The 56,123-nt window shown below is 70.8% G+C and carries 52 protein-coding genes and 1 riboswitch; of the genes, 24 read left to right on the forward strand and 28 right to left on the reverse strand.

The genetic code is table 11. From position 1 onward, the window contains the following. Positions 1-45: 45 nt before the first annotated feature. Positions 46-2,262, reverse strand: coding sequence for a catalase/peroxidase HPI (katG, locus tag AB0H37_RS02080; RefSeq protein ID WP_360610745.1), 2,217 nt, complete (start codon positions 2,260-2,262; stop codon positions 46-48). Between the two features lie 30 nt (positions 2,263-2,292). After that, a complete protein-coding gene (locus AB0H37_RS02085; RefSeq protein ID WP_329086863.1) occupies positions 2,293-2,724 on the reverse strand; it encodes a Fur family transcriptional regulator in 432 nt (143 codons plus the stop codon). A gap of 386 nt (positions 2,725-3,110) precedes the next feature. On the opposite strand from AB0H37_RS02085, the gene AB0H37_RS02090 reads away from it, so the two are divergent. Genes AB0H37_RS02090 through AB0H37_RS02110 form a run of 5 tightly spaced genes read left to right on the forward strand, consistent with a single transcriptional unit; the run spans position 3,111 to position 10,597 of the window. Beyond that, positions 3,111-4,679, forward strand: coding sequence for a glycosyl hydrolase family 18 protein (locus tag AB0H37_RS02090; RefSeq protein ID WP_360610747.1), 1,569 nt, complete (start codon positions 3,111-3,113; stop codon positions 4,677-4,679). A gap of 10 nt (positions 4,680-4,689) precedes the next feature. Then, positions 4,690-6,453 carry a glycoside hydrolase family 18 protein gene (locus tag AB0H37_RS02095; RefSeq protein ID WP_360610749.1) on the forward strand — a complete coding sequence of 588 codons (1,764 nt, stop codon included), beginning with the start codon at positions 4,690-4,692 and terminating at the stop codon, positions 6,451-6,453. 60 nt (positions 6,454-6,513) lie between these two features. Next, positions 6,514-7,392, forward strand: a complete 879-nt coding sequence (locus AB0H37_RS02100) for a lytic polysaccharide monooxygenase (RefSeq protein WP_360610751.1) — start codon at positions 6,514-6,516, stop codon at positions 7,390-7,392. A 13-nt stretch (positions 7,393-7,405) separates the two neighbouring features. Next, positions 7,406-8,026 (forward strand): DUF305 domain-containing protein, encoded by a 621-nt coding sequence (locus tag AB0H37_RS02105; protein ID WP_360610753.1) that lies wholly within the window; start codon positions 7,406-7,408, stop codon positions 8,024-8,026. A 9-nt stretch (positions 8,027-8,035) separates the two neighbouring features. Then, complete coding sequence (locus AB0H37_RS02110; RefSeq protein ID WP_360610755.1) at positions 8,036-10,597, forward strand: glycosyl hydrolase family 18 protein; 2,562 nt, start codon at positions 8,036-8,038, stop codon at positions 10,595-10,597. 364 nt (positions 10,598-10,961) lie between these two features. On the opposite strand, the gene AB0H37_RS02115 is transcribed toward AB0H37_RS02110, so the two are convergent. Both AB0H37_RS02115 and AB0H37_RS02120 read right to left on the reverse strand, forming a co-directional pair. Beyond that, on the reverse strand, positions 10,962-11,630 hold the full coding sequence (locus tag AB0H37_RS02115) for a nitroreductase family protein (protein ID WP_179836926.1): 669 nt from the start codon (positions 11,628-11,630) through the stop codon (positions 10,962-10,964). Between the two features lie 51 nt (positions 11,631-11,681). Further along, positions 11,682-12,224 (reverse strand): VOC family protein, encoded by a 543-nt coding sequence (locus AB0H37_RS02120; protein ID WP_360610757.1) that lies wholly within the window; start codon positions 12,222-12,224, stop codon positions 11,682-11,684. A gap of 131 nt (positions 12,225-12,355) precedes the next feature. On the opposite strand from AB0H37_RS02120, the gene AB0H37_RS02125 reads away from it, so the two are divergent. Together AB0H37_RS02125 and AB0H37_RS02130 are read left to right on the forward strand one after the other, a co-directional pair. Next, positions 12,356-13,627 (forward strand): acyltransferase, encoded by a 1,272-nt coding sequence (locus AB0H37_RS02125; RefSeq protein ID WP_360610759.1) that lies wholly within the window; start codon positions 12,356-12,358, stop codon positions 13,625-13,627. Between the two features lie 71 nt (positions 13,628-13,698). Then, complete coding sequence (locus tag AB0H37_RS02130) at positions 13,699-15,855, forward strand: TerD family protein (RefSeq protein ID WP_360610761.1); 2,157 nt, start codon at positions 13,699-13,701, stop codon at positions 15,853-15,855. Positions 15,856-16,009: 154 nt separating this feature from the next. Here AB0H37_RS02130 and AB0H37_RS02135 read toward each other — a convergent pair whose 3' ends face one another. After that, entirely contained in the window at positions 16,010-17,443 is a 1,434-nt protein-coding gene (locus AB0H37_RS02135) for an MFS transporter (protein WP_360610763.1), read from the reverse strand. A 260-nt stretch (positions 17,444-17,703) separates the two neighbouring features. Between AB0H37_RS02135 and AB0H37_RS02140 the strand changes: the two genes are divergently transcribed. Beyond that, positions 17,704-19,656 carry a SpoIIE family protein phosphatase gene (locus AB0H37_RS02140; protein WP_360610765.1) on the forward strand — a complete coding sequence of 651 codons (1,953 nt, stop codon included), beginning with the start codon at positions 17,704-17,706 and terminating at the stop codon, positions 19,654-19,656. Here AB0H37_RS02140 and AB0H37_RS02145 read toward each other — a convergent pair. After that, a complete protein-coding gene (locus tag AB0H37_RS02145) occupies positions 19,653-20,621 on the reverse strand; it encodes a suppressor of fused domain protein (RefSeq protein ID WP_329086840.1) in 969 nt (322 codons plus the stop codon). The two genes, AB0H37_RS02140 and AB0H37_RS02145, sit on opposite strands and share 4 nt — an antisense overlap. A gap of 735 nt (positions 20,622-21,356) precedes the next feature. Here AB0H37_RS02145 and AB0H37_RS02150 point away from each other — a divergent pair. Genes AB0H37_RS02150 through AB0H37_RS02165 form a run of 4 tightly spaced genes read left to right on the forward strand, consistent with a single transcriptional unit; the run spans position 21,357 to position 24,205 of the window. Further along, positions 21,357-21,587, forward strand: a complete 231-nt coding sequence (locus AB0H37_RS02150) for a hypothetical protein (RefSeq protein ID WP_360610767.1) — start codon at positions 21,357-21,359, stop codon at positions 21,585-21,587. After that, positions 21,574-22,740: a hypothetical protein gene (locus AB0H37_RS02155; RefSeq protein WP_360610769.1), complete on the forward strand. Its 1,167-nt coding sequence runs from the start codon at positions 21,574-21,576 to the stop codon at positions 22,738-22,740. Before AB0H37_RS02150 ends, AB0H37_RS02155 begins: the two co-directional genes overlap by 14 nt. After that, positions 22,737-23,324, forward strand: a complete 588-nt coding sequence (locus AB0H37_RS02160) for a hypothetical protein (protein WP_329086834.1) — start codon at positions 22,737-22,739, stop codon at positions 23,322-23,324. Before AB0H37_RS02155 ends, AB0H37_RS02160 begins: the two co-directional genes overlap by 4 nt. Continuing rightward, entirely contained in the window at positions 23,324-24,205 is an 882-nt protein-coding gene (locus AB0H37_RS02165) for a hypothetical protein (protein ID WP_360610771.1), read from the forward strand. Before AB0H37_RS02160 ends, AB0H37_RS02165 begins: the two co-directional genes overlap by 1 nt. 66 nt (positions 24,206-24,271) lie before the next feature. Here AB0H37_RS02165 and AB0H37_RS02170 read toward each other — a convergent pair whose 3' ends face one another. Both AB0H37_RS02170 and AB0H37_RS02175 read right to left on the reverse strand, forming a co-directional pair. Next, entirely contained in the window at positions 24,272-24,826 is a 555-nt protein-coding gene (locus tag AB0H37_RS02170; RefSeq protein ID WP_360610773.1) for an RICIN domain-containing protein, read from the reverse strand. A gap of 242 nt (positions 24,827-25,068) precedes the next feature. Beyond that, a complete protein-coding gene (locus AB0H37_RS02175; protein WP_360610775.1) occupies positions 25,069-25,719 on the reverse strand; it encodes a helix-turn-helix domain-containing protein in 651 nt (216 codons plus the stop codon). Between the two features lie 111 nt (positions 25,720-25,830). Here AB0H37_RS02175 and AB0H37_RS02180 point away from each other — a divergent pair, with 111 nt between their 5' ends. Continuing rightward, positions 25,831-26,211: a nuclear transport factor 2 family protein gene (locus AB0H37_RS02180; protein ID WP_329086828.1), complete on the forward strand. Its 381-nt coding sequence runs from the start codon at positions 25,831-25,833 to the stop codon at positions 26,209-26,211. A gap of 154 nt (positions 26,212-26,365) precedes the next feature. Here AB0H37_RS02180 and AB0H37_RS02185 read toward each other — a convergent pair whose 3' ends face one another. Then, the gene (locus AB0H37_RS02185; protein ID WP_360610777.1) at positions 26,366-27,283 is read right to left on the reverse strand and encodes a hypothetical protein; all 918 of its coding nucleotides are present in this window, start codon (positions 27,281-27,283) and stop codon (positions 26,366-26,368) included. Between the two features lie 299 nt (positions 27,284-27,582). Here AB0H37_RS02185 and AB0H37_RS02190 point away from each other — a divergent pair, with 299 nt between their 5' ends. After that, positions 27,583-28,506 (forward strand): class I SAM-dependent methyltransferase, encoded by a 924-nt coding sequence (locus tag AB0H37_RS02190; protein WP_360610779.1) that lies wholly within the window; start codon positions 27,583-27,585, stop codon positions 28,504-28,506. 326 nt (positions 28,507-28,832) lie between these two features. Next, positions 28,833-29,327: a hypothetical protein gene (locus AB0H37_RS02195; RefSeq protein ID WP_360610781.1), complete on the forward strand. Its 495-nt coding sequence runs from the start codon at positions 28,833-28,835 to the stop codon at positions 29,325-29,327. 443 nt (positions 29,328-29,770) lie between these two features. On the opposite strand, the gene AB0H37_RS02200 is transcribed toward AB0H37_RS02195, so the two are convergent. Continuing rightward, positions 29,771-30,136, reverse strand: coding sequence for a DoxX family protein (locus AB0H37_RS02200; RefSeq protein WP_360610783.1), 366 nt, complete (start codon positions 30,134-30,136; stop codon positions 29,771-29,773). 131 nt (positions 30,137-30,267) lie between these two features. Here AB0H37_RS02200 and AB0H37_RS02205 point away from each other — a divergent pair, with 131 nt between their 5' ends. After that, entirely contained in the window at positions 30,268-30,645 is a 378-nt protein-coding gene (locus AB0H37_RS02205) for a helix-turn-helix domain-containing protein (RefSeq protein WP_329086814.1), read from the forward strand. Between the two features lie 287 nt (positions 30,646-30,932). Further along, positions 30,933-31,457, forward strand: a complete 525-nt coding sequence (locus AB0H37_RS02210) for a hypothetical protein (protein ID WP_329086812.1) — start codon at positions 30,933-30,935, stop codon at positions 31,455-31,457. Between the two features lie 179 nt (positions 31,458-31,636). Here AB0H37_RS02210 and AB0H37_RS02215 read toward each other — a convergent pair whose 3' ends face one another. The 6 genes from AB0H37_RS02215 to AB0H37_RS02240 all read right to left on the reverse strand — a co-directional run bounded on the left by AB0H37_RS02215 (position 31,637) and on the right by AB0H37_RS02240 (position 35,750). Beyond that, on the reverse strand, positions 31,637-32,137 hold the full coding sequence (locus tag AB0H37_RS02215; protein ID WP_360610786.1) for an SRPBCC family protein: 501 nt from the start codon (positions 32,135-32,137) through the stop codon (positions 31,637-31,639). Then, positions 32,134-32,496: a metalloregulator ArsR/SmtB family transcription factor gene (locus AB0H37_RS02220; protein WP_360610788.1), complete on the reverse strand. Its 363-nt coding sequence runs from the start codon at positions 32,494-32,496 to the stop codon at positions 32,134-32,136. The genes AB0H37_RS02215 and AB0H37_RS02220 overlap by 4 nt, the downstream gene beginning before the upstream one ends. A gap of 295 nt (positions 32,497-32,791) precedes the next feature. Beyond that, positions 32,792-34,141 (reverse strand): pentapeptide repeat-containing protein, encoded by a 1,350-nt coding sequence (locus tag AB0H37_RS02225; protein WP_360610790.1) that lies wholly within the window; start codon positions 34,139-34,141, stop codon positions 32,792-32,794. Between the two features lie 294 nt (positions 34,142-34,435). Continuing rightward, positions 34,436-34,567, reverse strand: coding sequence for a hypothetical protein (locus AB0H37_RS02230; protein ID WP_360610792.1), 132 nt, complete (start codon positions 34,565-34,567; stop codon positions 34,436-34,438). Between the two features lie 176 nt (positions 34,568-34,743). Then, positions 34,744-34,938 carry a DUF397 domain-containing protein gene (locus tag AB0H37_RS02235; protein WP_360610794.1) on the reverse strand — a complete coding sequence of 65 codons (195 nt, stop codon included), beginning with the start codon at positions 34,936-34,938 and terminating at the stop codon, positions 34,744-34,746. Then, positions 34,935-35,750: a helix-turn-helix transcriptional regulator gene (locus AB0H37_RS02240; RefSeq protein ID WP_329086803.1), complete on the reverse strand. Its 816-nt coding sequence runs from the start codon at positions 35,748-35,750 to the stop codon at positions 34,935-34,937. Before AB0H37_RS02240 ends, AB0H37_RS02235 begins: the two co-directional genes overlap by 4 nt. A 141-nt stretch (positions 35,751-35,891) precedes the next feature. On the opposite strand from AB0H37_RS02240, the gene AB0H37_RS02245 reads away from it, so the two are divergent. Both AB0H37_RS02245 and AB0H37_RS02250 read left to right on the forward strand, forming a co-directional pair. Continuing rightward, positions 35,892-36,281: an ATP-binding protein gene (locus AB0H37_RS02245; RefSeq protein ID WP_360610797.1), complete on the forward strand. Its 390-nt coding sequence runs from the start codon at positions 35,892-35,894 to the stop codon at positions 36,279-36,281. A gap of 793 nt (positions 36,282-37,074) precedes the next feature. Then, positions 37,075-37,674: a hypothetical protein gene (locus tag AB0H37_RS02250; protein WP_360610799.1), complete on the forward strand. Its 600-nt coding sequence runs from the start codon at positions 37,075-37,077 to the stop codon at positions 37,672-37,674. A gap of 73 nt (positions 37,675-37,747) precedes the next feature. Here the strand turns inward: AB0H37_RS02250 and AB0H37_RS02255 are convergent, their stop codons facing one another. The 8 genes from AB0H37_RS02255 to AB0H37_RS02290 form a co-directional block, all read right to left on the reverse strand. Beyond that, complete coding sequence (locus AB0H37_RS02255; protein WP_329086798.1) at positions 37,748-38,545, reverse strand: NUDIX domain-containing protein; 798 nt, start codon at positions 38,543-38,545, stop codon at positions 37,748-37,750. Between the two features lie 114 nt (positions 38,546-38,659). After that, a complete protein-coding gene (gene bla / locus AB0H37_RS02260) occupies positions 38,660-39,616 on the reverse strand; it encodes a class A beta-lactamase (protein WP_229810528.1) in 957 nt (318 codons plus the stop codon). A gap of 73 nt (positions 39,617-39,689) precedes the next feature. Then, complete coding sequence (locus tag AB0H37_RS02265) at positions 39,690-40,208, reverse strand: hypothetical protein (protein WP_360610802.1); 519 nt, start codon at positions 40,206-40,208, stop codon at positions 39,690-39,692. Positions 40,209-40,295: 87 nt separating this feature from the next. After that, positions 40,296-40,553 carry a hypothetical protein gene (locus AB0H37_RS02270; protein ID WP_360610804.1) on the reverse strand — a complete coding sequence of 86 codons (258 nt, stop codon included), beginning with the start codon at positions 40,551-40,553 and terminating at the stop codon, positions 40,296-40,298. After that, entirely contained in the window at positions 40,550-41,734 is a 1,185-nt protein-coding gene (locus tag AB0H37_RS02275) for a hypothetical protein (RefSeq protein ID WP_360610806.1), read from the reverse strand. Before AB0H37_RS02275 ends, AB0H37_RS02270 begins: the two co-directional genes overlap by 4 nt. Before the next feature lie 75 nt (positions 41,735-41,809). Next, positions 41,810-42,856 (reverse strand): SRPBCC family protein, encoded by a 1,047-nt coding sequence (locus AB0H37_RS02280; RefSeq protein WP_360610808.1) that lies wholly within the window; start codon positions 42,854-42,856, stop codon positions 41,810-41,812. 149 nt (positions 42,857-43,005) lie between these two features. Next, positions 43,006-43,677: a formylglycine-generating enzyme family protein gene (locus tag AB0H37_RS02285; RefSeq protein WP_360611203.1), complete on the reverse strand. Its 672-nt coding sequence runs from the start codon at positions 43,675-43,677 to the stop codon at positions 43,006-43,008. A gap of 101 nt (positions 43,678-43,778) precedes the next feature. Continuing rightward, a complete protein-coding gene (locus tag AB0H37_RS02290; RefSeq protein WP_360610810.1) occupies positions 43,779-44,462 on the reverse strand; it encodes a TetR/AcrR family transcriptional regulator C-terminal domain-containing protein in 684 nt (227 codons plus the stop codon). A gap of 124 nt (positions 44,463-44,586) precedes the next feature. On the opposite strand from AB0H37_RS02290, the gene AB0H37_RS02295 reads away from it, so the two are divergent. Next, positions 44,587-45,102, forward strand: coding sequence for a hypothetical protein (locus AB0H37_RS02295; RefSeq protein WP_329086782.1), 516 nt, complete (start codon positions 44,587-44,589; stop codon positions 45,100-45,102). 27 nt (positions 45,103-45,129) lie between these two features. Here AB0H37_RS02295 and metH read toward each other — a convergent pair whose 3' ends face one another. Then, positions 45,130-48,735 carry a methionine synthase gene (metH, locus tag AB0H37_RS02300; RefSeq protein ID WP_360610812.1) on the reverse strand — a complete coding sequence of 1,202 codons (3,606 nt, stop codon included), beginning with the start codon at positions 48,733-48,735 and terminating at the stop codon, positions 45,130-45,132. A gap of 23 nt (positions 48,736-48,758) precedes the next feature. Next, positions 48,759-48,839: riboswitch (S-adenosyl-L-homocysteine riboswitch) on the reverse strand. Between the two features lie 67 nt (positions 48,840-48,906). On the opposite strand from metH, the gene AB0H37_RS02305 reads away from it, so the two are divergent. After that, complete coding sequence (locus tag AB0H37_RS02305) at positions 48,907-49,536, forward strand: uridine kinase (protein WP_179836958.1); 630 nt, start codon at positions 48,907-48,909, stop codon at positions 49,534-49,536. On the opposite strand, the gene AB0H37_RS02310 is transcribed toward AB0H37_RS02305, so the two are convergent. The 3 genes from AB0H37_RS02310 to AB0H37_RS02320 all read right to left on the reverse strand — a co-directional run bounded on the left by AB0H37_RS02310 (position 49,533) and on the right by AB0H37_RS02320 (position 52,530). Next, the gene (locus AB0H37_RS02310) at positions 49,533-49,922 is read right to left on the reverse strand and encodes a DUF6221 family protein (RefSeq protein WP_329086777.1); all 390 of its coding nucleotides are present in this window, start codon (positions 49,920-49,922) and stop codon (positions 49,533-49,535) included. The two genes, AB0H37_RS02305 and AB0H37_RS02310, sit on opposite strands and share 4 nt — an antisense overlap. A gap of 79 nt (positions 49,923-50,001) precedes the next feature. Further along, the gene (locus tag AB0H37_RS02315; RefSeq protein WP_360610814.1) at positions 50,002-51,255 is read right to left on the reverse strand and encodes a lipase family protein; all 1,254 of its coding nucleotides are present in this window, start codon (positions 51,253-51,255) and stop codon (positions 50,002-50,004) included. Positions 51,256-51,339: 84 nt separating this feature from the next. Then, on the reverse strand, positions 51,340-52,530 hold the full coding sequence (locus AB0H37_RS02320; RefSeq protein WP_360611205.1) for a glycosyltransferase: 1,191 nt from the start codon (positions 52,528-52,530) through the stop codon (positions 51,340-51,342). Between the two features lie 87 nt (positions 52,531-52,617). Here AB0H37_RS02320 and AB0H37_RS02325 point away from each other — a divergent pair, with 87 nt between their 5' ends. The 3 genes from AB0H37_RS02325 to AB0H37_RS02335 are packed head-to-tail and all read left to right on the forward strand — an operon-like array spanning position 52,618 to position 55,911. Beyond that, a complete protein-coding gene (locus AB0H37_RS02325) occupies positions 52,618-54,021 on the forward strand; it encodes a class I SAM-dependent DNA methyltransferase (RefSeq protein ID WP_329086773.1) in 1,404 nt (467 codons plus the stop codon). A gap of 14 nt (positions 54,022-54,035) precedes the next feature. After that, positions 54,036-55,073, forward strand: coding sequence for a hypothetical protein (locus AB0H37_RS02330; RefSeq protein WP_179836962.1), 1,038 nt, complete (start codon positions 54,036-54,038; stop codon positions 55,071-55,073). Between the two features lie 40 nt (positions 55,074-55,113). Further along, positions 55,114-55,911: a methyltransferase gene (locus tag AB0H37_RS02335; RefSeq protein WP_360610816.1), complete on the forward strand. Its 798-nt coding sequence runs from the start codon at positions 55,114-55,116 to the stop codon at positions 55,909-55,911. Positions 55,912-56,123 lie beyond the last annotated feature (212 nt).

A 56,123-nucleotide genomic window follows, 5' to 3' on the forward strand; every position in this document is an offset into this window, starting at 1 on the left:
GCCGGCCGCCGCGGCGGCCGGCCCGGACGTCCCGGACGTTCTCGATCAGGTGAGGTCGTACCGGTCGAGGTTCATCACCTTGTCCCACGCGGCGACGAAGTCGTGGACGAACTTCTCGCCCGCGTCGTCGCTCGCGTAGACCTCCGTGACGGCGCGCAGCTCGGAGTTGGCGCCGAAGACGAGGTCGGCGCGGCTCCCGGTCCACCTGAGCTGCCCCGAGGAGTCGCGGCCCTCGAAGGTCTCGGAGGTCATCGGGTCCTCGCCCGTCCCCTTCCACACCGTGCCCATGTCGAGCAGGTTCACGAAGAAGTCGGTGGTGAGCGCCCCGGGGTTGGCGGTGAGGACGCCGAGGGACGAGCCGTCGTAGTTGGCCCCGATGACGCGCAGGCCGCCGACGAGGACCGTCATCTCCGGCGGGGTCAGCGTGAGCAGGTTCGCCCTGTCGACCAGGAGGAACTCGCCCGGCAGGACGTTGCCCTTCTGGAGGAAGTTGCGGAACCCGTCGTGCGTCGGCTCCATCGCCTCGAAGGACTCGACGTCGGTCTCCTCCTGGGAGGCGTCCGTGCGTCCCGGCGTGAAGGGCACCTCGACGTCGTACCCGGCGGCCTTGGCGGCCTGCTCGACCCCGGCGCACCCGCCGAGCACGATCAGGTCCGCGATGGAGATCCGCTTGCCGCCGGTCTGCCCGGCGTTGAAGGCCTCCTGGACCTGCTCCAGGGTGCGCAGCACGCTCCGCAGCCCGTCGGGGTTGTTGACCTCCCAGCTGCGCTGCGGCTCCAGCCGGATGCGGGCGCCGTTGGCGCCGCCGCGCTTGTCGGTGCCGCGGAACGAGGCGGCCGACGCCCACGCGGTGGTGACGAGCTGGGCGACGGACAGCCCGGAGTCCAGCAGGCGGCGCTTGAGCTCCGCCACGTCCTGCGCGTCGACGAGCTCGTGGTCCACCGCCGGGACGGGGTCCTGCCAGATCAGCGTCTCGGACGGGATCTCGGGACCGACGTACCGCGAGACCGGGCCCATGTCGCGGTGGGTCAGCTTGAACCAGGCGCGGGCGAACGCGTCGGCGAACTCGTCCGGGTTCTCCAGGAAGCGCCGCGAGATCGGCTCGTAGATCGGGTCGAAGCGCAGCGAGAGGTCGGTCGTCAGCATCATCGGCTGGCGGTTCAGCGTGCCGTCCTCGGGGTCGGGGACGGTGTCGGCCCCCGCGCCGTCCTTCGGCCGCCACTGCTTCGCCCCGGCGGGGCTCTCGGTCAGCTCCCACTCGTACCCGAAGAGGATCTCGAAGAAGCTGTTGTCCCACGTGGTGGGCGTGGGCGTCCAGGTGACCTCAAGGCCGCTGGTGTAGGAGTCGCGGCCCTTGCCGGTGCCGTGCGTGCCCTTCCAGCCGAGGCCCATGTCCTCCAGCGGGGCGGCCTCGGGCTCGGCGCCGATGCTGTCGGCCGGCGCCGCGCCGTGCGTCTTGCCGAAGGTGTGGCCGCCGGCGATCAGCGCGACGGTCTCCTCGTCGTTCATCGCCATGCGGGCGAACGTCTCGCGGATGTCGCGCGCCGCGGCGACCGGGTCCGGGTTGCCGTTCGGGCCCTCCGGGTTGACGTAGATGAGGCCCATCTGCACCGCGGCCAGGGGCTTCTCCAGCTCGCGCTCGCCGCTGTAGCGCTCGTCGTCGAGCCAGGCGGTCTCGGGGCCCCAGAAGACGTCCTCCTCGGCCTCCCAGGCGTCCCGGCGGCCGCCGGCGAAGCCGAAGGTCTTCAGGCCCATGGTCTCCAGGGCGACGTTGCCGGCCAGGATCATCAGGTCGGCCCACGAGATCTTGCGGCCGTACTTCTTCTTGACCGGCCACAGCACGCGGCGGGCCTTGTCGAGGCTCGCGTTGTCCGGCCAGCTGTTGAGGGGCGCGAAGCGCTGCTGCCCCGCGCCGGCGCCGCCGCGGCCGTCACTGACGCGGTAGGTGCCCGCGCTGTGCCACGCCATGCGGATGATCAGCGGCCCGTAGTTGCCGAAGTCGGCGGGCCACCAGTCCTGCGAGTCCGTGAGCACGTGCGCGATGTCCTGCTTCACGGCGGCGAGGTCGAGGCTCTCGAACGCCTCGGCGTAGTTGAAGTCCGCGCCCAGCGGGTTGGACAGGGGCGGGTTCTTGCCGAGCAGCTTCAGGTTGAGCCGTTCCGGCCACCAGCCACGGTTGCCGCCACCCTGGGTCGGGTGGGGGGCGCGCTCGTGCGCGACCGGGCAGCCGCCACCGGCGGCGGCTTCGTTCTTCTCGGACATGTGATTCCTTCCAGGGCGACCGTGGGTGAATCAGGAACTGTGTGCGGTTGTGCAGTCGGGGCAGAGGCCCCAGTAGACGACCTCGGCCTCGTCGATCAGGTAGCCGTGGTCGTCGGAGGCCGTCAGGCAGGGCGCCTCGCCGACGGCGCAGTCGACGTCGGCGATGGCCCCGCAGGAGCGGCAGACGACGTGGTGGTGGTTGTCCCCGATCCGCGACTCGTAGCGGGCCACGGAACCGGACGGCTGGATGCGCCGCAGCAGGCCCGCCGCCGTCAGCGCGCGCAGCGAGTCGTAGACGGCCTGGTGGGACACCTTCGGAAGTACCTCGCGCACGGCGCCGATGACCGACTCCGTGTCGGCGTGCGGGTGCGCCACGACCGCGCCCAGCACCGCCAGCCGCGGGCGGGTCACGCTCAGGGCGGCCGCGCGCAGCATCTCGTGGAAGTCCAAGGAGCTGGCCACGCCCCCCAGACTGTCCCATTTTCTGGAATCAGTCAAGATATTGAATGAACCATGTTCAGGAAGATCGCTTCTTTACCCGCGCCGGCCCAGGGAGGGGTTCAGGCGAGCCTAGATCGGCCGGCCGGGCCGGTCACCTGGCGATGTTCGCCGTTGATCGCCGCTCTTTCCGGCGAGAGTTGCCGATTTCGAAGATCGCCAGAGCTGGTTCGGCGCGCGAGCTGGGGTGGTTGCCGGACGGCCGCGCGGCGCCCGCACCGGGGTCTTGCCGACGTCCCGGACGCTGGCTACCTTGACCCTAAATAGATAGGAAACCTTCCTGTCCAATACGTGAACGATCTCGGGGTTCGGGGGAATCCGCCGGCCTTCTCAAGCGATGGAGTGAGCCCTTGCGCCCCCGCTCTGCTCTCAGCGTCCTCGCCGCCCTGCTCCTCGTCCTCGCCCTCGCACCCGGCGCGCACGCCGCCGGCGCGGCGGCCGCGACCTTCACCAAGCCCTCCGACTGGGGCTCGGGGTGGGAGGGACGCTTCACGCTCATCAACGGCACCGACGCCGCGATCAACGGGTGGCGGGTCGAGTTCGACCTGCCGTCCGGGACGTCCGTCGGGTCCTACTGGGACGCGCTGCTGACGAAGAACGGGCAGCGCAGCACGTTCCAGAACCGCGATTACAACGCCGTCGTCCCGCCCGGAGGGTCCGTCACGTTCGGGTTCCTCGGGAACGGTCCTGGGAGCCCGCAGAACTGCACGTTCAACGGCGGTCCCTGCGAGGGCGGGCCGGGCGATCCCCCGGGCGGGCTCGGTGCCCCCGGCACGCCCACCGTCACCGGACGGACCGACACCTCGCTGACGCTGGCCTGGCAGGCCGGAAGCGGGACGCCCGCCGGGTACCGGGTCTACGAGGGCTCGGTCCTCAAGGAGACCGTCAGCGGCACCGCCGCCACGATCGGCGGGCTCGCCAGGTGCTCGACGCACGGCTACACGGTCAAGGCCTACGACGACAAGGGCGAGTCGCCCGCCAGCGCCGCCGTCACCGGCACGACCAGCGGGTGCGCGACCGGCCCGCTGCCCAGGCACTTCCTGACCGGCTACTGGCACGACTTCGTCAACCCGGCGCAGGAGCTCAGGCTCTCCCAGGTGCCGGACCAGTACGACCTGGTCGCCGTGGCCTTCGGCGAGGCGACCGGCCGGGCCGGCGAGGTCTCGTTCCGCGTCGACCCCGAGCTGTCCACGGCACTCGGCGGCTACACCGACGCCCAGTTCAAGGCCGACATCGCCGGCCTGCACGCTAAGGGCAAGAAGGTCATCCTGTCGGTCGGCGGCGAGAAGGGCGCCATCCGGGTCGCGGACGGCGCGTCCGCGCAACTGTTCGCCGACTCGGTCTCCGGGCTGATGACCCAGTACGGGTTCGACGGCGTCGACATCGACCTGGAGAACGGCCTCGACCCGACCTCCATGGAGCAGGCGCTGCGGGCGCTGCGCGCCAGGGCCGGAGCCGACCTGATCATCACGATGGCACCGCAGACGCTCGACATGCAGTCGACCGGCGCGGCGTACTTCCAGCTCGCGCTGAAGATCAAGGACATCCTCACCGTCGTCCACATGCAGTACTACAACTCGGGCGCGATGCTCGGCTGCGACCAGAAGGTCTACGGCCAGGGGACGGTCGACTTCATGACCGCGCTCGCCTGCATCCAGCTGGAGAACGGGCTGCGCCCCGACCAGGTGTCGCTCGGGCTCCCGGCCGGGCCGGGCGCGGCGGGCGGCGGCGTCGTGGCGCCCTCGGCGGTCGGCAACGCGCTGGACTGCCTCGCCAAGGGCACCGGCTGCGGCACGTTCACGCCGTCGCGCGCCTACCCCGACATCCGCGGCGCGATGACGTGGTCCATCAACTGGGACGTCACCAACGGCGGCGGCTTCGCCGGGACCGTCGGCCCGCACCTGGACACCCTGCCCTAGGGAGCCGGTCATGAAGAGGATCTTGGTTCTGGCGGCCGTGATCGCCGGACTGTCGGCCGGGGTCACGGCCCCGGCGCACGCGGACGGCATCCTGGCCAACGCCGGGTTCGAGAGCGGTTCGCTCAGCCCCTGGACGTGCGACGGCGGATCGGTCGTGACCAGCCCGGCGCGGACGGGCGGCCACGCACTCGCGGGCGGGGTGTCGGCCGGGAGCACCGGCCAGTGCACGCAGACCGTGAACGTGAGGGCGAACACCGCCTACACGCTGTCGGCCTGGGTGCGCGGCAGCTACGTCTACCTCGGCGTGACGGGCGGGACCTCCGTGTGGACGCCGTCCGCCGCCGACTTCACCAAGCTGTCGGTGACGTTCACGACCGGCGCCGACCAGACGTCCGTGCAGATCTACCTGCACGGCTGGTACGGCACCGGCGCTTACCACGCCGACGACGTCGCCCTCGACGGCCCCGGCGGCGAGCCCCAGCCGGGGGTGCCGGGCGCGCCCGAGGACCCGAAGGCCGGCGCCGTCACCGACGGCTCGATCGCCCTGCGCTGGGGGGCGTCGTCGGGGACGGTCACCGGCTACCGCGTCTACGAGGGCGGCGCGGTCAGGGCCGCGGTCCCCGGGACGAGCACCACCGTCTCGGGCCTGGCGGCGTGCAGCTCGCACACCTTCACGGTCACCGCCTACAACGACCTCGGCGAGTCGGCGAAGTCCGGGCCCGTCAGCGCGCGGACCGGCGGCTGCACCGGCAGCGGGCTGCCCGAGCACGCGCTCGTCGGCTACCTGCACGCGAGCTTCGCCAACGGCTCCGGCTACGTGCGCATGGCGGACGTCCCGGACGCGTGGGACATCATCGACCTGGCGTTCGGCGAGCCGACGTCGCCCACCTCCGGCGACATCCGGTTCACCCGCTGCCCGGCGGGCGAGTGCCCGAACGTGGAGAGCGACGAGGAGTTCATCGCGGCGATCCGCGCGAAGCAGGCGCAGGGCAAGAAGGTGCTGATCTCGATCGGCGGCCAGAACGGGCAGGTGCAGCTCACGACGGCGGCCGCGCGGGACGCGTTCGTCCGGTCCGTCTCGGCCATCATCGACAGGTACGGGCTGGACAGCCTGGACGTCGACTTCGAGGGCCACTCGCTCTACCTGAACGCGGGCGACACCGACTTCCGCGCCCCGACCACCCCGGTCATCGTCAACCTCATCTCGGCCCTGAAGTCGCTGAAGGCCGAGTACGGCGCCGAGTTCGTCCTGACGATGGCGCCCGAGACGTTCTTCGTCCAGGTCGGGCACCAGTTCTACGGCGGCGCGGGCGGCGGCGACAACCGGACGGGCGCGTACCTGCCGGTGATCGACGCGATGCGGGACGACCTGACCGTCCTGCACGTCCAGGACTACAACTCCGGCCCGGTGATGGGCCTGGACGGCCAGTACCACACCATGGGCGGCGCCGACTTCCACATCGCGATGACCGACATGGTGAAGGCCGGGTTCCCGGTCGCGGGCACCGGTCGCACGTTCCCGGGGCTGCGTCCCGACCAGATCGCGGTCGGCCTGCCCGCCGCGGTCAGCGCCGGCAACGGGCACACGCCGCCCGCCCAGGTGCAGCAGGCCGTGACCTGCCTGGTCAAGGGGCAGGGCTGCGGCTCCTACACGCTGCGCGGCGGGACGTCCCCCGACCTGCGCGGGCTGATGACGTGGTCGATCAACTGGGACCGCTACTACGGCTGGGAGTTCATGAACAGCCACGAGCCCTTCCTGAACGGCCTCCCCTGACGGTCCTTCCCCGACGCCCCGCCTCCTTCACCGGAGCCCACCCCCACCGGAAGGAAACCCATGCGATCGACCCGCAGGAAGGCCGCGGCCGCGGCGGCGGCCGCCGTGCCGGCCGCGTCCGCGCTGGCCGTGCTCGGCACGGCGACCGCCGCGAGCGCGCACGGCACGATGTCCGACCCGCCCAGCCGCGTGTACGTGTGCAACCAGGAGGGTCCGGAGAGCCCGGAGTCGGACGCCTGCAAGGCGGCCGTCGCGGCCGGCGGCACGCAGGCCTTCTACGACTGGAACGAGGTGTCGCTGCTGGACGCGGGCGGACGGCACCGGGAGATCATCCCGGACGGGCAGCTGTGCAGTGCCGGGCGGGCCAAGTACCGGGGCCTGGACCTCCGGCGCGCGGACTGGCCCGCCAAGCCGATGAGGGCGGGCCGGCAGACCATCACCTACCGCGCGTCCGCGCCGCACGGGGACAGCAACTTCGATTTCCTCATCACCCGCGAGGGCTGGGACCCGACGCAGCCGCTGCGGTGGGGCGACCTCGTCCCGCTGGCCGGTTTCACGCACCAGAACCCGTCCGAGTACACCGGCTGGACGCTGGACATCCCGCCGCGGACGGGCCGCCACATCCTGTACTCGATCTGGCAGCGGGTGCTGGGCAGCCAGGAGGCGTTCTACACCTGCTCCGACGTCGACTTCGGAGGGACCGGCGACCCGACGCCGACCCCCACCCCGACGCCGACTCCCACGCCCACCGAGACCCCGTCCCCCACACCGACCCCCACGCCGACCGGGACGCCGGGCGGAACGTGGAAGGCGGGGACGTCCTATGCCGCGGGCGACCGGGTGACCTATGGCGGCGCGACCTACGCGTGCCGCCAGGCGCACACGGCGATCGCCGGATGGGAGCCCCCGACCACGGCCGCGCTCTGGCAGCCGGCCTGACGGGCCGGCCACGATGAGGCGCGGCCTGACGACGTCCGGCTCGCTGGCGCTGGTCGCCGCGTGCGTCGTCCTGCTCGCGGTCCAGTGCGGGGCCGGCGGCGGTCCGCCGTCGCCGGTCCCCGTGCGGGCGCGCGGTGGGACCGGGTTCAACTCCACCGACGTCATGTTCCTGCAGATGATGGTCCCGCATCAGGGCCAGGGCGTGAAGCTCGCCCGGATCGCCCGCGGGCGTCCCGTCCGTCCCGAGGTCGCGACGCTGGCCGCGGCGATCGAGACGACGCAACTCGCCGAGATCAGGGACATGGCGGGACGGCTGCGGGCCTGGCACCGGCCGCCGGCGGCGGACCCGCACTCCCACGAGCACGACCCGCACGGCGGGATGCCCGCGACCACCGACGCCGAACTGAAGGCGCTGGCGAGGACGCCGCCGGACCGGTTCGAGCGCGCGTTCCTCGACCTGCTGATCGCCCACCAGGACGACGCCGTCCAGCTGGCGCGGCTGGAGACCGGCGGGGGCGAGGACGCGTGGACGAGGCGGCTCGCGCGGCGCGTCGACGGCTCCCGCTCGGCCGAGATCGGCCAGATGCTGACGCTCCTCGGTTCCCCGACCCCGAAGAACCACCCCCAGAAGTAGGTGTTCGGCATGCGCAGATCAACCGGAATCCTTCTGACCTTCGTGGTCGTGGCGGCGCTGGCCGTCGCGCCCGCGCGGGCGGCCGACAGGCTGACGGCGGCCTTCAGCCTGTCCGGCACGACCGGCAAGTACGTGGTCGGCAACCCCGGGTCCGCCGACGTCAGCGGCTGGAAGCTCGTGTTCGGGCTGCCCGCCGGGGTGACGGCGAGCAACCCGCAGAACGCCGTGCTGGCGCAGAACGGCACGAAGGTGACGCTGACCCCGGCGTTCTACATCAACACGGTCAAGGCGGGCGGGAGCACCGAGCCCTACAGCCCGACGTTCACGCTCAGCTCCGCCGCCCAGCCGACGAGCTGCACGCTGAACGGCGCGAACTGCGACGGGACGGGTGAGCCCCCGCCCGCGCCCGCGGGCGTCACCGCGGAGTACACGGTCAGCGGGTCCCAGGCCAAGGTCGTCGTCGCGAACCACACCGGCGCGCCGATCAGCAACTGGTCCGTCGTCTTCGACCTCCCGGCCGGCGTGACCGCGAGCAACGCCGGCAACGGGACGGTCGGCCAGAGCGGCACCACGGTCACCCTCACCCCCGTCCACTACAACTCCACGATCGGAGCCGGGCGGACGACCGAGCCCTACAGCCCGACGTTCACCGTCAGCAAGTCCGGCGCCGAGCCGACGAGCTGCCGCGTCAACGACGTCAACTGCGACGGGACCCCCGACGCGCCGCCGAGCGCGCCCGGTGGCCTGAAGTCCACGGTCAGGACCACCAAGACCGTCTCGCTGGCCTGGGACGCGGCGAAGCCCGGGAGCCTGCCGGTCACCGCGTACGAGGTCTACACCGGGTCGACGCTCGCGAGCACCGTCCCCGAGACGAACGCCACGGTCACCGGCCTCACCCCGAACACCGAGTACACGTTCACGGTGAAGGCCCGCGACCGGAAGGGGAACCTGTCCCCCGCCGGGGGGCCCATCACCGTCAGGACCAACGACCCAGCGGCCGACACGCAGGCGCCGACCGTCCCGTCCGGGCTGCACAGCACCGGCAAGGACTCCTCCGGCGTGAAGCTCGCGTGGACGGCCTCGACCGACAACACCGGCGTCGCGAACTACGACGTGCTGGTGGACGGGAAGGTCGCCACGACCGCGGCCGGCACGAGCGCCACGGTCGCGGGCCTGTCGCCGTCCACCGAGTACGCGTTCGCCGTCCGGGCGCGCGACCTGTACGACAACATGTCGGCGGCGAGCGCGGCGGTGAAGGTGAAGACCGACGACGTGGTCGCAGACGGCTACGCGCGCGTCGGCTACTTCGTCCAGTGGGGCATCTACGGCCGCCAGTACTTCGTGAAGAACCTGGACACCACCGGCAACGCCGCCCGCCTCACCCACATCAACTACGCGTTCGCGAACGTCGACCCGGTCAACCTGACATGCCTGCAGGGCGTGACGAAGGGCACCACGTCCGACCCGCAGGACCCGAGCCAGGGCGACGGAGCGGGCGACGCCGAGGCCGACTACGGGCGCCCGTTCAGCGCCGCGCAGTCGGTGGACGGCGTGGCCGACACGGGCTGGGAGAAGCTGCGCGGCAACTACAACCAGCTGAAGAAGCTCAAGGCCAAGTACCCGAAGCTGAAGGTGCTGATCTCGATCGGCGGCTGGACGTACTCCAAGTACTTCTCCGACGTTGCCAGGACCGACGCGTCCCGCAAGAAGTTCGCCGCGTCCTGCATCGACACCTACATCAAGGGCAACCTGCCCGACTACAACGGCGCGGGCGGGCCCGGCACGGCCGCCGGGATCTTCGACGGCATCGACCTCGACTGGGAGTGGCCGGGCGCCGAGGGCCACGCCGGCAACCACGTCGGCCCGGACGACAAGCACAACAACACGCTGCTCATCGCCGAGTTCCGCCGCCAGCTCGACGAGCTGACCAGGTCGACCGGCAGGCGGTACCTGCTGTCGGCGTTCACCCCCGCCGACCCGGCGAAGATCGACGCAGGCTGGGAACTGGCGGAGGTCGCCAAGTCCATGGACATCTTCAACGTCCAGGGCTACGACTTCCACGGCGCGGGCAGCGACAACTCCTGGGAGCCCAACAGGACGGGCCACCAGGGCAACCTCTACACCGACCCCGACGACCCGTACTCGTTCCACTTCAGCGTCGAGAACGCGGTCAAGCCGTACCTGGACGCCGGGGTGGACCCGCGCAAGCTGACGCTCGGCCTCGCCTACTACGGCCGCGGCTGGCAGAACGTGACCGACGGCGGCAAGAGCGGCGAATGGCAGGACGCCAAGGGCGCGGCGCCCGGCCAGTTCCAGGAGGAGGCCGGAACGCGCGGCTACGGCAACCTGATCGCGGGCGTGCCCAACTGCAGGATCGTCCACGACGAGCAGGCGGTGGCGACGTCCTGCTACACCGGCGACAACGGCCAGTGGTGGACCTTCGACGACGCCTGGTCCATCCAGAAGAAGACCGCCTGGCTGCGGAGCAAGAACCTGCTCGGCGCCATGATCTGGGAGATGTCCGGCGACCCGGGCGTCCTGACCAAGGCCCTCGACGACGGCCTGAAATGAACGGGCCCGAGATGACGGCCTGAGCTGACGGCCTGAGCCCGTCCCGTCCCCGATCCCAGGGCCGGCGTCGCTGCCCCGCTCGCGGCGCCGGCCCTGTTCCATGCTCAGATCAGCGGGTCATCTCCGGCTCGGGCGTGCCGGGGAGGCCGGCGGTCCCGCGTGCGTCTGGCGCGGAGACGGGGATCACGCGGGGCCGCCGGTGTCTCCGGCGGGAACCGTTCATCACCTGGGGCTGGGGGCGCAGCCGCTGGAGCCGGCCTCCTCGCCTCCGTGTCCCCGGGTGCACACCCAACCCTAGAAGGTTGTTGGCGCTGCGGCAATAGCTTATTGGCGTTCCGCCAATAAGCTCGACGGCAAGGCGCCCTCACCAGCGGTCGAGGTGGAGGATCTCCTCCAGCGGTACCCGTGGGGCCGGGCGGAAGGTGTCGCCGGTGTAGTAGGCGGTCGGGATGAGCGCGCCCTGCCGGACGTCCTCGGGCAGGCCGAGCAGCTCGGCGACCTCCCGCTCGTACGTCAGGTGCAGGGACGTCCACGCGGTGCCGAGCCCGCGGGCACGTGCCGCGAGGGAGTAGTTCCAGACGGCGGGCAGCAGCGAGCCCCACAGACCTGCCTGGTTGCCCTCCGGCAGCCGCCCGCCGGGCACGCGCAGGCACGGGACCACCAGGACCGGGACGTCGCCCATGCGGTCGGCCAGGTGGGCGGCGCTCTCCCCGACGCGGCGCTGCACTTCGGCGCGCTCCGGGTCGTCCTGGTACTGCCCGCCGCCGGCGCCGCCCGCCTGCGCGTAGGCGGCGAACGCGCGCCGGTAGTACTCGCCGATCGCCGCGCGCATCTCGGGGTCGGTGACGACGACCCACTGCCAGCCCTGCCGGTTGCTGCCGCTCGGCGCCTGCACGGCGATCTCCAGGCACTCGCGGACCAGCTCCAGGGGGACGGGACGGTCGAGGTCGAGTCGCTTGCGCACGGTACGCGTCGTGGTCAGCAGCTCGTCCGGGCTCAGCGGCAGCGTGGTCGTGCCCTCGTCAGTCGTCATGCCCACCATCGTCCCCAGACGCCCCCGGGCTACCCGCTGCGGGTGGCGCGATCACTCGGGGACGAGTCGGTCGGTGTCGATGACCGGATTGAGGAAGACGTCCTTCGCCTCCTGCGGAGTGAGGCCGGTGCGGCCGGTGAGGTCGTTGCGCGCGTCGGTGAACCGGAACCGGTAGCCGCCGGGCGGCAGGTGGCCGATCTCCCACCAGTTGCCGTCGAGGTCCTTGAGGTAGAAGGAGTAGACGCCGTGCTGGCGGACGGGTCTGTTGAGCTCCTTGACCCCGTACTCCTCGCCGACCTCCGCCATCGCGCGGTACGCCTCGCCCACTTCCTCGTCGCTGCCCACGTCGATTCCGTTGTGGTAGAGCAGCGGCATGTCGGGGCGGTCGGGCCTGGACTCCACGCACACGTACGTGTGGTCGCCGCCGAGCCTGGCGTAGAGGACCGCCGTCATCGGCTGGACGACCTCCAGGCCGAGCACCTCCTCGTAGAAGCGCCGGGTGGCCGCCACATCAGTGATCTTGAGTGTGCCGTGCGAAAGGAAACGCGACCTGATCGCGGCCTCCTTGGTCGAGCGATGCGTGATCCCCGGCATTGCCCCTCCAATCCGCCGCTTTCCGAGCGGCGAGCGAGAAATGTTTCTCATCCATTTCACGGCAGAAATGCGATTAACGGAAGCCCTGCGTTCGATGGTGGAGATGGGGCGAGAGCTACTAGTCTGTCGGAATGATTCCCGCTTTGGGTGTTTCCCCCGCATCGTCCAGGCTTGGGTGGCTCGATGCGCTGCGGGGGGCCGCGGCCCTGGCGGTGGCACTGCACCACGCGAGCTACGTGTACCTGCCCGACCTCCGGGTGCGAATCGCCGGCTGGTTCGATCCCGGCCTGTTCGGCGTGCTGGTGTTCTTCCTGGTCAGCGGCTACATCGTGCCCGCCTCGCTGGAACGGCGCGGCAACGTGCGCGGGTTCTGGGTCGGCCGGTTCTTCCGCATCTACCCGCTGCTGGCGGTGACCTGCTTCCTCGGCGTCCTGCCGTTCCTGCTGGGCGTGCTCGGACTCCGGGCGGGGTTGGAGCAGTACTCCCCCGCGACCGCCGTCCTGGCGCACATGACGATGCTGCAGGACGTCCTGAACGTGCCGAACGCGATGAACGTGCTGTGGACGCTGTCCTACGAGATGGCCTTCTACCTGCTGGTCGTCGCACTGTTCGTCGTCGGCGGGCACCGCCGCTCGGCGCCGGCCGCCGTCGTCCTCACGGTGGTCGCGCTGGTGGCGGTCGCGCTGACGGCGTGCGGGCTGCTGACGGGCGCGTACGCCCCCGCCGCGCTGCTGTCGCGCACCGCCGGGACGGGCCCCGTGGTCGCGGTGACGGTGGCCGCCCTGGCGGTGGCGATCCCGGCGGCGTCGTCCCGGCGTCCCGCGCCGCGCGTCGCGGGCGGGCTGCTCGGCGGGCTGCTCGCCCTCGTGCTGGTCGCGGTCAACGGCCGCCTCGGCGCCTGGGAGGGCCTGCTCATGCTGGCGGCCATGTTCATGGGCACCGCCGTGCACCGCGCCGAGCACGGCCAGATCTCGCGGCGCGCGGCCGGTGCGACGGGCGCGGCGGTCCTGACCGGAGCGCTCGCCGCCGGGACGTGGAACGCGGCCCCCTACGGGCGCACCGCCCAGCTCGTGTGGTGCGGCGCGGTCCTGGCGGCGGCCGCGGCGTTCGCGGCCGGGTGGCGGCTCCGGCACCGGCGCTTTCCCGCCTGGACGACCGGTCTCGGCACCATCAGCTTCTCGGTCTACCTGCTGCATCCGCTGCTGCTCATGGCGGCCGCGCAATTCCTCGGCGTTTCCGGACGCGAGGACGCGGTCGGCATCGTCTTCTTCCTTCTCGTTCTGATCGCGGCGAGCTGGGCCTCGCAGCGCTGGATCGAGGCGCCGGCGCAACGGCTGGGAAAGCGCCTGGCCCGCCCGTCCGCGCCGGACACGCGGCTGGAACAGCACGCCCTCGCCTCCTGACCAGCGTGGTCGATCGGCCGGAAGCGCTTAATCGAGTGCAGTGATTTATGGCGCTCTGTCACCATGGCCCGGTGAACATCTGGCTTGAGGCATTGGTCGTCCGGCACACGCATCGCATTCCCGCGCCGTCCGGTCCGTCCGGAGAGGGAGCGGCGGTGGCGCGGCAGTTCGACGCCGCGTTGATGTCGGCCGGCTTCAAGCTGTCCGGGGACGTCCTGCGTGCCCTGTCGGGGCTGTCCGCGCAGACCGTCCGGAGTGTCGCGGTGCGCACGCTCGCGAACGTCCGCGAGATGGCGGGCGACCACGTCCAGCACAACACCTACTTCCGCGACTTCCCCGACAGCGTGCCCGACACCCTGGACTTCTGGCTCGGGCTCCTTCACGAGACGCTGCGGGACGCGAAGCTCGCGCCGGCGGCCCGCGAGGCGCAGCGAGGCGGCGTCCTCGATCTGCTCACGCTCAAGGGCTACGGCCGCTACCAGCACACCTACGAGGAGATGCTGGCGGCGCAGGACGAACTGGTCGCCGCCGCGGGCGACCGGGTGACCGTCCTGCACCTCGGGCGCGCCCTCGCCGAGGAGGCCGCGGAGCTGTACCTGCGGCTCGCGGAGAGCACCACGCCGCTGGGCGAGGAGGACCTGGAGACGCTCGGGAAGCTGGCCGCGCACCACGCCTCGGGACCGCACCCCGCGCGGATCCCCGTCCGGGAGAACCGCGCCGTCGTCAACCGGGTCCGACTGGCGCTGGGCGCCGACCTGCTCGTCGACACGGTCACCGACGTGCTGCGCCTGGCGTGCGCGCTGTCGGACGGCGACGTCACCCTCCAGGAGCCCACGCGGTTCGTGTCGATGCCGCGTCCCACGCGCCGGGCGCTGCTCGCCGCGCTCGACGGCGTGGTCCGCGACGACCCCGGCAGGCTCGGCGACGTCGCCGCCCGGCGCGAGCCGTGGAAGCGGCTCGGCGAGCGGCTCCACCCGTACGAGTACCCGAAGTGGCCTGGGGCGGCGGACGTGTTCGCGGTCGCGCGCGGCGAGAAGAAGGCGCCGTCGTTCGCGTCGCGCTTCGAGGCGCGGCTGGCCTGCGGCGACGTCGCAGGCGCCGCGTGCGTGGGGGCGGGCGCGCCCGGGATGCTGTTCCGGTCCCTGGACCGGCTGCTGCGCCTCGCGCCGGACTCCCAGGATGCGGTGCTGGCCACGGCCGAGTCCGTGGCCGGCCGGGTCTCGGGCCGGGTACTGCTGTCGGTGCGGGAGCACCTGCTCAACCGCGCCGCCGAGACCGGACGGACACGGCTGTTCGCCAACCGGCTCGGACGCGGCGTCACCCTGCCCGACACCCGCCCGCCCCTGGACCCGGACGCGGCGGAGCGGCTCTCGGCGCTGCTGGACGAGGAGATCCGCGGCCGCCTCCCGTCCGTCGGCCGGCTGGTCGTCGATCCCGACGTGCTCGACGTCGCGCTGCCGCTCAGCGGGAAGGCCGCCGGGAAGGGGCTCGGCGTCCTGCCGCGCGGCTCGGTGACGCCCGTCGACGGCGGGCTGCTGCGGTTCTTCGTCTACTGGCGGCAGCGCGAGCGCAGGACGGACTTCGACCTCTCTGTGCTCATGCTCGGCGAGGACTACGGCCACCCCGAATGGATCTCCTACACCAACCTCAAGTCCGTGGCGGGAGAGCATTCCGGCGACATCACCGACGCCCCCGAAGGCGCCTCGGAGTTCATCAACCTGACCCTGGCCAAGGTCGAGGCCCGGTTCATCGTCCCGCAGGTGGACATCTTTTCCGGGGAAGGGTTCGATCAGGTCGAGGAGTCGTTCTTCGGGTTCATGCTGCGCGACGGGGAGCAGAAGGGGCGCCCCTTCGAGGCGCGGACCGTCCGGATGAAGTCGGAGCTGCGCGGGCCGGGCCGGGTCGCACTGCCGATGGTGTTCCTGCGCGGGGACGACGGCCGGTGGCGCGCCAAGTGGCTGCACCTGCACCTGCAGGGCGCGCCGGAGTTCAACCGGGTGGAGGACAACCGCGTGACGACGGCGGAACTGCTGCGCGGCATCGTGGAGCGCCGCTACCTCACCGTCCGCCACCTGGTGGACCTGCTCGACGCCGGGGAGACCACCCGCTGGGACGGCACGGCGCCCGGCGAACCGGTCACCTACATCGGCCTGGAACGCCCGGACGGCCTGCACGAGGGCTCCACGGTGTACACGCCGGAAAATCTGAGTGACCTGATCCCGGCCTGACTGATAAAGTCGGCATACGAGGCCATGAAAGGGCTTCCTTCTCATCTCTCAAATGGCACCAGCCCTTTCGCTTTCCTCGCTTTGACAGAGACGGGCGCACCTTCCGGTGCGCCCGTTCTGTTATCGGTCGGCTGGTCGGCCCCGGGGCCCCGCGTCACGCGATCGCCTCCTCCCCCTCCTCCTCGGACTGAGACGCCCGGTGGGGCCGCGGCAGGAACGGGACGATGGCCGTGCCGGCGGTGGTGATGACGGCCGCGACGAGGAAGGCGGCCGAGTAGCCGTCCGCCAGGTCCGGCCCGGCGTGCGCCGCGGCGGTGCCGAGGACGGTGAGGCCGATCGCGCCGCCGATCGTGCGGGAGGTGTTGACGACGCCCGCGACCGCGCCCGCCTCGGAGGAGTCCGCGCCGCTGGTCGACGCCTCCACCAGCGGGGTCATCAGGAGGCCGAAGCCGAGGGCCATGGTCGCGCCCGGACCGAGGATCGCGGTGACGAACGTTCCGTCGGCGTCCAGCACGAGGCTCTGCCAGGCGAACCCGGCCGCGGCCATCACCCCGCCGATGCCGGCGAGGCTCCGGGCGCCCATCCGGGCCATCAGGGGCGGCGCGAGCCGCGAGCCGATGATGATCCCCGCCGTGTGCGGCAGGAACGACAGGCCGGTCCGGACCGCGCTGTAGTGCAGGACGTTCTGCATGTAGAGCGACAGGAAGTACCAGAGCGCGAAGCCCGCCATCGTCCCGACGAGGGTCGCGAGGTTGCCGACCGCGACGCTGCGCAGCCGGAACAGGCGCAACTTCACGAGCGGCTCGGCGGTGCGCGCCTCGACGGCGACGAACGCGGCGAGCAGGGCGATGCCGGCGGCGAGCGGGATCCCACCCCTCCAGCCGTGGTCCCCCGTCTCGCCGATGCCGAACGCGAGCAGGCCCACGCCCGCGGTGACGAGGACGGCGCCGGGCAGGTCGAGGCGTCGGCGCCCGGCCGCGTCGGCCTCGCCGCCCAGCCAGCGGGCCGCGATGACGGCGACGACCGCGCCGACCGGGACGTTGATCAGCAGCACCCAGCGCCAGCTCAGGTAGTCGGTCAGCAGTCCGCCGACGAGGCCGCCGGTCGCGCCGCCCGCGGTGCCGACGGCCGTCCACATGGCGATCGCCTTGGTCCGCGCCGGGCCCTCGGGGAACGTCCCGGTGATGAGCGACAACGTGACGGGCGCGAGGATGGCCGCGCCGAGGCCCTGGAACGCGCGGGCGCCGATCAGCATGGCGCCGTCCTGCGCGAACCCGCCGGCGAGGCTGGCGACGGTGAACAGCCCGAGGCCGGTGATGAAGACGCGCTTGCGGCCGAACAGGTCGGCGGCGCGCCCGCCGAGGAGGAGGAACCCGGCGAAGGTCAGCGAGTAGGCGTTGACGACCCACTGCAGGCCGGTCGCGCCGAGGCCGAGGCCCTCGCGGATGTGCGGCAGGGCGACGTTGACGACGGAGATGTCGAGGACGACGAGGAACTGGCCGATCGACGCGGCGAGCAGCGCGGCCCAGCCCGGGGTCGTCGCCCTGGCCGGCCGCGCCGTCGCCTGCGCGGTGAGTTCTGCGGTCATGCGTCCATGCTGGTCGCCGGGGCGGCCGGCCGCGTCGGTCTGCGGTCCCGATCGGCGAGGTCCGATCGGCCTAGGACCAGGTGAGGCGCGGCGGCGCGTCCGGACGGACGTCCAGACCTGGCGCGGGACGCCTCGGGTATGAGATGAATCTCCTCGACGCAAGCGGGTACCGGATGCTTGCGCAACGAGTGCGTCACAAGGTGTTAACCCGGATGAGTCGGAAACAAAGGGACGCACGGAGGTGACCATCCGGAGGGTTGATGCAAGAGTCCGCACGCGACGAGGACATGGACAGGCTCACCGGCGACGCCCGGACCGTCCGGCAGGTGTTCGAGGCGATCCCGGCCGCGGTCGCCGGGGTCGAGAGCCCCGGCGAGTACCGCCTGGTCGCGGTGAACGCCGCCTACCGCGCGCTGGTGGAGCGGGACGAGGTGCTCGGCCGCTCCGCTTCCGAACTGTTCCCCGAGTTCGCCGCCAAGCAGCTGATCGACCTGCTCGACCGCCCGTTCCGCACGGGAGAGACGGTGACGGCGCGCGAGTGGCGGATCCAGCTTCCCCGCGAGACCGGGCCCGATGAGGACGTCTACATCGACTGCACGGTCGTCCCGCAGAAGTCCGCGAGCGGCGAGGTCGTCCGGCTCGTGGCGTTCGCCCAGGACGTCACGGAGCGGGTGCGGGAGCGGCAGGCGGCGCGCCGGGCCGCCGAGGACGGCCCGGCCGAGCCCGGGGACATCGTCGGGGTCCTGCAGCGGCAGCTGCTGCCCGCGGGCCTGCCGATCCTGCCGGGCCTGCAGATCGGCGGGAGCTACCTGCCCGCAGGCGGTGGTTCCGCCGCGGGCGGCGACTGGTTCGACGCCGTCCCCCTCCCGGACGGCCGGACGGCCCTCGTGGTCGGGGACGTGGCCGGACACGGCGTCGAGGCGTCGGCGGCGATGGGACGGATCCGCGCCGTCCTGGAGGACCGGCTCGACCACACCGGCGACATCACCGAGGCGCTCGCCGCCGCCGACCGGCTGGCGGAACGGCTCCCCGCCGCACGGGCGGCGACCCTGTGCGTCGCCGCCGTGGACCCGGCGGACGGGCGGCTCACGTACTGCACGGCCGGGCATCCGCCGCCGCTGCTGATCCCGTCCGCGGGCCCCGCCCGCTACCTGCGCTCGTCCGGCGGGGGGCCGCTCGGCACCGGGACCCGCTTCCCGCTCGCCGTGGATCACCTCGCCGTCGGCGACCAGCTCCTGCTGTACAGCGACGGCATCCTGCGGCGGCCCGGCCTGGAGGTCGCGGCCGGAACCGTCGAGCTGGCGGAGGTCGCCGCGGACGTCGCCGCCGGCCGGGCGCTGCGCGAGGACTGGCTCGCCGCCGTCGACCGCCTCACCACGCAGACGCTGGAACTGCTGGTCAGGACGTCCGGGCACGACGACGACATCGCGCTGCTGGCCGCGCAGCGGACCGCACCGCACGCGCCGCTGCTGCTGGACCTGCCGGCCGAGTCGGAGGCGATCCCCGCCGCCCGCAAGGCCCTCGACGAATGGCTGTACGACCTCGGCTCCCGCGCCGAGGACGTGATACTCCTGCGGCACGCGATCGGGGAGCTCGTCACCAACGCGGTGGAGCACGCCTACGACGGCACGCCCGGCGCCGTCCGGATCCGGGCCGAGTGCACCGGGCGCGGCGCCGTCGAGATCGAGGTCGCCGACGACGGCCACTGGCGCGAGCCCTGGCAGCCCACCGAGGACCGCGGCCGCGGCCTGGCCATGGCGAGCGACTTCGCCGACGACCTGCACGTCGAGACGGGCTCGCGCGGGACGACGGCGACCGTCCGGCACCGGCTGACCCGTCCCGCGCGGCTGCTCAGCCCCGGCGAGGTCACGCCGTCACCGGCCCCCTCGGACCTGCCGAACCTGCTGCTGATCCTGGACCAGCCCTCGGACGGGCGCCCGCGGATCCGCCTGGACGGCCCGGTCGACGCCGCCACCGCCGAGCAGCTGCGCGAGGAGCTCGTGGTCCGCACCCGCGGCGGCACCACGCCCCTCACCGTCGACCTGACCGGCGTCACCCACCTGTCCAGCGCCGGCGTCGCCGTCCTCTACGAGGCCGAGACCCGCACCGACTCCCCGGGCCGCCCGTTCCTCCTCTACGCCCCGCCGGGCAGCCCCGCACAGCACGTCATGGCCGTGGTCGCCCTCCCCCACACGACGAACGAACCCGGCTAGGCGACCACGTTCACCGTCAGGGGCCCGATCCGGTACGTCCCCGGCCGCGGTCGGACGGCCTCGGCGACGGCGCGGGTCACCCCGTCCGGCAGCGTGATCTCCAGCGCCTCGCCGTTGCGGGTGTGGCGGAACTCCCGCCCCGGGAGCAGCACGACGGGCTCCCCGGGACCGCGCAGGATCAGCGGGTTCCCGTGCGGCACCCGGGCCGGCAGCACCTTGGTGAACTGCGAGACGTGCTGGACGCCGATCTCCAGCGTGACACCGTCCGAGGTGTCGGCGGCCAGCCGCTGGAAGAACAGGAACCCGGTCCCGGCGCCCTCCCGCGCCGAGCCCTCGCGGACCGTCCACGCGACATCGGGCAGGTCCGCCAGCGACATCCGGCCGAGGTCGGTGACCAGCAGCGGCAGGTGCGGGGCCATCGCCTCGACGAGTCCGTCCACATGCCACGACTGCGCCGCGTGCAGCTCGTCGGTGGTGAGGCCGACGAACTGCAGGAACGCGATCTCCCCCAGCTCCGTCCGCGCCCGTCCGAGCTCCGGGTCCAGCACCAGCCCCCCGGCCCGGACGTCCGAGTCCGGGCGCTCGGGGTCGAGCGGGTCGGGGAACTCGATGTAGTGCCCAACCTCGAAGTCGTTGCCGCTCTTCACCACGTACGACGCCAGGTGCTCCAGGTGCGCCAGCGCCCAGTTCGGCGCCGCCGTCTCCTCCGGCCGCCGCGGCACCCGCAGCGTGAACTCGTACCCGCGCTCCTCGTACGGCGCCGTCAGCGCGTACCCGACGAGATGCCAGTGCGGCACGGGCTCGTCCCGCGGATAGATCGCGATCGTGTTGGTGACGAACCGGCCCATCGGCATCGGACCCGCCGGCCGGTACGGCACGGGCGCGTCCCACTCCAACCGCTCCGCGTCCCCGTAGTGCGCCTTGAGCACCCCGTCGATCGCGTTCCACCCGTCCAGATTGAGCATCCCGTTCCCTCCGTCGACCCAGCGTCCCCCGTACCGACGCACCCAACGCGATCAAGGTTCACGTCGGCCGCCCGCGCTCCCGACCGGACGCCACCACGGCGGACCGCTCCTCCAGCGCCACACCGTTACCAGGCGGCGCGCAGATTGTTTCAGTTGAAAATCAACCACGCAAAGAATGTCCGTGACAATAATGTGAACCGCCCGATTTTCTGAGAATTTCACAAAGTGATGTGCGTCTCTCAGAGATCTTTCACATACCCATACGGGCGCAGTATTTCGGACAGCAGCACGAAGGACGACCGGGTTGATATCAACCATTCCCGCAGCTATGACCTCCGGGGAGCGGACGACGTTCGAGTTACGGACGACCGAGGTGCACCCGGAACACATTCACCTCGCGTCCGAAATATCGGGTGTTCCTCCCTCTGCGCGACATTCAAAAATTGCGCGCCGCCCCTGGAAGAACCACGATTGCCCTCTCATAATGAACCTGACCAAGGACGTCGAACGCGGCCGACAAGAAGGGTGTGGGCACCATGGACCCCGCGCTGGCAGGGCTCGCCGGCGCGGCGGGGGCAGCCCTGGTGGAGGCCATGACCACCGACGTGTGGGCCACCTTCAGAGCGCGCATCCTGCGGATCGTCGGCCGCGGCGCAACCGGCCGCCGAGGAAGAACTCGCCAGAGAACTGGAAGAGTCCGCGAGCAGGCTCACAAGGCGGCCCCCACCCGAACGGGTGACCCTGGAGGCCGAGCAGGCGCGGTGGACGGAGCTGCTGGCGGTCTTCCTGGTCGAGCACGCCGAGGCGTCCGCCGAGCTCCAGGAGTTCGTCACCCAGGTTCGGCGGTCGGTCGCGGACGCCGGCCACGTCGTGCAGAACATCAGGGTCGACCGGAACGCCTTCATCGCGGGCAGGGACCAGCACATATCGATGCCCATGGAGCCTTGGGACGATGATGGGCGATGAGCTGGAACGTCCAGCGCCCGCCCAGGACGTGTGGGCCAGGCGGGACGCCTTCGTAGCGGCACGCGACATCTACGTCACAGCGATGTCAGGCGGAACCGCACAAGGCGTCGGCGACGGCAGGTCCGCCTACCGGCGGGACCGGTCTCTCTTCGTCCAGTACACGAACCCCGAGATCCTGGCGTGTTACGGGACTCAGGCCGGCGGGGAGCACGCAGGCCTCATCCTGGCCCAGGCACTGGACGCCACACGGCTGGCGCTCCTGCTCACCGAGCGGCATCTCCTCATCCCGGCCTCCTACATCTTCGAGATCCCGTGGTACCGGATCTTCCTCGGCTGCCTTGAACCGCTGATGCACGCGGGAGCTATCCGGTACATCTCTCCCGTCCCCGACCTCACCGACTACCGGGAGATGAAGGTCCACGAGTACCGGCGGGACCCGCTCAACCCCTATCACCACGCCGAACTACCGCGAACTTGCGTCGACCCCGACTTCATGTGGGCCCCGCGCCACGGGAGAGCGACCGCCGCCGGAATCGGCGATCTGTGGCGCGACGCGCTCCAACCCGGCGGTGACCTGCACGGCATCGTGCGCGAGACCGCCCACCGGTGGCGCCGCCCCTACGGACGCGCCGAAAGGCTGCTGGAGAGGACCCCGGAGCGGTTGGACGGCCAGGCGTTCATCGCGCGCTTCGTAGAGCGGACCTTGCCGACCCGTCCAACCCCAGCGGAGAGAACCGCGCTCGCCTTCTTCCTCTCCCGCGCCTATCTCCGGAGCTACCTCCTCGACATGGACGCCGCCGTCCTGGTCGACCTCCCCACCGGCGATCTGACCTGCGGGCTCACCGGCATGGACGGCCGCCTGCTGTCGGCACGCCGGCTGGACACAGTCCTCCACTGGCTGAGAACCCGCGAATTCGTGCACCGCACCGCCCACTGGGACGAACTCCTGCGGCTGAGATCGCTGCCCGAGTTCGGCCTGATCGTCGAGCACGCCTATGACGAGCGCCCCAACCACACGCTGCGGACCGCCGCGATGAGAGCCCGGAGATCCTCCGGGTTCCGGCCCGCCGGCACCTATGCCGAAGCCAGGTCGAACGTCCTCGCGGTGGCCGACGCGATGACCGATCGCCGACCCAAGGAAGAGAACCCATGACCATCTCCGTGTACTGCTCCGGCTCCATCGCCAAGGGGCCCTCGGACGAGAAGAAGCTCTGCTGGTCGGACGTGGAGCGGCTGGAGGTCGCCAAGGGTGCGGCTCCTGCGGAGGTGGTGTTCCTGAACCCCGATGACCCGATCACCGATCCGGGCAACACGCTCGGTCAGTTCGGCCGCGACATGTACCAGGTCATGGTCGCCACGGCGGTCATCGTGGACGCCCGGGAGAGGCGCGGGATCGGCATCGGCGTGGAGATGTCGGCCGCCGCCCTCCTCGGCACGCCGATCATCGTGGTGGCACCGCGGAACTCCAAGTACCGGGCCGACGAACTGGAGTACCGCGGCGTCCTGGTCCACGACTACGTCCATCCCCACGTCGCCGCGCTGGCCACCGCGGTCGCCGACGACTTCCTTTCGGCGGGAGAGCTGCTCCCGCGGCTCGCGCCGGAGAAGGCCGCCGAAGCGCACCACATGCCCGACTGGCTGGACGATGCGATAACGGAGTACCGGCACAACGTCCTGCCAGGCGACCCGCCGATGTTGCAGGCCCTGGAGCGGCTGCGCGGGGAGCCGGCGAGGTGATGGCCGATTCGGGAGACAGCGTCGCCGAGCCCATCGGGGCCCCCGGCCCGCACATCCACATCGTGCACAATGCCGCCCTCGAAGACCTGCTCTTCGACCGCAATCTGACCGGGGTCGAGTTCCGCCGCGCCTGCCTTCGCTGCAGCCGGCATTTCATCGCCCACCTGGCGGACGAGTTACCTCCGGACGACACCGCCGAACTGATGATCCTCAGCAAGGGCCTGGTCTACCAACTCGCTGCGGCGATGGCGGCGGAGACCGGCCGGAACCTGCCCGCCAACCTGATCGCCACCTCTCGTGCCGCGGTGTCCCAGGGCACCGCTCGGATCGAGGTGCCGTACGCGTGCTTCGAGGCACCCGCCGGGACGCTGATCATCGGCGACACGATCGCGTCCGGCGCGACGATCGTGGCGGCGCTGAGCCGCTACCTGGAGACGCACTCGGTCCAGCGCGCCTTCATCGTCTCCTATGCCGGGACGCTCATCGGCGCCACAAGGATCGCGAGCTTCTGCTCCGCGCGCGGCATCGAGACCACCTTCCTCTACGGCCTGGCCGCGTTCGGCCTGGGCGACAACGGCTTCGACCTGTCGTTCCTCCACCCGGAGACGATCACCCGCGCCCACTACGTCCAGCGGGCGCGGGAGATGTACTCAGGAGAGGCCGTCTCAGCGGTGGGCTGGGACTTCGGTTCCCAATGTCTGGCGCCGCGCAAGTACCGCCACCTGGGCTGGGTCGAGGCGGAAATCTGGAACCTCACGGACGCCGAATCCTTCGCGTTCGCCGAGGAGCCCGAAGACTGGTCGGAACTGGCCCACGAACGTCCGGCCTATGAAAGCGCCTTCCGCTGCACCGACCTCAGCAGCACGCAGAAGGACATCTAGGGCGCCCGCCCAACACCTTTACGAGGGGTCTATGGAGTCCTATTCCGCCAGCCGGTCTCGGACGGCCTAATGCACGGGGGTCGCGACCAGGGTCAGGTTCCATGCCTGATGCTGCGCACCGTTGCAGTCCCAGACCTGGACCCGACCACCGTCTGTGTTGATGGTGCTGAACTGCGCTTCCAGGCACCGCTCACTCGCCACGTGCACGATCCGATACGGGTAGTTCCCTCGGATCGTCCACTCCTGATTCGGGCTGCCGTTGCAATCCCGCAAGTCGACCACATAGCCGTTGCCCGCCCAAGTCGGGACGTCCATACACCGAGTCGGTGTCCCGAAGATGCTCGAGATCCGGACAGTACCGTTGTTCCAGTAACGCGTCTCGAACGTCGACCCCGCGCGGGCGCACTCCCACATCTGGGTCGCCGTCGCCGCGTTGTTGACCGTCCACAGGTCGGCCTCTATGCAGCGGTGCGGGTTGTACTGGGACGGTGCGACGAACCTGGCGCCGATCAGGAACGGCGCCGCGTGAGCGGGCCCCGCAACAGCCCCCGCGATCAGCGGAGCGGCCGCTAACGGAGCCAGGAAACGGGCAACGACGCGCGACGATCGAACGGCAACCATTGCGCCCCCAGGAAGCGATCGGATACGGCTACGACCATTGTCCAAACGCGTGGCGTTCCTGTCCGTTCACCGTCCGGAGTCGGCCACTCCCTCCCTCAGGGATCGGGGGTGGGCACTGCTGACCGTGTCCGGGGCACGTCGACGAGGTGACGGTCGGTGGGAAAGGCGGCCTGGCAGGTGGATACCTGGCGGACGCGGCGTTGACCGGGTCGCTGGTTCTGGCCTGGAAAGGGAACTCGCCGTCAGCCGGGCGAGGCTCCCCGGTGCTCGGGTGCCGGCGTCGTCCGCTGGGGGCGCAGGCCGTCCAGGATGAGTCGGGCGATGTGGGCCGCGCGGTCGGGGCTGGTCTCTGCGGCGGCGTGGCGGATGGCGGCGAAGGCGCCGGCGACCAGGGCCATCACGTCGTCGGCGGTGACGTCGTCGCGCACTGCTCCGGCTGCGTGCGCGCGGTCGAGCAGGTCCGCGACATGGCGGGTGAGATTCGCCGCGACGTCCGGGGCGGTGGTGCGCAGGTCGAACTCGGCCGCCGCGAGCGCGCTCTTGACGGCCACGTTCTCGGCGCCGGTGGCCATCATCCGGGCCAGCAGCGTGAAGACCGCCTCGGGGTCGCCGCCGGCGGCGAGCGCCTCCGCCTCCGCTATGAGTCCTTCCAGCATGTCGGTCGCGACGGCGAGGTACAGATCCTCCTTGGCCGGGAAGTGCCGGTGGACGGTGCCGGGGCCGACGCCGGCGCGGCGGGCGATCTCGTCGAGCGAGACGCCCAGACCTTCCGCCGCGAACAGTCGCCGAGCGGTCCGCAGGACCCGCTCGCGATTGCGGCGCGCGTCGGCCCGGAGCTCCCGGTCGCGCCGGGGAGCCGTCGAGGGCTCGGGATCAGGTGGCCGGCTGGACATGTCGATCCGAGTGTAACCGGGGCGCCGCACCGGATAGTCTGGCCCTAACCGGGGCGGCGCACCGGTTAGGCCGGCGCCGCTCATCATGACCGGCCACGAGGAGACGCGCGGATGACCGCACGCGAGGACGCAGGCGCCCTGGTTCGGCAGATGCAGGAATGCTTCAACACCAGACGCTTCGACGATGCCGCCGCTCTGCACACGCCCGACTTCTTCAGCCACCCCCTCGGCGCCGGCTTCGAGGCCGGCCAGGCGGCCTGGCGCGTGCTCGTCGCCCGGTTCCCGGACATGCGCGTCGTCGCCAGGGACGTCCTGGTCGACGGCGACAGGGCCGCCGTCCGCTCGACCGTCGAGGGACTCGCCCTCCCGGACGACGCCGCACCGCCCGAACTGTTCGAGATCTTCCGCATCGAGGACGGCCGGTTCGCCGAGATGTGGGGCGCCAGCACGGGCTTCCCGACCTCGGCAAGCCCCGAGGACCTGCTCACCTAGTCGTGCGGGAGGGGCCGGGCTCCATCCGGGACCGCCGGGGCCGCCAAGGCGAAAGCACCGACCCCTCCACGTTCACACGCGTCGCGAGACCATCCGCGGCCGCGATCTTCTGGTCGTTCGCCGTACCCGGATGATCCACCCGGGCGGGTGCAGATCAGTGGGACGTGGGAGCCACGTACTTGTAGCAGGTGAGCCACGTGGTGTCGATGGTCACCGACGCCCCGGCCGCCGCGTAGGCGCCGGCGAGCGCGCTCTCGTTCTGAAGGACCCAGTCGGCCGCCTCGGGGAAGTCGGCGTTGACGGTTTTGACCAGCTTGCCGTCCAGGTAGAACCGCAGCGAGCCCGGCACGATCTCCGTCGAGTAGGTGTGCCACGAGGTCCATGCGGTGCCGGGCGCCACGTCGGCGTTGGACTCCTTGAAGCCGTGCGTGAAGACGCTCACGGGGTCGGTGGAGAAGTTCCCGCCCGCCTCCGGATAGTCCACCTCGTTCGGCGTGTAGCGCAGGTGGGCCATCTTGAAGCCGGGGGTGCGGGTGCGGACGACGAACCGTTCGGTGAACTTCCCGTACCGCAGGTTCATGCACTTCCGGGGAACCACGGCGGCCACGGAGTTGACGGAACCGTCGGAGGTCATGTGCACCCGCATCTGGCCGTCCCCGTTGGACGCCGTGTACACGCTCACGGCCTTCTCCGGCCGGTAGTACCCGCCGAACGTCCGGCCGCCGTTCCCGTCGGCCCCGCTCGTCGCGGTGTCCGGCCAGCCCGAGGGGTACGCGCCCAGCGTGTCGTAGTAGTGGGAGTAGCCGGTCTTCAGTCCGGCGCAGCGGAAGTCTCCGTCACCGGCGCACGTCTTGAACGCGCCCACGGGCACGTCGCCGCCGTTGAAGTTCTCCGCGTAGAGCTGGACGAAGGGACCGCAGTCGCCGGAGGGGGTGTTGTTGTTCGTCACCGCACAGGCGTCCTGCGAGGGGAATGTGTCGTCCGCCGAGGAACTCTCCGCAGCCAGTGGCACACATACGAAAGCCGCCGCCAGTACGGCGACGGCCTTTCGCGCCTTCAGAGTGGGGGTCATCCGGCACACTATAGAGGCCCGATGATCACTTGTCCGCTTACTCGGCAGAAAGACGAGCAGCATCAGGACCGTGCCAGGGAAGTCGGAGAAGAAACAGCGAACCAACGGGCCCGATGCCGAGTGAGAACCTTTTCCCGGCGGCCCCGGCCGCACATATCCCCCGTTCACAGCGTGCCCTTCGAAACCGCCACGCGTGCGCTGGTCGAGCAGGACGCGGCCGCCGGGGCTCCTGTGGGGACGTGCTCTTCCCGGTACTGTCCGGCACACCGGAGGCGACCGCACGAGAGGAACCGCCGACCATGGCCGACCACTCCCGCCTGTTCGACTACGACGCGGAACTGCGTCGGCACAACGAGATCTTCCGCGCCGCCGCCGGCGTCGGCCCCCGCGACCGCGTGCTCGACATCGGCTGCGGCGCCGGCCAGACCACGCGCGAGGCCGCCCGCGCCGCCGTCGAGGGAACCGCGGTGGGCGTCGACCGGTCCGCACAGATGCTCGAACGGGCCCGCCGGCTGAGTCGCGACCAGGGGCTGTCCAACGTGACCTACGAGCAGGCCGACGCCCAGGTCCACCGCTTCCCGCCGGCGCGTTTCGACGTCTGCATCAGCAGGTTCGGCACGATGTTCTTCGCCGACCCGGTCGCCGCGTTCACCAACATCGGGCTTGCTCTGCGCCCCGCGGCGCGTCTGGTGCTGCTGGTCTGGCAGGGACGCGACCGCAACGAATGGGACTCCGTGATCAGCCGGCCCCGGGATCCCGGTTCGGACTCCCCCGCCCCCGGCCCAGACCCTTTCTCGCTCGCTGACCCGGCCTTCACCGAAGGGGTCCTGACAGCGGCGGGCTTCACCGAAGGGGTCCTGACAGCGGCGGGCTTCACGGACACCGGCTTCACCGAGGTCGACGAACCCGTCTACTACGGCCCGGACAGCGCCGCCGCGTTCGACAACGTGACCCGCCTCTGGGACGAGAACCGGCTCGCCGGCCTCGACGCGGCGACGGTCGAGCGGGCACGCACGCGACTACGCGCCGCTCTCGACGCCCACAGCACCGACAGCGGTGTGTACTTCGACTCGCGTGCCTGGATTGTCGAAGCCCGCCGTCGCTCCTGCCGGTCGGCCGCGCAGAAGGGCGGAGCGTCTACCCGAGAAGCTCCTGCGAAAAGGCGCCGTTCACCCCTTCGGGGCACTGGAAACCCCGCCACTGAGCGAGGACGTCCTGCATGACGGCGTCCTCGCCGGCGGCCTCCACCCCCGTCCGCGAGTGCTCCACCATTTCGAGGCACTCGGCCGCGAACACGGACCTCATCTCCTGCGCGAGCGACAGTTCGTCCCCGGTGGGGCTCGGCGCTGGACCGCGTCCTGCGGTCATCGACGCGGGCGGACCACCTGACAGCGGCTCTGGGGAGGCGGACGGCACAGCCGATCGTTTGCCAGGAGGGCCGCATTCGGCACGGTAGGACCCGAGGGCTGTGGTGAGTCCACGAACGCCCGACAAACAACCCCGGTGCACGTGTCAGACACGCGCACCACGACCAAAAAGGAAAACCGACATGAACAGGCTTCAGCTGATCACGCCGGACGGCCTCCGGCGGATCTCAACGAAAGCGCGTCGGCTGATCTCGATCACCGTGGGCGTCCTCGTCGCCGCGGTCGTCGGAGGCGTCGTCGGAGGCCTGGACTACCTCGCCTTCATCGCCGACCTCCACCACCGCCACGAGATCGACGCCTTCGCGTTCCACTACCTCGACTACCTCCTGGCCCAGGTCATCGCCGGAGCGATCTTGGGCGCGCTCTTCGGCGTCATCGGCGTCCTCCTCGGCGCCTCCAAGAAGTTCGGCGCGCGGAAGACGGACGTCCGCATCGCCCTTGGCATCGTCATCGTCGGGGGCGCCACCTGCGTCGCGTTCGTCGTCCTGGCCGCCTTCGGCATCGCCGTCCACGGTCCGGTCGGCCCTCAGGGCTTCACCTCGCCCGGCGACTTCCTCATCGGCCCTTGCAGCTACGCTGCGGGGCTCATCGTCGGCGCCGTCCGCAGCGGTGACTGACTCACCCGCGGGACCTGGCACCACCAGGTCCTGCTCCCCGGGGGCCTGGCTCCGCCAGGCCCCCGTTCTCGTCCCTGCTCCCGAGCCGTCGCGCGCGGCCACGAGCATGTCCAGGTAGTACTCCCAGCCTGGACCGATCTCGCCGCTGGACACGCTTCGTCGTGCACACCGACGACCATCGCACGCCGGACAACACGTCCGGCGGCCTGTGGACGAAGGACGTCAAAGACTTCCTCACCTGGCTCAACGGCCTGTTCGGCGACGGCACCGGTTATCGCCTGCCCGCAACGACCGAGGCACGCCGGGCCCTCGACCGCGATTTGCACTTCCGGACCGTGGGCGGAGGCGGAACGCTCCTTTACGCCGCGGACCAGGACTGGGCCGATGCCCACGGCCAGACGCGTCTTGAGCGGAGAGGTCCTTGGATGCGGCGTCCTCGCCTTTCAGAGCCACGTGGTGCCGAGCCAGATGAGGGCCGCGGCGGTGGCCAGGAGCACGACGTTGAGCCAGATCAGCCGGGCCTCGCCGCGGGACACGTGGACCGCGATGCCGCCGACCTGGATCAGGACGAGGCCGATCGCTGCGCCGATCGCGACCCACGGGGCGATCCCGGACAGCGGCGGCAGGATGAGACCGACCGCACCCAGGACTTCCAGGGCTCCGATCAGACGGACGAGCGGCATCGGAACGGTGTCGACCCACCCCATCATCGGCCGCAGCCGATCCTGGCTCTGCGCGACCTTCTTGCCTCCGGCGTAGAGGTAGAAGGCGGTGAGAAGGGCTGCGACGATCCAGTAGGAAATCTCCACGAGGGACACCCCGGAAACTAGTGACGTAGCGCTGGCCACGATGGTTACCAGTCGTATGAAGCCTCATGATGCGTCACTATTGAAGGACTTACAAAAGGCACATACGTGTGCGTTGCCCACAGGGGGCCGTCATGTCGGAGTACGAGGACACCTGCATGATCCGAGGGGACGCGGGGCGAACGATCCGCGCCATCCTCGACCGCATCTGCAACAAGTGGACGCTGCTGGTCGTCGCCACCCTCGACCAAGGAAAACTGCGCTTCACCGACCTCCATCGGCAGATCCCGGGCATCTCGCAGCGCATGCTGACCCTGACGCTCCGCAACCTCGAACGCGACGGCCTGGTCTCCCGGACGGTGCACGCGGAAGTCCCGCCCCGGGTCGAGTACGCGCTCACCCCCACCGGGAAGAGCCTGCTTCCTCCCGCACTGGCCCTCGCCGGTTGGGCCATCGAACACGTCCCGCACATCGAGTCCAGCCGCGAGGCGTACCAGACCCGAAACCAGTGACCTGGCGCTCCGCCTCCACTCCGCAACACCGCCGCTCGAACCAGACGGTCAGGTCGTGACCTCCACTACGCCGGAGCCCTGGACCAGGTGACGAGGCCAGTCAGGGAGGCTGCCTCATGGTGCGATGCGCTGGGGCACTGAGGAGGTAGCGCGGTAGATCGATTGCCGGGACGCCTGTGCACGACACAGTAGAACCCAAGGACTGTGGTCAAGCCACGGAACGCTCCACAAACAACCCGGTTGCCCGTGCAAGGCACGCGCACCCCGACCCAAAAAGGGGAACCATCATGAACCAGCTTCGGCTGAACGCGTCGAAGAGGCTCCGGCTGATCTCGACGAGCACGCGCCGGCTGATCTCGACGAACAGGCGTCGGCTGATCTCGATCGCTGTGGGCGCCCTCCTCGGCGCCGTCGTCGGAGGCATCATCGAGGGCCTGGACTACGCCGTCTTCCTCGCCGACCTCCACCACCGCTACGGGATCGACCCGTTCGAGTTCGGTGACCTCGGCTATCTCGTCGCCAAGGCCATCGTCGGCGCCGTCGTCGGCGCCGTCTGCGGCTTCATCGGCGGCATCATGGGCGCCTTCGTCGGCTTCGCCAGGAGCCCGCGGAAGATCGCCATCCGCGCCGCCGGTGGCGTCGTCATCGGCGGGGTCGCGGCCTGCGTCGCATGCGTCGCCCTGGCCGCCTTCGGCATCGCCGTCGTCGGCATCCCTGGTCCCCTCGGTGCCATCACCGTCGGCGACCTCCTCATCGGCATCTGCAGCTACGCCGCAGGTGTCGTCGTCGGCGCCGTCCGCGCCGGCAACTGACCCACTCACGGGGCCTGGCACCCACCAGGCCTTGCTCCCGGGGGGCCTGGCACTGCCAGGTCCCCCGTTTCGTCTCTTTCACCGCCCCCGACCAAACGTTCAGGGGTGACTCCGGTCAGCGCACCGGGGCCTCCGGCGATCGGCACCGGGCGATGAGGCGGCCCGCACCGGGGCCCAGGTCAGGTTCGGGCGGCCAGGTCGATGAAGTACGGCTTCATGGCGGGGAAGTAGGCGTCGAAGTCCGGCTCGGGTGAGCCGTCGCGCGCGGCCACGAGCATGTCCAGGTAGTACTCCCAGCCTGGACCGATCTCGCCGAGTTGCTCCTCGGTGTCGAGGTGCTGCACAAACTGCAGCCGGGTCGAACCGTCGGCCTCGGACAGCAGCAACTCGATGCGCCAGGCGCCGAACTCGTCGGTCGCCGACAGGGCCAGCCGCGACGGGGGTTCGCAAGCGTCGATGTGCATGTCGCACCATGGCGCCTGGTCTTCGAACGCCATCTGCACCTTGATCGTCCGGCCCGGCGCTGCGTCGCCCTTCCACGAGCCGAACCAGCGAGCCGTGCGCTCGGGCTCGGTGACGCTGGCCCAGACGTCCTCGGCGGATGCCCGGAACGTCCGGGTCAGGACGAGATCACTTCCGGTGGCGGTACGAACCAGCTTGCCGGTGGGTCGAGGGTTCATGCGGTGTTCTCCTTCGCCTCGTCGGAGGTGCTGTGGGGACGGCGTTCGCGGCGGGTCCGATGGACCTCCGTCTCCAGCGCGTCGAAGCGGTGCTCCCAGCCGAGTGGCTGGACGAACTGCGCGAGCCACACGGCGAGCTGGGTCAGCTGCCCCGGGTCGATCTCATAGAGCCGTTCCCTGCCGGCGAGTTCGTCGCGTACCAGCCCGCTCTGTCGGAGCACCCGCAGGTGGCGGCTCACGGCCGGCCTGCTGATCTCGAAGCGTCCGGCGATCTGCCCTGCCGTGAGCCGACCGCCGTGCAGCATGACCAGGATCTCCCGGCGCACCGGGTCCGCGATCGCCCTCACCACGTCGTCCACACCAGAAGCGTAACCCATAGGTTACGCTTTCGTCGACGGCGGGCCGCCCTGCACCCTCCAGGCACAACCGCCGGATCGTTGCCGACGTCTAACGGATCTCCCCTTCGCGTGGCGGGCGAGTCATTTCTGGAGGTGCCCTGCAGATTATCGAGGTGACCGGATTCGGTATCCGATCTGCAGTGACAACCCTGCGGAAGGACGGCACGGCGCTGAAGTTCGCACTCTTCCCGATGGTCCATGGTCGAGCACGCTGTGGCACGCGAATTCACCCAGCCATGATGCGCGCGACTGCCAATCAGCGGCCGAAGTCAAAGAAGGGGTCGCCCTGCGAAAGGGTTCGTGGTTGCGGTAGGGGTTCCTGTCGTGCGGACGGAATTTGTGGCTGTTCGTGTACTCGAAAGGTGTCCTGGTCGATGGGGTCGGATACCCTGCGGACGGCCTCGGCCAACTCGGCGTTCGGCCATCTCGTCGCGGAGTGCCAGGTGCACTGAGCGAAGTGGCAGAGTACGTAGCTCGGATCGATCGGGCCGGAAATGTAGTGCAGGCGGGCGCCGTTGAAATCCGTCCCGGTGAGGTCGGCGCCGGTGAAAACGGCCCCCACCAGGTGGGCGCCGATGAACTTGGTCCGCACGAGTCTGGCGCCATTGAAGCACCAGGCGCCGACCTCGGGGGCGCCGCCTAGGTGGGCACCGGTCAGGTCGGCATCGGTCAGGTCGGCGCCGATGAAATCGCCGACGATGCCGAAGTCGGCGTGGCGTAGATCCGCGCCGATGAGTGTGGCGCCGGTGAACTGGGCTCCCGCGCTCGCGGTCCGGCCTGGTTCGGCCGAGGAGAGATCGGCATGGCGCAGATCGGCTCCGCTGAGGTCGGCGCCTCTGAGGTCGGTACCCTCGGGGAACCGGACGCCCCGCAGGTCGGCGCCGTGCAAGTCCTTGCCGACGAGCCGGGCGACGGCCTCGGCACTGCTGTCATCGATCAGTGCCGCCAGGTTCTCCGGTAAGCCGGACGGCCGCTTGGCCCCTGTCCGCTCGCCGGTGATGGCGTCTTGGGGGACGACCCTTCCGTGCAGCGCGTACAGGTGGAAACCGTCGCGGTAGCGTAGTGCCGGACCTGTGCGGCAGTGCAGCACCAAGGGGTCTTCCCCGAGCCTTCGCGCGGTGGCGAGACGGATCTGAGCGGGACGCTCGCACACCAGGCAGATCTTCTCGAAGGGCCACCAGCCGCCGCAGGACTCGATGAGTTCTTTCCACAGCGCCAGCCTGTGAATCCAGACCTCCCGGCGTCGTTTACGGGAAAACCATCCGCCCCTCTTGCCCGGACTACCGCTGAGCAGGGTCAGGAGGAATTCGCCCGGTTCCGGCACACCGTGGGCGGCCGCGATCGTCTGGGGCTTCGGCGTGCCGAACTCACTCCATTTCCAATCGGGATCCGCGCGGGGTGAGTCGATCCACACCAGCTGAGGCTGCGGCGCGCCGACCACTTCGTACAACCCGCGTATCGCCGCCTCGGCGGCAGGCCGGTCCGCCGGCTCAGTGGCTTGCCGCCCCGCCCAATCAGGCAGGCGAGCTGCCAGCCGTGTGATTTCCAGGCCGGCAGATTCCGGGCTGACATAGATCTCGGTGTTGAACGGGCGAGGCAGCGCCATACTCGCTCCCTATCACGGGACGCGTCACGCATCCAGAGGCCGGCCACCATCTCTCGCCTGGAGCGGGGGCGCAGTACTGGCCTCGAAGTGATGGGAAGACGGTTGATGCGCGCGACGTCGGCCGCCAAGTAGAGCCGGTCACGCCGTCGAGTGGCGTCGCGTCAGGCCCGGGCGGAGGGACCGGGCCGCCTCGAACGCGTCGTAGCAGTCGCACCCGATCGTTTGCCGGGCGGGGCGTGCTCGGCACGGAAGGACCCAGGGACGCGGTGAACCCACCGGTGCCTTCTGCACCGTCTACGACGGCCCCGACAGCCCCGGCGGGCGGAAGATCGTCATCCGCGTCGCCGGTGGCATCGCCATCGCGGCGGTCGCGGCCTGCGTCGCATGCGTCGCCCTGGCCGCCTTCGGCGTCGCCGCCATCACCATCACCGGCCCCCTTGGCGTCAGCCGCCTCGGGGACCTCCTCATCCTCGCCTGCGGCTTCGCCGTGGGTGCCGTCGTCGGTGCCGCCCGTACCGACAACTGATCCACTCGCGGGGCCCGGCCCAACCGGCCCCGTCCACCGGGGGCCTGGCACTGCCAGGAGACTCAGGCGAGGCCGGTCAGCGGGCCGAGCCCCGCTTGATCTTCTCGATCAGACCGGCGAACTGCCCACCGGAGAGGACGAGGTGTCCTCCATCCGGGTCCTTGCTGTCTCGAAACCCGATCCCGGCCTCTGGCGCAAGTCGTCCCAGCTCAACACAGTGCTGGTCATCCGCTCCACCGCTGTGAGTGCTCTTACGCCACTGGACGCTCATTCGTAACTCTCCAAGTACCGCTTGATGATCTCGCGCGAGTCCTCCAGAGAGGCCGCCTTCGCGCCGATACGGTCGAACTTAACCGACAATTCCCGGACCTCGCCAGGCATTTCGATCAAGCGGCCACCGTTCTGAGCACCCGAATAGGCGATGTCACGGCCCCCCAGACTGAGAATCTGGAGGGAGCCGTCAACCCCCAGGTGGGCCCCCGACTTGAACGGGACGATACGGAGGCTGACCTGCGGCAGGTCCGCCATGGCGAGGAGGTGCTCCAGTTGGGCTTTCTGCACCTCGGAACCGCCGACTTCACGAGCAAGCACGCTCTCATCGATCGTGGCCCACATCTCGACCTCGGTTCCCCGGCTGAAGAAGGAGTTCTTGCGAGCGACACGCTCGGCCATCTCCGCCTCGAAGTCCTTCGGAGTACCGGCCTGGACGTAGGCCCAGGTGTACTCGTCCGTCTGGAGAGCGAGCGGGATCACTTGACCGTGGTAGACCTTGATCAATGTGGTCTCCTGCTCGTACTTGACGAGGTGCTTCCCCCAGTTGGGGTCATGTGCCATCCGGGCGAACCAGAGCAGTAGCTGAAAAAGCCACCCGGTCCCGTAGTGCTTGTCGAGCGCCCGCATGTGATCTTCCTGGGGCCGTCTCCGTCCTGCCTCAAAGTTGGATACAGTGCCGCGCTGGACACCCATTATCTCTCCGCACTGCGTCAGGGAGAGATTTGCCTTCTCGCGACAAAACCGCAGGTAGAAGGCGAGGAAGTGCCACATCGACAGCCTGGGGTTGAGAGGATCGCGAACGATGGGCATCTCACACTCCCTGTATTCAGCTCGGATGACTACAGGCAAACCATAAGTCGATCGGGTGACCCTTGTCTCAGAAAATCGGAATCTCAGGCAAGGGCGGGGACGATGGTGATGACGGCTACCGGGGATCTACTTATGCCTCTTATGGGAACACCGTGCGCAGTGGGGCTGGCACGTACCCTTGTGGACGCACGAATCCGAAACTGGAACTATTCCCACATTCTCGACAATGCGCTTCTCGTCGTGTCGGAGCTCGTCACCAACGCGGCGCGCCAGACGCCGCACGAGGAGATCCGCCTCCAGCTCAGCCGGGACGCGCACGGCATCGTCATCGCCGTCTGGGACGCGGACTACGCCCTCCCCCAGAGCAAGCCGCTGAAGGCACTCACCCTCGAAGACCTGGACCTCTCCGAGGAGGCGTTCGACGACAACGGCGGCTGGGGCCTCCATATCGTCCAGGCGCTGTCGACCAAGTGCGGCGTCACAGGCGACCCGGCGGGCGGCAAGTGGATCTGGTCCCGCATCCGCCCGTGACTCTCCCACCGGACGTGAGAACGGTGCTGAGAAGAGCCCGTCCAACTCCTCGGACCCGTGGCCTCGTCAGGCGACGTCGTAGGTCAGGTGCGTCACGGTCTTCGTCGGGATCACGGACGACGTCGAGGTCCTTGCCGCCGGCCGAGGACGACGGCGCCCGAGCGGGCCGTCCCCTCGTTCAGGATCCGGCGATCTGCGGGGTCGTCGGAGAACGCCCAGGTGTGCAGGGCCTCGCCCCCGACGCCCAGCCCGTGTTCGGGCCGGGATCGGGCCCCGTGACGAAGCCGTCGATGGATACGGAGCCCGGGGAGAACGGGCTGCAGCGTCTTGCGGGTCTGATCGCTCCGGTGCACGGGGCCGGCCAGATCATGCACTATGGTCCCGAGCCGGTTCCGGGCCAGGTGTTCCGGATATCTGCGGCGAACCCCCTGAGGAGCCCTTGGTGACAGGTCCCGCTGGTCCGTCATGGGGACAGGGCGGACACAGACCGCCCCCGATTCCGCCGCAGCGCCGGCCGCCTCATCCCGGATACGGAGCACCGCCGCCCTGGCAGCAAGGCCCGCCGCCGCAGTATCCGCCTTACCCGCAACGTCCCCACCCGCCGCAGCCTCCGCCCCCGTATCGGCCACCCGGACCTCAGCCGCCCCCGCGGCCGCCGTCGCGGGCGGGACGGATCCTCCGGAAGCTGAACCCGTTCCTCGCCGCGCGGGCGGTGTTCCGGCCCTCGCGGCCGGACCTGATCGTCGATGCGCGGGTCCAAAAGCTGCAGGTCGCCCGTGCCTGGGCGGGCATCGTGGTGTCTCTCGCCGTGGCCGTGGTCTACAGGGTCACCGCTCCCAAGGAACTGGCGAGCGAGCGGTTCAACGACGCCTGGATCAACGTCCTGATCCTCACGTGCGTCCTGCCACTGGTCGTGGGGGCCTTCGTCATGGCCGCCCGGCCGCCGAACCGGGGCGCGTTCGCGCGCCGGATCCGCCACCCGTTGATCGCGGTCGCGGCGATGTTCGGCTCCATGTTCACGTTCGTGCTCGCGGCCGTCCCCGAGTTGGAGGGCGTGCGTGACGCGGCCGGGCCGGTGGTGCTGATCCCCGCGGGCGTGATCCTCTTCCTCTGGATGCTCCCCTTCGCCCTCTACGGCATCGTCCTCTCACTGACCAACGTGTTCCGGACAGCCGACATCCACGAGCTGGTGCCGCCCTTGGTGAGCGTGTCGGCGTCGTGGGTGATGGCCCTGGTCAACCTGTTCACCGACTCCTACAAGGGAGTTCCGCACGTCTTGGCCCTGGTGCTGCTGCTGGGGGCGCCGGTGACGGTGTCCGCCCTCGCCCACTACGAACTGCGCAGGCTGCGCCTCCTGCACGGCATCACGTTGGGCAACACACTGCTGCGCTGACTCAGCGGGCACACGGGAGAGGCGCCACCGACGCGGTCGGCCTGCCGGGACTCCGCCGCACCCGTGTTGCCGCTCAGGAGTCCGGTGTCCAGCCGTGGACGCTGAACGTCTCCCCGCGGCCGATGGCCGCGAGGGCCTGGGCGCAGTGGGGGATCAGGTCGGCCGGTGGGGCCGCCGGATCGATCCACAGCGCCTCCGAGGCCTTGTCGGGTTCGGCCGCGTGCGGCTCGCCTCCCCAGGTCCGGAACGTGAACCAGTAGTCGCTGACCGCTTGGCAGGGGCCCGGCAACGACTCGGCGGTGCGGTGCAGGACGTGGGAGAACTCGGCGTCGTCGCGGTGCAGCGTCACGCCGGTCTCTTCCCCGGCCTCGCGGATCGCCGCGGCCAGGACGTCCTCGCCGGGCTCGATCCGTCCCGCGGGCGGGCACAGCCAGCCGTCGCGGTATCCGGTGTTGTGGCGGCGCAGCATCAGCACCGCGCCGTCTTCGCGCCGCAGCAGGACGTGTGGCGCGATGAAAGATCCGTGCCAACCGCTCGCGGCCGGAGCGGCATCGCGGGCGGAGACGACGCCGAGCCGTCTGGCCAGGTGCTGTCCGGCCTGTTCAGGGCCGCCGGCCAGGTCGACCATGGGCACGGCGGCGGCCAGGATGACGTCGGCCAACTCGTCCAGGACGTCCGTGACCGTCTTGTGAACGCCTTTGCGGGGATTGCCGCCGGTCATCCCGATGTAGGCCTCGGCGACCTCGCCGACCTCCTCGGCGAGCTTCATCACCAGCAGGTGCGCGGGCACCTCGGCCAGGTAACCGGCCCGGACCCGGGCGGTGTCGGCCCAGAAGCCGTCGCAGGGCTCAGCACTCTCGGAGTTCACCACGCCGCGACCCTAGCTCCCGGAGCGACCACAGAACCCGCAGTCTCGAACATTTGGTCGAGTCGTGTCCGGGCGCCGGCCCGGCCGCGTCGGGTGGAGGCCGCTCCGGGGTTGGGGTCACAGCTTGCCGAGCGCCTTGGCCAGGGCGGTCGCGGTGGAGGCGATCACCTTGTCGTCGTGCGGGGCCGGACGGTTGCGGTTGGTGAAGACCGACAGGACGAGCGGCGCGTCCGAACCGGGCGTCCACACGATCGCGATGTCGTCGGCGGTGCCGTAGTTGGCCGCGCCACCGGTGCCGGTCTTGTCGCCCACCGTCCAGTCCTTGGGGAGCCCCGCCCGGATCCGGCCGGCGCCGGTGAGGCTGCCCTTCAGCCAGCCGACCAGCCGCGCCCGGTCGCGGGGGTGGAGGGTCTTGCCGGTGGTGAGCTTGGTGAAGGTGCGCGCCGCCGCCGCGGGGGTGGTGGTGTCGCGCTCCTCGCCGGGCTTCCACTCGGTCAAGTGGGGCTCCGGCCGGTCCAGGCGGCTCGTGCCGTCACCGGTGGCGCGGAAGAACCCGGTCAGCCCGCGCGGTCCGCCGATCTGCCCGAGGAGCGTGTTGCCCGCGAAGCCGTCGGACTTGGTGATTCCGGCCCGGCAGAGCTGGGCGGGCGTCATGCCCGTGTCGGTGTATTCGGTGGTCTCCGGGGAGTTCCCGGTCAGTTCGGCCATGTCGCTGGGCTTCCAGCGGATCACCCTGTCCATCAGGCCGGGCTCCGCGGTGCGCGCTTTCCGCATCACCGCCGCGCACGCGAACACCTTGAACATGGAGTTGAACGGGAAGCGCTCGTCGGCCCGGTAGCCGACCGTTCTGCCGGTGCCGAGGTCGATGCCCACGGCGCCGATACGCCCGTCGTAGGACTTCTCCAGTTCCTCGAGAGTCCTGTTCAGGTCCGAAGGGTCCTTGCCTCCCGTCCGAGTGGCGACGGTCGCGGCCTTCGTCTCGCCGGGGGCGCCGGCCGCATAGGCCAGCCCGCCCAGCAGCGCGGACGCGGTCACGGTCGCGACGCCCAGTCGCATTCCGAGGTGTCGGATCATGCCGAGAGAAGATCATGATCTCGCCGGCGATGTCCAATATCCACTGAATCATCGATCCATATGGATTCGCATATCACGTGCCTCGTCCACCCTTGCCGGGGATTTCGATGTTGGAGTAGTACGGCCGCGAGAAGGGGAATTCGGTGGCGACCCAGTGGCCCAGCGCGCTGTACAGGGTCTCGTAATGGCCGTTTCGGTAGGCGTCGGGGGTCACCCACCAGCTCACGTCGACGTCATAGCCGAGCAGGTCCTGGGTGAGCGGCGTACGCCGTCCCATCGGGTACAGGTAGCAGCAGCCCAGGTAGCGGTCCTCGTCGTCGTACACGGCGTAGCCGAATGATTCGTTCTCGCGGAACTCGCACTCGTGCCAGACCAGGTCGACGTAGTTGTACTCCTCGGTGACCGGCTCGGTCGGCCAGGACCCGCCGCGAGTGCGCCGGATCAGTTCAAGGCTGGCGTTGATGCCGCGCACATCGTCCCGCAGGTGTTCGCGGGCGAGCGCGCTGATCCGGATGTCGCCGTAGCTCAGCCTGAGGGGGGCGGTCCACCCGCCGGGCACCTGAAGTGTCTTTACCAGGCCCTGATAATCCATGCCTTCTCCGTGCGGGGCAGTGAAGCGAGATTCGGTCGGGGTCAACCGCCGCATCATCGCATTTCCGCAGGATTCGGGGTGGCGAGGTCACTCCGGGGGTGGGGAGAGTCTTGCGGCTATCGCGTAGTCGATCTGGATGTCTCGGTAGGTGGTCTGGGTCTTGACCTCGTCCGGGAGGTTGGTGCGGGCGCTTCCGGAGGTGGACTCCTCCGACGAGCCCTCGGTGAAGGTCACCGAGACGTCGGGGACCACGTCGAAGCGGAGTTCGTCGGCCTTCACCCTGGCGGTGAAGAGGATGTCCGCCGTGCGCTGGAGGTCAGCGTCGGGGTGGTCGCCGGGGCTCATGAGCGGGTTCCTCCTCGTGGCTGGGAGACCATCCGCAGGAGGGCCTTGCCCAGTTCGCGGACGGAATCCTCGGTCTCGCGCAGGGCACCTTGGACCGCCGTGACCTCCGGCTCTCCATCGGACGTGTCCGCGCCGTTCCCCTCCTCGCCCTCCGAGTCGTCCTTCTCCTCGTCCTTGGCGGACGAGTCGTCGGATGAGGCGTTGTCCTTGCCGCTCTCGGACGTGTCGTCGGGCGCCGCCGAGCCGCCGGCGTCTTCGGCGGTCTCCGCCGTCTTGTTCACGGTGTCCGCAGCCCCCTCGGCGGCTCGTCCGGCACCCTGGCCGACGCCTTCGGCCGCGCCGCCGGCGCCCCTGCCCACATCTCGGACGCCCTCGCCTGCGCCTTCGGCGGCACGGCCCGCGCCCTTGGCGGCTTCGCCGGCACCTTCGCCCACCTGCTCCGCCGCCCGGCCCGCACCCTTGCCCGCTTCGCCTACCCCCTCGCCAGCGCCTTCGCCCACCTCTTCCGCTGCGCGGCCGGCGCCTCGCCCGACCTCGCCGACGCCTTCGCCCGCGCCCTTGCCGACGTCCTGGACGGCGCCGCCGGCTCCGCGGCCCACGTCCTTCACCGCGCCGCCCGCGCCCTCGCCGACGTCCTTGACCGCGCCCCCGGCGCCCTCGCCGACGCTCTCGACCGCGCCGCCGGCTCCGCGGCCCACGTCCTCGACGGCGCCCCTGGCGCCCCGGCCGACCTCGCCCACGGCGGTGCCGGTTCCGGTGCCGATGTCGCTCACCGCCCGCTCGACGCCGCGTCCGATGTGCTGGAGGATCTCCGGGTTGCGGTCGAGGGTGGTCAGGACGCGGTCGACGATGACGGCGACGTTGTCCAGCCGGACCTGGAGTTCCGCCTGCGCCTCGACACCCTTGATCTCAAGCTTGACCCTGCCGAGGAACACGTCCGCGCCGACGTTCAGCTTGAGCAGGTCGAGGACCTGCGCGACGAGGGAGACGTGCGCCTCCAGGTTCTCGACCTCCAGCGAGATCTCTTCCACCTTGAGCTGCGGGACGTCGAGATGGACGTCGGGGCCCTCCGCGGGCTGCGCTCGCCTGTCCGGTTGAATGGCCCTTCCGGTCAGGCTCTCCGAGTCATCGCGGGACTCGTTCCGCTCGCGGTCAGCATTGCCGGACGCGCCGTCGCTCATCGTTCCCCCCGATGCTCGATCCTGGTCCCGGGGGTGTACATGCCCCCTCAGTGCCACCTTTCACCAGTGAAGACGTCAGGCGCGGGCGCTCTCCGCCTCCTTCGCCGCCTCCTTCTCCTCCGGCTCCTCCTTGTCGTCCTCCTGCTTTGCCTCCGGCTCCTTCTCGTCTTCCTGCTCCGCCTTCGGCTTCTCCTCCTCTTCCTGCTCCGCCTTCGGCTTCTCCCCGTCCTCCGGCTTCTCCGCCTCGTCGCGCTCCTTGGCCTCCTGCTCCTCCTTGAGCGCGTCCTCGTGGGTCTTGACGACCTCGCCGTCGCGGATCTCGCCGCGCCAGCCTTCGACCTCCTCCTGGTCCAGCAGCGTCTTGGTCATCATGTGGCGCTTGATGTGCTTGAAGTCCAGGCGGAGGCGGCGGCCCTGGGCGCGCCACATGTTCGCCGTCTTCTCGAAGAAGCCGTCCGGGTGGTACTCGGCCACCAGCAGGACCCGCGTCATGGACGGCGCCAGCTCGTGGAACGTCACGGCGCCGTCGACATAGCCCTTGGGGCCCTTGGACTTCCAGACGATCCGCTCGTCGGGGACCTGCTCGATGATCGTCGCTTCCCAGGTGCGGTGGGACAGGAAGACCTGCGCCCGCCAGTTGATCTTCTCGTCGGACTCCTGCTCGACGCTCTCCACCTTCTTGGTGAAGCTCGGGTAGTCGGCGAACTGCGTCCACTGGTCGTAGGCGACGCGGCGAGGCAGCCCGACGTCGAACTCCTCCAGGATGTTGGTGACCTTCATCTTGCCCTGGCCACCGCCCTTGCCGTCCTTGCCTCCCCCGCCGACGGCGCTCTTCACCTTGTCCTTCACCATTTCCTTCGCCCCGGTGGCGCCCGCGCTGAGGCCCGCCTTGAGCGGAGACTCTCCCTGGGCGAGCTTCTTCGCGCCGGTGGCCGCCGCCTTTCCGGCGACTCCCGCGCCGTCCCCGCCGTCGAGGCGCTCGGTCAGTCCCTCGATCTGGCCGCTCGCCTTCTCCAGCGCCCGCACCATGAGCGCCTGAGCCAGCGCGCGGCCGGCGTCCTTGAGCTGCTCGACGGGGAGGTCCTGCGCCTTGTCGCCGTTCCCCGTGCCCGCTTCCGTCATGGTCAGCCTTCGTTTCCTCGCTGATTTCACCTGACCCTGACGACATAGCCCCAGAAACACGGGCTAAAACGGCAAAAGCGCCACTGACCAGCAAAAACGAATGATCTACCATCCCTATGCATGGGGACGGCCTCGGTTTCCAGGCAGCCCTAATCCGAGTTATCCCGCCGTCGGCTCGCGGGGGAACGCGCCACGCGAAAGCCCACGTCGTCGATCCGGAAGGTCGGATGGCTGCGCCGCCGCACCGAGGCCCGGCAACTCCAGTGCTCGTCGGACCATCCGCCGCCTCGGAGAACCCGGTAGGCGCCGTAGACCTCGGCGTCGTAGAGGTCCCAGCACCATTCCCAGACGTTGCCCAGCATGTCGTACAGGCCCCAGGTGTTCGGCAGCCTGCCGCCCACGTCGTGGACGTGCTCCTGGGCGTTGCCGCGATACCAGGCGATCTCGTCGAGCGGCCCGTACCTCGGACCGGTCGTGCCGGCACGGCAGGCGTGTTCCCATTCGGCCTCGGTGGGCAGCCGGTACCCGTCGGCGGAGGCGTCCCACTCGACGCGCTCGCCGTCGGCATGGAGGCGGTACGCGGGCGCCGCCCCCTCCCGCCGGGACAGGGCGTTGCAGAACCGGATCGCGTCCAGCCACGAGACGCCTTCGACCGGCAGCCGCTCTCCGCGCGCGGTGCTCGGCCGCTCGGCGGTGACCTGCGCGTACTGCGACTGGGTGACCGGGAACGCCGCCAGCCGGTATGGCGCGAGGTCGACCGGCCAGCTGCGCCGCGTCCGCCGATCCGACAGCGTCACCGTCCCCGCGGGGACGGTGACCATCTCGATTGCGGGGCCCGTGTCCATCGGCTGGTGATCCTACCGACGCACGCCTTCGATTCGTGCGGCCATCGGACGTGGGGCCGGAGCCGCTTCCGGCTCCTTCATCGCCTGCGGCGGGCGTCGCAGCGCTCCAGACCGTCGAGGACGGCGTGGAGGCCGAACTCGAAGGTCGCGTCGGGGGTGGCGGCGTAGTCGGTACCCGCCGTGGTGTCCAGGCGGGCGCGCAGGCGCGGGAAGCGTGTGGCGATCTCCTGAGCCTTCGTCATGGCATCGCGGAACCGCTCCTGGGCGGTGCCGCCGTTCTGGTCGAGCCTGCGGGTGAGCGCGGCGGTGGCGGCGACGCCGGCCGCGTTGCCGAGCACGTAGGTGAACACCGCGGCGGCGGCCCGGTCGGCCTCGGCACCGGTGAAGCCGGCGGCCTCGTAGACGGCGAGCTGGTGGTCGTCGTGACGCGCCTTGCCCTCCCCATAGACGACGTGGGCGGCGAAGACCTGCACGAGCCAGGGATGCCGGGTGAACATCCCGTACAGGTCGAAGGCCATGGTGGTGGCCGCGGCACGCCAGCCGACCGCGTCCGGATCGGGCAGCGTGAGCTCGCCCCAGACCTGGTCGGTGGCCAGCAGGACCAGGTTGTCCTTGCTCTTGACGTGCCAGTACACGGCGGTGGCGGCCGAATCGAGCCGATCGCCCAGGGCGCGCATGTTCAGGCCTTCGAGTCCTTCGACGTCCATGAGCTCGATGGCGGTACGGACGATCTGGTCCCGGGAGAGGGTGTCGCGTGGCACGACTCTCAAGCTAGGCCGTCCTTGAACAATGTTCAAGTCAGCACTTGCACAATGTTCAAGTCTTGTTCTAGCGTTCTCGATGTCAGGCACTTGAACTAAGTACAAGTCCTCCCGGAGGGACCCCGTGCACGCTCTCCCCGCCGCCATGCAGTTGCTGGTCGCCGCCGCCTTCGTCAGCATCCCGCTGGTCCGCCACCGCTACGGCCCGGCCGCCGAAACCGCCGCGGTCGCCGAGTTGCGCCGCCAGGACGTCCGGCCCGAGGTCCTGGCGGAGAACGGGCTGCGCTTCGACGCCGGCGGCCACGAGACCGCCGTCCCGGCCGCCGTCGCCGCGGTCATGATCGGCACTGCCGTCCTGAACCTCGCCGGCGTCGGCCTCGCCCAGCCGTTGACCTGGGTCTTCTCCTCGCTGGTCCTCCTGTTGAACACCGGGATCGTCTACAGCAACCTCACCGCTGTGAAGTCCGTCCAGGCAGCCTTCCGCCGCAAGGGCACTCCGGAACTGGCCCGGGTCCAGGTCGCCGCCTTCCTCAAGGCCGCCGAGAACGCGTTCCCCGGCTGGGTGCGCGCCCAGACCTACATCCGCAACACGGTGGTCTTCGCCGGATCCGCCATCGCGCTGGTCGCCGTCTCCGTCTGACCACCGGTGCGATGGCGGCGGAATCCCTTACGTGGGGTCGTAGGCGAGGTTGGGGGCGAGCCAGCGCTCGACCTCGGCGATCGGGAGGTCGCAGCGGCGGGCGTAGTCCTCGATCTGGTCCCTGCCGACGCGCCCGACCGTGAAGTAGCGCGACGCCGGGTGGGCGAAGATGAGGCCGCTGACGCTGGCGGCCGGGGCCATCGCGTACGACTCGGTGAGCTTCATGCCGAGGCGGCCCGCGTCCAGCAGGTCGAACAGGGCCTGCTTGAGGCTGTGGTCGGGGCTCGCCGGGTAGCCGAGGGCGGGACGGATGCCACGGAACCGCTCGGCGTGCAGGTCCTCCAGGGCGGGGTCGGCGTCCGGCTCGAACCAGGCGCGGCGGGCCTCCAGGTGGACGTACTCGGCGAACGCCTCGGCGAGACGGTCCGCGAGGGCCTTCACCATGATCGACTTGTAGTCGTCGTTGTCGTGCTCGTACTTCGCGGCGAGGTCCTCGGCGCCGAGGATCGTCACGGCGAAACCGCCGAGGTGGTCGCCGGAGGGGGCGATGTAGTCGGCGAGGCAGCGGTTGGGGCGTCCCGTCGGCTTGGACGTCTGCTGGCGCAGCATCGGGAAGCGCGCGGCGCCGGGCAGGATGATGTCGTCGCCGTCGGAGTGCGCGGGCCAGAAGCCGTAGGCACCGTGGGCCTCGAACGCGCCGTCGGCGATGATCTGGTCGAGCAGCTCATTGCCCTCGTCGAACAGCTCGCGCGCGACGGGCTGGTCGAGGATCGCCGGGTACTTGCCCTTCAGCTCCCAGGCCAGGAAGAAGAACTGCCAGTCGATCATCTCGCGGATCGCGGAGATCTCGGGACGGACGATCCGCACACCGGTGAAGTCGGGCGTCGGCAGGTCGCCGAAGTCGACCCGCTCCCGGTTCTCGCGGGCCCTCTCGACGGTGAGCAGGGGGCGGCGCTGCTTGGTCTCGTGCTGCTCGCGCAGCCGGGCCTGCTCCTCGCGGTTGGCGGCGTCCAGCGCCGCGGCGCGCTTGCCGTCGAGCAGGTCGGAGACGACGCCGACGACGCGGGAGGCGTCCAGGACGTGCACGGTCGTCGCGTCGTAGGCGGGGGCGATCTTCACGGCGGTGTGCTGCCGGGACGTGGTGGCGCCGCCGATCAGCAGCGGAAGCCGCATGCCGCGGCGCTCCATCTCCGCGGCGACGGAGACCATCTCGTCCAGGGACGGGGTGATCAGCCCGGACAGGCCGACGGCGTCGGCGCCCTCCTGGACGGCGGTCTCCAGGATCTTGGCCGCGGGGACCATCACGCCGAGGTCGATGACGTCGTAGTTGTTGCAGCCGAGGACGACGCCGACGATGTTCTTGCCGATGTCGTGCACGTCGCCCTTGACCGTCGCGAGGACGATCTTGCCCTGGCCGCGGTCGCTCGTGGCGCGGCCGGCGGCCAGCGCCTCCTGCTTCTCCTTCTCCATGAAGGGCTCCAGGTAGGCGACCGACCGCTTCATCACGCGGGCGCTCTTGACCACCTGGGGGAGGAACATCTTGCCGGACCCGAACAGGTCGCCGACGACCTTCATGCCGTCCATCAGCGGGCCCTCGATGACGTCGAGGGGACGCTCGGCCTCCCGGCGGGCCTCCTCGGTGTCCGCCTCGATGAAGTCGATGATGCCGTGCACGAGGGCGTGGGAGAGGCGGGCCGCGACCGGCGCGTCGCGCCAGGACAGGTCGACCTCTCGCCTGGTCCCCTCGCCCTTGACGTTCTCGGCGAACGAGACGAGCCGGTCGGTGGCGTCGGGACGGCGGTCGAACAGCACGTCTTCGACCAGTTCGAGCAGGTCGGCGGGGATGTCCTCGTAGACGGCGAGCTGCCCGGCGTTGACGATGCCCATGTCGAGGCCGGCCCGGACGGCGTGGAACAGGAACGCCGAGTGCATCGCCTCGCGGACGACGTCGTTGCCCCGGAAGGAGAACGACAGGTTGGAGATGCCGCCGCTGGTGCGGGCGCCCGGGCAGCGCTCCTTGATGAGGGGCAGCGCGTCGATGAACGCCTTGGCGTAGCCGTTGTGCTCGGAGATGCCGGTCGCGACGGCGAGGACGTTGGGGTCGAAGATGATGTCCTCGGCGGGGAAGCCGATCTCCTGGGTGAGCAGGTCGTAGGCGCGGCCGCAGATCGCCACCTTGCGCTCGGTGGTGTCGGCCTGGCCCGTCTCGTCGAAGGCCATGACGACGACGCCGGCGCCGAAGTCGCGGATGCGGCGGGCCTGCTCCAGGAACGGGCCCTCGCCCTCCTTGAGGCTGATGGAGTTGACGACGCCCTTGCCCTGGACGGTCTTCAGCCCCGCCTCCAGCACGCTCCACCGCGAGCTGTCGACCATGATCGGGATACGGGCGACCTCGGGCTCGGTGGCGATGAGGTTGAGGAAGGTCGTCATCTCCCGCTCGCTGTCGAGCAGGTCGGCGTCCATGTTGACGTCGAGCAGGTTCGCGCCGCCGCGCACCTGGTCGAGCGCCACGTCCACGGCGGCCTGGTGGTCGCCCGCCTCGATGAGCTTGCGGAACTTCTTGGAGCCGGTGACGTTGGTGCGCTCGCCGATCATGACGAAGCCGGTGTCGGCGCCGATCGCGAACGGCTCCAGGCCGCTGAACCGGCTCGCCGCGCCGGGTGCGGCGACCTCGCGGGGCGCCATCCCCCGCACCGCCTCAGCGATCTTCGCGATGTGGTCGGGGCCCGTCCCGCAGCAGCCGCCGACGGCGTTGACCATGCCGGACGCGGCGAACTCGCCGACCTTGCCGCTCGTCTCCTCGGGGGTCTCGTCGTAGCCGCCGAAGGCGTTCGGAAGGCCCGCGTTCGGGTGGCAGGCGGTGTAGGTGCCGGCCAGGCGCGCCAACTCCTCCACGTGCGGGCGCATCTCGTCGGCGCCGAGCGAGCAGTTCACGCCCACGACCAGCGGCTCGGCGTGCTCGATCGACCGCCAGAACGCCTCGACGGTCTGCCCGGACAGCGTCCGGCCGGACAGGTCGACGATGGTCACCGAGATCCACAGCGGCAGGTGCGGGGCGGCCTCGCGGGCCGCGGCGATCGCGGCCTTCGCATTCAGCGTGTCAAAGATCGTCTCGATCAGCAGCAGGTCGACGCCGCCCTCGGCGAGGGCGGAGATCTGCTCGGCGTAGGAGGTCTTGACCTGGTCGAACGTGACGGCGCGGTAGGCCGGGTCGTCGACCCGTGGGGACAGCGAGAGCGTGACGTTCAGCGGGCCGATGGAGCCGGCGACGTAGCGCCCGCCGAACTCCTCGGCGGCCTGCCGCGCCAGCCGCGCGCCCTGCACGTTCATCTCCCGGACCAGGCCCTCCAGGCCGTAGTCGGCCTGCCCGATGCTGGTCGCGGTGAAGGTGTTGGTCGTCGTGATGTCGGCGCCGGCCCGCAGGTACTGCCGGTGGACGTCCAGGATCACGTCCGGGCGGGTCAGGTTCAGCAGGTCGGGGTCGCCGGTGACGTCCTTCGGGTGGTCGTCGCCGATGCGGTCGCCGCGGTAGTCGCCGGGGGTCAGGCCCGCGCCCTGGAGCATCGTGCCCCACGCGCCGTCCAGTACCGCGATCCGCTGCTCAAGAAGTTCGCGCAATGGAGTCTGAGTCATGTTTTTCGAGCACCTCCCATGGGATCTGGGAGGCGCCCTTGCGGAATCAGGTGTCTCGGGCCGAGCGTGGCGGGCTCTCGCCCGTTGCAGCGCCTCTCGGCCCGGTACCGAGGTTACATTCCGAGAGGGCGGTGTGTCAGGCGCGCCCGGGGTTGCGGGCAGGATGAGGTGATGCGCGCACGACCGATCTCGCCGTCTCTGGTGGTCGAGGAGCTGGCCGACCGGATCACGGCGTCCGGGTCCGGTTCCTGGGCGCGGGTGGCGATCGACGGGGCGCCGCCCGCGGCGCCCTCCGACCTGGCCGACGCCCTCGTCTCGCCGCTGCGCGCTCGGGGACGGGACGTCGTGCGGGTGTCGGCGCGCGACTTCCTGCGTCCGGCGTCGCTGCGCTACGAGCACGGGCGGGACGATCCGGACGTCTTCTACGACGAATGGCTCGATGTGGGCGGGCTCGTACGGGAGGCGCTGGGGCCGCTGGAGCCGTCCGGCACCGGGAGGGTCCTGCCGAGTCTGTGGGACGCGGCGCTCGACAGGGCGACGAGGGCCGGCTACGTGCCCGTCCGGCCGGGCGGGGTGCTGCTGCTGGACGGCTCGCTGCTGCTCGGCCGGGGGCTGCCGTTCGAGCTGACCGTGCACCTGTCCCTGTCGCGCGGGGCGCTGGCCCGCCGCACGGCAGGCGACGAGGCGTGGACGCTTCCCGCCTACGCGCGCTATGACGCCGAGGTCGAGCCCGTTCGCACCGCCGACGTCGTCCTGAAGCTGGACGACCCCCGCCACCCGGCGCTGATCACCGACGCCTAGGGCCGCCATTCCTCCTGGTAGGCGGGGTGGTGGGCGTAGGGCAGCGCGAGGAGGCGCACGACCGCCTCGCGGACGGACTGCGCCGCGTCGAGTTCGGGGGTGCGGTGGCCCTGGCCGAGGATCCAGGCCTGCTTCTCGTAGTCGTCGACGATCTGGCGCCGGGCGGCCACCTCGGCGAGCGCGCGGGAGGGGTCGTGGCGGGCGATGTGCTCGGCGTACGCGCCGTTCTCCGTCGTCGCGACGTAGGCGGAGCCGTCCGTGCCGGGATCGCCGGTGTCGGTGCTGACCGTGCCGGAGGGGGTCGCCTTCCAGGGGGTGCCGGAGCAGGCGCGGGCCATCTGCTCGTCCCTGTCCAGCCGAGCGCGGAGGAACTCCACCAAATCCATAGGGCCATCCTGCCCCTTGCGGAGCGGGATGGCCCCAGGGCCGGGGCCGCCCAGATGCGGGCGGCCCCGCGGGCAAGGGTCAGGCGGCGCAGTTGCCGGTGACCGGCTTGCCCGCGAAGCGGTCGCCGAGGAACGTCATCGCGTCGGGCTCGCTCCAGAGCATGCCGGTGGCGTGCTCGGCGAAGGTGTAGGTCTTCCAGGTGATGTTGGCGCCCTTCGCGCACCACGCCTTGTGGAGGGTGTCGGCCTGCGCGGCGGGGATGATCTCGTCGTAGACGGCCTGCGTCTGGAGCACCGGGGCACTCGGGGCTGTGGAGCCGAGCTTGTTGGCGTCCAGGCGGCGCTGCCACTCGGGCGTGGCCAGCGGGTCGGTGGTCGTGTAGTCGCTGATGTGCTTGAACGCGGTCTGCACGACCGTGAGGGGCCCGTCGAAGCTGACCAGGCACATGTCCTGGGCCTTGGCCAGCAGCTCGCGGCCGTCGTCGTTGAGGTACTTGGCCAGGTCGAGCTCGGGATAGGCGGCGTCGTAACCGACGGCGGCCATGAACATGAGCGCGACGAACGGGGAGCCGTCCAGTCCCTTGGCGACGGCCTGGAGGTCCGCCGGGACGCCGCCCGCGAACACCCCCTTGATCGCCAGCTCGGGGGCGTAGGTCTTCGCCAGCTCCGCCGCCCAGCCCGCGGTCGTGCCGCCCTGCGAGTAGCCCCAGAGGCCGACCGGCGAGCCGCCGAGTCCCGCGTCGGGGAGGCGCTGCGCGGCGCGGGCGACGTTCAGCAGGGCCCGGCCCTGGGAGCCGCCGACCTCGTAGGTGTGCTGCCCGGGCGTGCCGAGGCCCTCCATGTCGGTGACGGCGACGGCCCACCCGCGGCTGAGCGCGTCGGCGATGAACAGCTCCTCGTAGTCCATGCCCTGGGTGAGGGTGTAGGACGGGGCGCAGGCGTCGCCGAGTCCGCGCGTCCCGACGGCGTAGGAGACGAGCGGCCGCTCGCCCTGGCCCGTCCACTCCTTGGCGGGGACGAGGACCATGCCCGAGACGGCGGTCGGCTGCCCCTGCACCGTCTCCGACCGGTACAGCACCTGCCAGGACTTGACGCCCTCGTACGGCGAGTGGCCGATCGGGTCCACGGTGAACACTGCGGGACGCGACCTGATGACGTCACCGGGCGCGCCCGCCGGGAGCGGGGAGGGCGGCTGGTAGAACGGATCCTCGGCCGGGGGCTTCGGGGCCTGCGGCGCCGCGGCGGCGGTGCCCTGCAGGGCGGCCGCCGTCATGGCGAGGCCGACGCACGACGCCACGGCGGCGCGCACGACCCGGCGAACGGTGATGGACATGGCGGGTAACCCTTCAACGTGGCGGCGGCGTCTCCGCGCCTGCCGTCGGCGTGACGGCCACCCGACAGTAACGTAATTGGACACTTACTCCAATGGCGCGCGGGACGCATCGCCGGCACCGGATTTGTGCCGTCCCGACAAAGTGCGGCCCTTCCAGGAACCGCCCCGGCCGGCGCGGTGCCTGCGGGCGGAGTCGAGCGTCATCGCCGCGTACAGCAGGGCCACGAGCGGCAGGGCCGGGGCGCGCACGAGCGACAGGCCGTAGAAGCGCAGCATCGGCGCGTAGGTGACCGCCATGAGCGCCCAGGCGAGCGCGCCCGCCGCGAGGGCGGGCGCGCCGCCGGCCGGGCCCGCGATCAGGCCCGCGGCCGTCGCGGCGGGCGGGACCGCGTAGAGGAGCAGCAGGCCGGCGACGGTCCCGGCGAGCAGGGCGGGCGAGTAGCGCAGCTGGTGGTAGGCGCTGCGGGCGATCATCGCCCAGAGGTCGGCGAGGCGGGGGTAGGGGCGGCGGCTGACGACGTCGCGGCTGAGATCGAGGCGGCAGCGCCCGCCCGCGCGCTTGACGAGCCGTCCCAGCGCCACGTCGTCGATCAGCGCGTCGTGGATCCGGGCGAGGCCGCCCGCCTCGACGAGGGCGGCGCGCCGGACGAGCATGCAGCCGCCCGCGGCGGCGGCCGTGCGCGCCCCGTCGCGGCCGACGCGGCGGAACGGGTAGAGCTGGGCGAAGAAGTACACGAAGGCGGGGACGACCACCCGCTCCCAGCCCGTGCGGGTGCTGAGCGTCGCCATCTGCGACAGCAGGTCGCGCTGTCCGGCCACGGCGGAGCGCACGAGCCCCTCCACGGTGCCCGGGGCGTAGGCGATGTCGGCGTCGGTGAAGAGGAGGAAGTCGGGTTCGCCCGCCGCCCGGACGCCCTCCGACATCGCCCACACCTTGCCCGCCCACCCCGGCGGGCGCTCCCCCGCGGGCACGATCGACAGGGCCGGGTCGCCGTCCGCGAGGGAGGCGGCCGTCTCGGCGGTGCCGTCGCCGCTCCCGTCGTCGACCAGGATCACGCGGAAGGCGCCCGGATACCGCTGGGCGAGCAGCGTCGGGAGCGTCTCCGGGAGGACGGCTGCCTCGTCGCGGGCGGGGACGACGGCGACGACCCCTGGCCACTCGTCCGGTGCCGGTGCGTCGGGCAGGCCCGGTCCCGTCTTCCAGAAGCCGCCGTGCGCGAACGCCAGGTACAGCCATCCGGCCAGCGCCGCGCATGCCAGGACGCCCACGACCATCACGGTCCGCAGCCTCGCACCGCACCCGCTTCCCGTCCACGAACGACGTCCCGCCAGCGTGGCGGGCCGAACGCTAGAGTCACGCGGATGGACGATGTCCTCTGGAAAGACGATGTCCTCTGGAAGGCCGCCGACAAGCTGCGCGGATCCGTCGACGCGGCGCAGTACAGGGACTTCGTCCTCGGGCTCGTGTTCCTCAAGTACGTGTCCGACTCGTCCGGTGAGGGGGCTTTCCGGGTCCCGGACGGGGCGCGGTGGGCGGACCTCTCCCCCGCCGCCGGGGGCATCGGTGAGCGGGTCGACGCGGCGATGGGCGCCGTCATGCGCGCCAACCCGTCGCTCGACGGCGTCCTCCCGCAGATCTTCACCCGGGTGGACCAGCGGCGTCTCGGCGAGCTGGTCGAGCTGATCGGCCAGGTGCGGTTCGGGGCGGAGTTCGGCGCGCGGCCCGCGCGGGACGTCCTCGGCGAGGTCTACGAGTACTTCCTGGAGAAGTTCGCGCGGGCCGAGGGCAGGCGCGGCGGCGAGTTCTACACGCCGGCCGGCGTGGTCCGGCTGCTGGTGGAGGTCCTGGAGCCGTTCCGGGGGCGGGTGTACGACCCCTGCTGCGGCTCCGGCGGCATGTTCGTCCAGGCGGAGAGGTTCGTCCTGAGCCATCGGGGGCGGCCGGACGACATAGCGGTGTACGGGCAGGAGGCGAACGAGCGGACGTGGCGGCTGGCCAGGATGAACCTGGCCGTCCACGAGATCGCGGGCGACGTCCGCCGCTCCGACGCCTTCTACGAGGACGCGCATCCGGAGCTCGCCGCCGACCACGTTCTCGCCAACCCGCCGTTCAACATGTCGGACTGGTACCGGGATCCCGGCGACCCGCGCTGGCGCTACGGCCTCCCGCCCGCGGGGAACGCCAACTTCGCCTGGATCCAGCACATCGTGGCCAAGCTCGGGCCGCAGGGCCGCGCGGGCGTCGTCATGGCGAACGGCTCGATGTCGTCCCGGCAGTCGGGCGAGGGGGAGATCCGCGCGGCGCTCGTGGAGGCCGATCTCGTCTCGTGCGTCGTCGCGCTGCCGGACCGGCTCTTCCGCACCACCCCGATCCCCGCCTGCCTCTGGTTCTTCGACAGGCGCAAGAGCGTCCCGGGCGAGGTCCTGTTCGTCGACGCCCGGGACATGGGGACGATGGTCGACCGCACCGAGCGGATCCTCACCGCCGACGACGTCGCCCGGATCGCCGGCGCGTACCGGGCGTGGCGCGACCACGGCCATTCCGACGTCCCCGGCTTCTCCCACGCGGCGGGACCGGACGAGATCAGGTCGCATGACCACGTCCTCACGCCGGGACGCTACGTCGGGGCCGCCGAGGCGGATCGCGGCGACGAGCCCGCCGCCGACCGCGTGGAGCGGCTCGCCAAGGAGCTCCTCACGCATCTGGAGGAGTCGGCGCGCCTCGACCAGGTCGTCAGGGACGAGCTGGGACGGTTCAGTGGCTGAGCCGGGGCGTCCTGATGGCTGACGTGGCACTGGGCGAACTCGTCACGTTCTCGAACGGCCGATCGCGTCCCGCCGCGGGCACCCGTTACCGGACCTTCGGCGCCAACGGGGTCATCGGGACGTCCGGCGGGTTCAACGCCGGGCCGGGTTCCACCATCGTGGGACGCGTCGGGAGTTTCTGCGGCACCGTCCACTACAGCCCCGACCCGTGCTGGGCCACCGACAACGCCATCATCGCCACGGCCAAGGACGGAGTGAACGCGCGCTACGTCCACTACCTGCTCAAGCGGCTCGGCCTGAACAGGTACCGCATCGGCTCGGGGCAGCCGCTCCTCACCCACGCGATCCTGAGCGGCCTCACCGCCCCGCGCCTGAGCCGGGCGGAGCAGGACGCGGCGGCGTCCGTTCTGGGGGCGCTCGACGACAAGATCGAGGTGAACGGGCGCATCGCGGCCTGCGGCGACGCGCTGGTCCGCGCCCGCTACGACGAGTCGGCGTCCACGGCCGCGTCCGTCATGCCGATCGGCGAGCTCGGGGACCTGGTGCGCCGCAACGTCCCGCCGCAGCGGATCGGACGGGACGAGAACTACATCGCTCTGGAGCACATGCCGAAGCGGCACATGTGGCTCTCGACCTGGACCGACGCGTCCGGAGCCACCAGCGCGAAACGGCGCTTCGCAGCCGGAGACGTCCTGTTCGGCAAGCTCCGGCCCGCCTTCCACAAGGTGGGGCTCGCCTTCGTGGACGGCGTCGCCTCGACCGACATCCTCGTCGTCCGCCCACGGGACGCCGCCCGCAGGGGGTGGCTCCTCGCCGCCCTGGCGAGCGACGACGTGGTGGCGCACGCCTGCGCCGTCGGCGACGGCACGCGGATGCCGCGCGCCAGGTGGCAGGACATCGCCGCCTTCACGGTCCCCTGGCCCGGCGACGCCGCCGTCCGCTCGTTCGGCGGTCTGGCCACCGCGCTGGCGCGCCGGGTGGAGGCCGCCACGGCGGAGAGCGCGGCCCTCGCGGAGCTCCGCGACACCCTCCTGCCGGAACTGATCCCCTGAACGCGCGCCCGCGCCGCCGAACAGGCGGCATCATCGGAGCGTGGACTATCTCCTGGACAACCGGCAGGTCGAGGCGGGCGCCCGCTTCGAGGCGATCTCGGAACTGTTCAACCCGTGGACGTTCCGCCACATGGACGACGCGGGCCTCGGCCAGGGATGGCGCGTCTGGGAGGTCGGCGCCGGCGGGCCGTCCGTGCCGTCCTGGATCGCCGGCCGCGTCGGGGCCGCCGGCCGCGTGCTGGCGACCGACATCGACGTGTCGTGGCTGGCGGACGCGCCGGAACTCGCCGGCGCGCCGGTGGAGGTCCGGCGCCACGACCTCGTGCGCGACGACCCGCCCGAGGGGCCCTTCGACCTCGTCCACGCCCGGCTGGTGCTGGTCCACCTCGCCGACCGCGACCGGGCCCTCCAGACGATGATCGACGCCCTGCGGCCCGGCGGCGTCCTGCTCGTCGAGGACGCCGACCCGGGGCTCCAGCCGCTGGCCTGCCCCGACGAGCGCGGTCCGGACGAACGCCTCGCCAACGCCGTCCGGCGCGGCTTCCGCGCGCTGCTCGCCGAGCGCGGCGCCGACCTCGCCTACGGCCGCAGGCTCCCCCGGCTCCTGCGCGACGCCGGCCTGGACGACGTGCGCGCCGACGCGTTCTTCCCCCTCTCGGCTCCGGCCTGCGGCGTCCTGGAGACCGCGTCCGTCCTCCAGGTGCGCGAGCGGCTCATCGAGGGCGGGCACGCCACCGCCGAGGAGATCCGCCACCTGCTGGCCGTCATCGCCGCGGGGCGCCTCGACCTCACCCTCGCGCCGCTGATCTCCGTCTGGGGCCGCAGGCCCGGCGGCTGACCTCCGGCCGGTTTGCGGATCCGGTCCAGGACCGGTAAGGCGCCGCCATGTGGCGGATCTTGGACGGCGTGTGACCTCCCGCAGGGTGCGGCAGGGCCCTTGCATGCGCGCAAGCGTTGGTGACTGGCCCGAGGTGGCTGCGTAAGAGTGTGTGTTGTTTCACTTCCACGTCCGACATCGACTTGGCCGAGAAGCACATGTTCGCTTACAGC

It is taken from the genome of Actinomadura sp. NPDC023710, assembly GCF_040639875.1.
Classification (GTDB): domain Bacteria; phylum Actinomycetota; class Actinomycetes; order Streptosporangiales; family Streptosporangiaceae; genus Spirillospora; species Spirillospora citrea.

Bases quoted from the DNA above. Each gene is read 5' to 3' on its own strand.
- katG (WP_360610745.1), bottom strand. From the start codon at position 2,262: ATGTCCGAGAAGAACGAAGCCGCCGCCGGTGGCGGCTGCCCGGTCGCG.
- AB0H37_RS02095 (WP_360610749.1), top strand. From the start codon at position 4,690: ATGAAGAGGATCTTGGTTCTGGCGGCCGTGATCGCCGGACTGTCGGCC.
- AB0H37_RS02100 (WP_360610751.1), top strand. From the start codon at position 6,514: ATGCGATCGACCCGCAGGAAGGCCGCGGCCGCGGCGGCGGCCGCCGTG.
- AB0H37_RS02105 (WP_360610753.1), top strand. From the start codon at position 7,406: ATGAGGCGCGGCCTGACGACGTCCGGCTCGCTGGCGCTGGTCGCCGCG.
- AB0H37_RS02110 (WP_360610755.1), top strand. From the start codon at position 8,036: ATGCGCAGATCAACCGGAATCCTTCTGACCTTCGTGGTCGTGGCGGCG.
- AB0H37_RS02115 (WP_179836926.1), bottom strand. From the start codon at position 11,630: ATGACGACTGACGAGGGCACGACCACGCTGCCGCTGAGCCCGGACGAG.
- AB0H37_RS02120 (WP_360610757.1), bottom strand. From the start codon at position 12,224: ATGCCGGGGATCACGCATCGCTCGACCAAGGAGGCCGCGATCAGGTCG.
- AB0H37_RS02125 (WP_360610759.1), top strand. From the start codon at position 12,356: ATGATTCCCGCTTTGGGTGTTTCCCCCGCATCGTCCAGGCTTGGGTGG.
- AB0H37_RS02135 (WP_360610763.1), bottom strand. From the start codon at position 17,443: ATGACCGCAGAACTCACCGCGCAGGCGACGGCGCGGCCGGCCAGGGCG.
- AB0H37_RS02140 (WP_360610765.1), top strand. From the start codon at position 17,704: ATGCAAGAGTCCGCACGCGACGAGGACATGGACAGGCTCACCGGCGAC.
- AB0H37_RS02145 (WP_329086840.1), bottom strand. From the start codon at position 20,621: ATGCTCAATCTGGACGGGTGGAACGCGATCGACGGGGTGCTCAAGGCG.
- AB0H37_RS02155 (WP_360610769.1), top strand. From the start codon at position 21,574: ATGATGGGCGATGAGCTGGAACGTCCAGCGCCCGCCCAGGACGTGTGG.
- AB0H37_RS02160 (WP_329086834.1), top strand. From the start codon at position 22,737: ATGACCATCTCCGTGTACTGCTCCGGCTCCATCGCCAAGGGGCCCTCG.
- AB0H37_RS02165 (WP_360610771.1), top strand. From the start codon at position 23,324: ATGGCCGATTCGGGAGACAGCGTCGCCGAGCCCATCGGGGCCCCCGGC.
- AB0H37_RS02170 (WP_360610773.1), bottom strand. From the start codon at position 24,826: ATGGTTGCCGTTCGATCGTCGCGCGTCGTTGCCCGTTTCCTGGCTCCG.
- AB0H37_RS02175 (WP_360610775.1), bottom strand. From the start codon at position 25,719: ATGTCCAGCCGGCCACCTGATCCCGAGCCCTCGACGGCTCCCCGGCGC.
- AB0H37_RS02180 (WP_329086828.1), top strand. From the start codon at position 25,831: ATGACCGCACGCGAGGACGCAGGCGCCCTGGTTCGGCAGATGCAGGAA.
- AB0H37_RS02185 (WP_360610777.1), bottom strand. From the start codon at position 27,283: ATGACCCCCACTCTGAAGGCGCGAAAGGCCGTCGCCGTACTGGCGGCG.
- AB0H37_RS02190 (WP_360610779.1), top strand. From the start codon at position 27,583: ATGGCCGACCACTCCCGCCTGTTCGACTACGACGCGGAACTGCGTCGG.
- AB0H37_RS02195 (WP_360610781.1), top strand. From the start codon at position 28,833: ATGAACAGGCTTCAGCTGATCACGCCGGACGGCCTCCGGCGGATCTCA.
- AB0H37_RS02205 (WP_329086814.1), top strand. From the start codon at position 30,268: ATGTCGGAGTACGAGGACACCTGCATGATCCGAGGGGACGCGGGGCGA.
- AB0H37_RS02210 (WP_329086812.1), top strand. From the start codon at position 30,933: ATGAACCAGCTTCGGCTGAACGCGTCGAAGAGGCTCCGGCTGATCTCG.
- AB0H37_RS02215 (WP_360610786.1), bottom strand. From the start codon at position 32,137: ATGAACCCTCGACCCACCGGCAAGCTGGTTCGTACCGCCACCGGAAGT.
- AB0H37_RS02225 (WP_360610790.1), bottom strand. From the start codon at position 34,141: ATGGCGCTGCCTCGCCCGTTCAACACCGAGATCTATGTCAGCCCGGAA.
- AB0H37_RS02230 (WP_360610792.1), bottom strand. From the start codon at position 34,567: ATGGTGATGGCGGCGACGCCGAAGGCGGCCAGGGCGACGCATGCGACG.
- AB0H37_RS02235 (WP_360610794.1), bottom strand. From the start codon at position 34,938: ATGAGCGTCCAGTGGCGTAAGAGCACTCACAGCGGTGGAGCGGATGAC.
- AB0H37_RS02240 (WP_329086803.1), bottom strand. From the start codon at position 35,750: ATGCCCATCGTTCGCGATCCTCTCAACCCCAGGCTGTCGATGTGGCAC.
- AB0H37_RS02245 (WP_360610797.1), top strand. From the start codon at position 35,892: ATGGGAACACCGTGCGCAGTGGGGCTGGCACGTACCCTTGTGGACGCA.
- bla (WP_229810528.1), bottom strand. From the start codon at position 39,616: ATGATCCGACACCTCGGAATGCGACTGGGCGTCGCGACCGTGACCGCG.
- AB0H37_RS02265 (WP_360610802.1), bottom strand. From the start codon at position 40,208: ATGGATTATCAGGGCCTGGTAAAGACACTTCAGGTGCCCGGCGGGTGG.
- AB0H37_RS02270 (WP_360610804.1), bottom strand. From the start codon at position 40,553: ATGAGCCCCGGCGACCACCCCGACGCTGACCTCCAGCGCACGGCGGAC.
- AB0H37_RS02275 (WP_360610806.1), bottom strand. From the start codon at position 41,734: ATGAGCGACGGCGCGTCCGGCAATGCTGACCGCGAGCGGAACGAGTCC.
- AB0H37_RS02280 (WP_360610808.1), bottom strand. From the start codon at position 42,856: ATGACGGAAGCGGGCACGGGGAACGGCGACAAGGCGCAGGACCTCCCC.
- AB0H37_RS02285 (WP_360611203.1), bottom strand. From the start codon at position 43,677: ATGGTCACCGTCCCCGCGGGGACGGTGACGCTGTCGGATCGGCGGACG.
- metH (WP_360610812.1), bottom strand. From the start codon at position 48,735: ATGACTCAGACTCCATTGCGCGAACTTCTTGAGCAGCGGATCGCGGTA.
- AB0H37_RS02305 (WP_179836958.1), top strand. From the start codon at position 48,907: ATGCGCGCACGACCGATCTCGCCGTCTCTGGTGGTCGAGGAGCTGGCC.
- AB0H37_RS02310 (WP_329086777.1), bottom strand. From the start codon at position 49,922: ATGGATTTGGTGGAGTTCCTCCGCGCTCGGCTGGACAGGGACGAGCAG.
- AB0H37_RS02315 (WP_360610814.1), bottom strand. From the start codon at position 51,255: ATGTCCATCACCGTTCGCCGGGTCGTGCGCGCCGCCGTGGCGTCGTGC.
- AB0H37_RS02320 (WP_360611205.1), bottom strand. From the start codon at position 52,530: ATGGTCGTGGGCGTCCTGGCATGCGCGGCGCTGGCCGGATGGCTGTAC.
- AB0H37_RS02325 (WP_329086773.1), top strand. From the start codon at position 52,618: ATGGACGATGTCCTCTGGAAAGACGATGTCCTCTGGAAGGCCGCCGAC.
- AB0H37_RS02330 (WP_179836962.1), top strand. From the start codon at position 54,036: ATGGCTGACGTGGCACTGGGCGAACTCGTCACGTTCTCGAACGGCCGA.